55 protein-coding genes and 3 pseudogenes are annotated in these 51,688 nt (G+C 42.0%); 21 read left to right on the plus strand and 37 right to left on the minus strand.

The genetic code is table 11. The features are described from left to right. Positions 1–113: 113 nt before the first annotated feature. Positions 114–1,011, minus strand: a pseudogene (locus tag V7K48_RS02490) (IS630 family transposase). Positions 1,012–1,083: 72 nt separating this feature from the next. On the opposite strand from V7K48_RS02490, the pseudogene V7K48_RS02495 reads away from it, so the two are divergent. Next, positions 1,084–1,182, plus strand: a pseudogene (locus tag V7K48_RS02495) (IS5/IS1182 family transposase); the annotation flags it as partial. Between the two features lie 156 nt (positions 1,183–1,338). Continuing rightward, positions 1,339–2,832, plus strand: a pseudogene (tnpC, locus tag V7K48_RS02500) (IS66 family transposase). Positions 2,833–2,904: 72 nt separating this feature from the next. Here tnpC and gntT read toward each other — a convergent pair. The 9 genes from gntT to V7K48_RS02545 form a co-directional block, all read right to left on the minus strand. Then, positions 2,905–4,233, minus strand: a complete 1,329-nt coding sequence (gene gntT, locus V7K48_RS02505) for a guanitoxin biosynthesis MATE family efflux transporter GntT (RefSeq protein WP_335069291.1) — start codon at positions 4,231–4,233, stop codon at positions 2,905–2,907. A 344-nt stretch (positions 4,234–4,577) separates the two neighbouring features. After that, entirely contained in the window at positions 4,578–4,748 is a 171-nt protein-coding gene (locus V7K48_RS02510; protein ID WP_335069293.1) for a hypothetical protein, read from the minus strand. Beyond that, a complete protein-coding gene (locus V7K48_RS02515) occupies positions 4,726–4,998 on the minus strand; it encodes a hypothetical protein (protein ID WP_335069295.1) in 273 nt (90 codons plus the stop codon). Before V7K48_RS02515 ends, V7K48_RS02510 begins: the two co-directional genes overlap by 23 nt. 302 nt (positions 4,999–5,300) lie before the next feature. Then, positions 5,301–5,477, minus strand: a complete 177-nt coding sequence (locus tag V7K48_RS02520; RefSeq protein WP_335069297.1) for a hypothetical protein — start codon at positions 5,475–5,477, stop codon at positions 5,301–5,303. Between the two features lie 189 nt (positions 5,478–5,666). Beyond that, positions 5,667–6,899, minus strand: a complete 1,233-nt coding sequence (locus V7K48_RS02525; protein WP_335069299.1) for a DUF1501 domain-containing protein — start codon at positions 6,897–6,899, stop codon at positions 5,667–5,669. A 129-nt stretch (positions 6,900–7,028) separates the two neighbouring features. After that, positions 7,029–8,546 carry a DUF1800 domain-containing protein gene (locus tag V7K48_RS02530; protein WP_335069301.1) on the minus strand — a complete coding sequence of 506 codons (1,518 nt, stop codon included), beginning with the start codon at positions 8,544–8,546 and terminating at the stop codon, positions 7,029–7,031. Between the two features lie 4 nt (positions 8,547–8,550). Continuing rightward, complete coding sequence (locus V7K48_RS02535) at positions 8,551–9,021, minus strand: Spy/CpxP family protein refolding chaperone (protein WP_334725034.1); 471 nt, start codon at positions 9,019–9,021, stop codon at positions 8,551–8,553. A gap of 12 nt (positions 9,022–9,033) precedes the next feature. Then, complete coding sequence (locus V7K48_RS02540; protein ID WP_335069303.1) at positions 9,034–9,378, minus strand: hypothetical protein; 345 nt, start codon at positions 9,376–9,378, stop codon at positions 9,034–9,036. Further along, positions 9,375–9,962, minus strand: coding sequence for a sigma-70 family RNA polymerase sigma factor (locus tag V7K48_RS02545; protein ID WP_335069305.1), 588 nt, complete (start codon positions 9,960–9,962; stop codon positions 9,375–9,377). The genes V7K48_RS02540 and V7K48_RS02545 overlap by 4 nt, the downstream gene beginning before the upstream one ends. Positions 9,963–10,384: 422 nt before the next feature. Here V7K48_RS02545 and V7K48_RS02550 point away from each other — a divergent pair, with 422 nt between their 5' ends. From V7K48_RS02550 to V7K48_RS02575, 6 genes are all read left to right on the plus strand, one after another. Further along, a complete protein-coding gene (locus V7K48_RS02550; protein WP_335069307.1) occupies positions 10,385–10,639 on the plus strand; it encodes a hypothetical protein in 255 nt (84 codons plus the stop codon). Between the two features lie 386 nt (positions 10,640–11,025). Continuing rightward, entirely contained in the window at positions 11,026–12,396 is a 1,371-nt protein-coding gene (locus V7K48_RS02555) for an S-layer homology domain-containing protein (protein ID WP_335069309.1), read from the plus strand. 23 nt (positions 12,397–12,419) lie between these two features. Continuing rightward, the gene (locus tag V7K48_RS02560) at positions 12,420–12,617 is read left to right on the plus strand and encodes a hypothetical protein (protein ID WP_335069311.1); all 198 of its coding nucleotides are present in this window, start codon (positions 12,420–12,422) and stop codon (positions 12,615–12,617) included. 115 nt (positions 12,618–12,732) lie between these two features. After that, on the plus strand, positions 12,733–13,104 hold the full coding sequence (locus tag V7K48_RS02565) for a bleomycin resistance protein (protein WP_335069313.1): 372 nt from the start codon (positions 12,733–12,735) through the stop codon (positions 13,102–13,104). Positions 13,105–14,271: 1,167 nt separating this feature from the next. Then, complete coding sequence (locus V7K48_RS02570) at positions 14,272–15,660, plus strand: LCP family protein (protein WP_335069315.1); 1,389 nt, start codon at positions 14,272–14,274, stop codon at positions 15,658–15,660. Between the two features lie 270 nt (positions 15,661–15,930). Continuing rightward, positions 15,931–16,827 carry an undecaprenyl-diphosphate phosphatase gene (locus V7K48_RS02575; RefSeq protein ID WP_335069317.1) on the plus strand — a complete coding sequence of 299 codons (897 nt, stop codon included), beginning with the start codon at positions 15,931–15,933 and terminating at the stop codon, positions 16,825–16,827. 145 nt (positions 16,828–16,972) lie between these two features. Here the strand turns inward: V7K48_RS02575 and V7K48_RS02580 are convergent, their stop codons facing one another. Continuing rightward, positions 16,973–17,881, minus strand: coding sequence for a polysaccharide deacetylase family protein (locus V7K48_RS02580; protein WP_442949397.1), 909 nt, complete (start codon positions 17,879–17,881; stop codon positions 16,973–16,975). A 544-nt stretch (positions 17,882–18,425) separates the two neighbouring features. Here V7K48_RS02580 and V7K48_RS02585 point away from each other — a divergent pair. Next, a complete protein-coding gene (locus V7K48_RS02585; RefSeq protein WP_335069319.1) occupies positions 18,426–19,484 on the plus strand; it encodes a serine hydrolase in 1,059 nt (352 codons plus the stop codon). Between the two features lie 7 nt (positions 19,485–19,491). On the opposite strand, the gene V7K48_RS02590 is transcribed toward V7K48_RS02585, so the two are convergent. Further along, positions 19,492–20,637, minus strand: coding sequence for a SpoIID/LytB domain-containing protein (locus V7K48_RS02590; protein ID WP_335069321.1), 1,146 nt, complete (start codon positions 20,635–20,637; stop codon positions 19,492–19,494). A gap of 87 nt (positions 20,638–20,724) precedes the next feature. Next, positions 20,725–21,717, minus strand: a complete 993-nt coding sequence (locus V7K48_RS02595) for an alpha/beta hydrolase family esterase (protein ID WP_335069323.1) — start codon at positions 21,715–21,717, stop codon at positions 20,725–20,727. 260 nt (positions 21,718–21,977) lie between these two features. Here V7K48_RS02595 and V7K48_RS02600 point away from each other — a divergent pair, with 260 nt between their 5' ends. Then, complete coding sequence (locus V7K48_RS02600) at positions 21,978–23,165, plus strand: DUF2252 domain-containing protein (RefSeq protein WP_335069326.1); 1,188 nt, start codon at positions 21,978–21,980, stop codon at positions 23,163–23,165. A gap of 99 nt (positions 23,166–23,264) precedes the next feature. Continuing rightward, the gene (locus tag V7K48_RS02605; RefSeq protein ID WP_335069328.1) at positions 23,265–23,906 is read left to right on the plus strand and encodes a phosphatase PAP2 family protein; all 642 of its coding nucleotides are present in this window, start codon (positions 23,265–23,267) and stop codon (positions 23,904–23,906) included. A 226-nt stretch (positions 23,907–24,132) separates the two neighbouring features. Here V7K48_RS02605 and V7K48_RS02610 read toward each other — a convergent pair whose 3' ends face one another. Together V7K48_RS02610 and V7K48_RS02615 are read right to left on the minus strand one after the other, a co-directional pair. Continuing rightward, positions 24,133–24,378, minus strand: coding sequence for a M48 family metalloprotease (locus tag V7K48_RS02610; RefSeq protein ID WP_335069330.1), 246 nt, complete (start codon positions 24,376–24,378; stop codon positions 24,133–24,135). Positions 24,379–24,812: 434 nt separating this feature from the next. After that, positions 24,813–25,349, minus strand: a complete 537-nt coding sequence (locus tag V7K48_RS02615) for a hypothetical protein (RefSeq protein WP_335069332.1) — start codon at positions 25,347–25,349, stop codon at positions 24,813–24,815. 316 nt (positions 25,350–25,665) lie between these two features. On the opposite strand from V7K48_RS02615, the gene V7K48_RS02620 reads away from it, so the two are divergent. The 9 genes from V7K48_RS02620 to V7K48_RS02660 all read left to right on the plus strand — a co-directional run bounded on the left by V7K48_RS02620 (position 25,666) and on the right by V7K48_RS02660 (position 32,200). Next, positions 25,666–26,541, plus strand: coding sequence for an ATP-binding protein (locus V7K48_RS02620; protein WP_335069334.1), 876 nt, complete (start codon positions 25,666–25,668; stop codon positions 26,539–26,541). A gap of 16 nt (positions 26,542–26,557) precedes the next feature. Continuing rightward, entirely contained in the window at positions 26,558–26,902 is a 345-nt protein-coding gene (locus V7K48_RS02625) for an STAS-like domain-containing protein (protein WP_335069336.1), read from the plus strand. Between the two features lie 386 nt (positions 26,903–27,288). Further along, the gene (locus V7K48_RS02630) at positions 27,289–27,471 is read left to right on the plus strand and encodes a hypothetical protein (protein ID WP_335069338.1); all 183 of its coding nucleotides are present in this window, start codon (positions 27,289–27,291) and stop codon (positions 27,469–27,471) included. 92 nt (positions 27,472–27,563) lie between these two features. Continuing rightward, the gene (locus tag V7K48_RS02635; RefSeq protein WP_335069340.1) at positions 27,564–27,719 is read left to right on the plus strand and encodes a hypothetical protein; all 156 of its coding nucleotides are present in this window, start codon (positions 27,564–27,566) and stop codon (positions 27,717–27,719) included. Positions 27,720–27,834: 115 nt separating this feature from the next. Continuing rightward, complete coding sequence (locus V7K48_RS02640) at positions 27,835–29,952, plus strand: DEAD/DEAH box helicase (RefSeq protein ID WP_335069342.1); 2,118 nt, start codon at positions 27,835–27,837, stop codon at positions 29,950–29,952. A gap of 1 nt (position 29,953) precedes the next feature. Beyond that, positions 29,954–30,613 (plus strand): DUF2290 domain-containing protein, encoded by a 660-nt coding sequence (locus V7K48_RS02645; protein ID WP_335069344.1) that lies wholly within the window; start codon positions 29,954–29,956, stop codon positions 30,611–30,613. Between the two features lie 560 nt (positions 30,614–31,173). Then, entirely contained in the window at positions 31,174–31,542 is a 369-nt protein-coding gene (locus tag V7K48_RS02650) for a hypothetical protein (protein WP_335069346.1), read from the plus strand. After that, positions 31,539–31,844, plus strand: a complete 306-nt coding sequence (locus V7K48_RS02655) for a helix-turn-helix domain-containing protein (RefSeq protein WP_335069348.1) — start codon at positions 31,539–31,541, stop codon at positions 31,842–31,844. Before V7K48_RS02650 ends, V7K48_RS02655 begins: the two co-directional genes overlap by 4 nt. Positions 31,845–32,002: 158 nt before the next feature. Beyond that, positions 32,003–32,200 carry a hypothetical protein gene (locus V7K48_RS02660; RefSeq protein WP_118170740.1) on the plus strand — a complete coding sequence of 66 codons (198 nt, stop codon included), beginning with the start codon at positions 32,003–32,005 and terminating at the stop codon, positions 32,198–32,200. A 283-nt stretch (positions 32,201–32,483) separates the two neighbouring features. On the opposite strand, the gene V7K48_RS34830 is transcribed toward V7K48_RS02660, so the two are convergent. The 22 genes from V7K48_RS34830 to V7K48_RS02770 form a co-directional block, all read right to left on the minus strand. Further along, positions 32,484–32,642 carry a hypothetical protein gene (locus tag V7K48_RS34830; protein WP_442949398.1) on the minus strand — a complete coding sequence of 53 codons (159 nt, stop codon included), beginning with the start codon at positions 32,640–32,642 and terminating at the stop codon, positions 32,484–32,486. Then, entirely contained in the window at positions 32,642–33,202 is a 561-nt protein-coding gene (locus V7K48_RS02670; protein ID WP_335069350.1) for a TniB family NTP-binding protein, read from the minus strand. Before V7K48_RS02670 ends, V7K48_RS34830 begins: the two co-directional genes overlap by 1 nt. Then, positions 33,165–33,539 carry a helix-turn-helix domain-containing protein gene (locus V7K48_RS02675; protein WP_335069353.1) on the minus strand — a complete coding sequence of 125 codons (375 nt, stop codon included), beginning with the start codon at positions 33,537–33,539 and terminating at the stop codon, positions 33,165–33,167. The genes V7K48_RS02670 and V7K48_RS02675 overlap by 38 nt, the downstream gene beginning before the upstream one ends. Before the next feature lie 412 nt (positions 33,540–33,951). After that, complete coding sequence (locus tag V7K48_RS02680) at positions 33,952–35,346, minus strand: mercuric reductase (protein WP_335069355.1); 1,395 nt, start codon at positions 35,344–35,346, stop codon at positions 33,952–33,954. 162 nt (positions 35,347–35,508) lie between these two features. Then, positions 35,509–35,874 (minus strand): hypothetical protein, encoded by a 366-nt coding sequence (locus V7K48_RS02685; RefSeq protein WP_335069357.1) that lies wholly within the window; start codon positions 35,872–35,874, stop codon positions 35,509–35,511. Between the two features lie 28 nt (positions 35,875–35,902). Further along, positions 35,903–36,550 carry a cysteine hydrolase gene (locus tag V7K48_RS02690; RefSeq protein WP_335069359.1) on the minus strand — a complete coding sequence of 216 codons (648 nt, stop codon included), beginning with the start codon at positions 36,548–36,550 and terminating at the stop codon, positions 35,903–35,905. A 221-nt stretch (positions 36,551–36,771) separates the two neighbouring features. Continuing rightward, the gene (locus V7K48_RS02695; RefSeq protein ID WP_335069361.1) at positions 36,772–37,176 is read right to left on the minus strand and encodes a DUF302 domain-containing protein; all 405 of its coding nucleotides are present in this window, start codon (positions 37,174–37,176) and stop codon (positions 36,772–36,774) included. Positions 37,177–37,227: 51 nt separating this feature from the next. Beyond that, positions 37,228–37,707 carry a nuclear transport factor 2 family protein gene (locus tag V7K48_RS02700; RefSeq protein ID WP_335069363.1) on the minus strand — a complete coding sequence of 160 codons (480 nt, stop codon included), beginning with the start codon at positions 37,705–37,707 and terminating at the stop codon, positions 37,228–37,230. 160 nt (positions 37,708–37,867) lie between these two features. Beyond that, positions 37,868–38,014: a hypothetical protein gene (locus tag V7K48_RS02705; protein WP_335069365.1), complete on the minus strand. Its 147-nt coding sequence runs from the start codon at positions 38,012–38,014 to the stop codon at positions 37,868–37,870. Next, a complete protein-coding gene (locus tag V7K48_RS02710) occupies positions 38,011–38,406 on the minus strand; it encodes a DUF6130 family protein (RefSeq protein ID WP_335069367.1) in 396 nt (131 codons plus the stop codon). Before V7K48_RS02710 ends, V7K48_RS02705 begins: the two co-directional genes overlap by 4 nt. 82 nt (positions 38,407–38,488) lie before the next feature. Then, positions 38,489–39,517: an alpha/beta fold hydrolase gene (locus V7K48_RS02715; RefSeq protein ID WP_335069369.1), complete on the minus strand. Its 1,029-nt coding sequence runs from the start codon at positions 39,515–39,517 to the stop codon at positions 38,489–38,491. 276 nt (positions 39,518–39,793) lie between these two features. Then, a complete protein-coding gene (locus V7K48_RS02720) occupies positions 39,794–40,891 on the minus strand; it encodes an alpha/beta hydrolase (RefSeq protein WP_335069371.1) in 1,098 nt (365 codons plus the stop codon). 20 nt (positions 40,892–40,911) lie between these two features. Next, positions 40,912–41,787: an alpha/beta fold hydrolase gene (locus V7K48_RS02725; RefSeq protein ID WP_335069373.1), complete on the minus strand. Its 876-nt coding sequence runs from the start codon at positions 41,785–41,787 to the stop codon at positions 40,912–40,914. A gap of 116 nt (positions 41,788–41,903) precedes the next feature. Then, positions 41,904–42,773 (minus strand): alpha/beta fold hydrolase, encoded by an 870-nt coding sequence (locus V7K48_RS02730; protein ID WP_335069375.1) that lies wholly within the window; start codon positions 42,771–42,773, stop codon positions 41,904–41,906. A gap of 123 nt (positions 42,774–42,896) precedes the next feature. Then, complete coding sequence (locus tag V7K48_RS02735; protein WP_335069377.1) at positions 42,897–43,208, minus strand: permease; 312 nt, start codon at positions 43,206–43,208, stop codon at positions 42,897–42,899. A gap of 48 nt (positions 43,209–43,256) precedes the next feature. Then, complete coding sequence (locus V7K48_RS02740; protein ID WP_335069379.1) at positions 43,257–43,907, minus strand: MOSC domain-containing protein; 651 nt, start codon at positions 43,905–43,907, stop codon at positions 43,257–43,259. 19 nt (positions 43,908–43,926) lie between these two features. Next, a complete protein-coding gene (locus V7K48_RS02745; protein ID WP_335069381.1) occupies positions 43,927–44,676 on the minus strand; it encodes an SDR family oxidoreductase in 750 nt (249 codons plus the stop codon). Between the two features lie 217 nt (positions 44,677–44,893). Next, positions 44,894–45,319 carry a hypothetical protein gene (locus V7K48_RS02750; protein WP_335069383.1) on the minus strand — a complete coding sequence of 142 codons (426 nt, stop codon included), beginning with the start codon at positions 45,317–45,319 and terminating at the stop codon, positions 44,894–44,896. Between the two features lie 100 nt (positions 45,320–45,419). Further along, positions 45,420–45,851: a cupin domain-containing protein gene (locus V7K48_RS02755; RefSeq protein ID WP_335069385.1), complete on the minus strand. Its 432-nt coding sequence runs from the start codon at positions 45,849–45,851 to the stop codon at positions 45,420–45,422. An 81-nt stretch (positions 45,852–45,932) separates the two neighbouring features. Beyond that, positions 45,933–47,510 carry a GMC family oxidoreductase gene (locus tag V7K48_RS02760; RefSeq protein WP_335069387.1) on the minus strand — a complete coding sequence of 526 codons (1,578 nt, stop codon included), beginning with the start codon at positions 47,508–47,510 and terminating at the stop codon, positions 45,933–45,935. A 221-nt stretch (positions 47,511–47,731) separates the two neighbouring features. Then, positions 47,732–48,544 carry an alpha/beta fold hydrolase gene (locus tag V7K48_RS02765; protein WP_335069389.1) on the minus strand — a complete coding sequence of 271 codons (813 nt, stop codon included), beginning with the start codon at positions 48,542–48,544 and terminating at the stop codon, positions 47,732–47,734. A gap of 114 nt (positions 48,545–48,658) precedes the next feature. Further along, on the minus strand, positions 48,659–49,216 hold the full coding sequence (locus tag V7K48_RS02770; protein WP_335069391.1) for a DsbA family protein: 558 nt from the start codon (positions 49,214–49,216) through the stop codon (positions 48,659–48,661). A 791-nt stretch (positions 49,217–50,007) separates the two neighbouring features. Here V7K48_RS02770 and V7K48_RS02775 point away from each other — a divergent pair. Next, complete coding sequence (locus V7K48_RS02775; RefSeq protein WP_335069393.1) at positions 50,008–51,555, plus strand: FAD-dependent monooxygenase; 1,548 nt, start codon at positions 50,008–50,010, stop codon at positions 51,553–51,555. Positions 51,556–51,688 lie beyond the last annotated feature (133 nt).

The raw sequence follows: 51,688 nt of genomic DNA on the forward strand, positions 1-51,688 counted from the left end.
TTTGTAACTCTACATCCATTGCCCTACTTACCTTTCAGGGTTTTTTCTGTTCATTCTTTTATTCAGAATACCCGGAAAGTGACAGAAGAGGGTTATAGCAAGCGCCAAGGCAGTTAGGACGCTAGACGTAGGACATACTCCATCGCATCGCGTAGACACTCAAACTGGTCAAGTTGCTTACGAATCCGACTTTTGAGCCAAGACCAACATCGCTCAATCCTATTGAGGTCCGGTGAATAAGCAGGTAGGTATAACAACTCACAGGCGGCTTCCTGAATTAGTTGCTCAATGCGACCCCCTTTATGAAACGTGGCATTATCCATGACCACTACCTGCCCCGGTTTCAGTAGAGGAATTAAGCTCTGCTTCTAACCAAATCTCAAAAACAGTCCGATTGCAGGAGCCAACAACAGTAAAGGGAGCCATCAGTTGTCCAATACAATCAGCCGCAATCATATTTACTCGCCCCTGGCGTCGTCCTGACTTCAAGGCATGAAACCGTTGTCCTCTTTCATTCCAGCCATAAGCGTAGTCTTCCCGATTGTCCATGCCCGCTTCATCCACATAAACAATCACTTCTTCCTCATAGGTTGCCAATTGCTCTCGGAATATCTGCCGTTTCACCTCATCTCGTTCTTGGTAGCCGTAGGTCTTTTTTTTCGCGTGAACCCAATTTTCTTCAACCCTCGTGAGATTGTGCGTTAGCAAAGCTCGCCGCAGGCATGGCTGATGTCGCCCTCCCACAGTTGAGCCATCTCTACCTGGGTTTTATCACTATGAGATTTAGCAAAAGCCCGAAATTCATCCTAGTCTGTGATGCAAGTGGTTGTTTCCAGGCGGGTGGTTGGGCAACGGCAGAACATCTCCAGTTTCAGCTTTGCGCTGCAACCATAAGTTGATCGTGTTGCGGCTGATGTTGAACAGTTCACTGGCAACGCTAGTCTTGAGTCCATCTAACTCGATCGCTTGAAGTACTTTCTGACGGAAGTCATAACTGTATGGTTTATGCATAAGTAGATCAGACGATAGCAGGTCACGATAACATCTTTAATCTACGTCCTAACCGCCTTATCGGTTGCTATATTTAAAATTTTGTCTGATAGATATCGAAATCGTCACCGACGTTTTGGCTTAAGGTCGAATTTAATTGCAGGAATTTATAATCACGAAATAGCCATATAAATCGATAATAAATCAAATTTATTAAATAATTTCAGTTATTAATCAATAGCTGAAACAACGTTTACTGCCATTTTTTAGTTAGCGATCGCCTGATAATACTTGCTCGAAAAAATTTATAGAGTCTTACTATTTGAATTGCCCAAAGCTGGAATTACAATAACCCTTGATTATACCACAAAATATTTATGCAAGAGTTCTCAGTTATCGAAACAAGAACTGGTAAAGATAATCATTGAGCAGAGCAAGGCGCTACATGAATTACAGAAAATAATTGTAGAACTACAGCAAGAAATAAAGTGTTTAAAAGTCAGTAGAGATTTAGACAGTAAAAATTCGTCAAAACCGCCATCTGGGGACATTCTCTTTAAGAGCGAAAACAAAAAAGCACCACCTCAAGAAGAATCGAATCATCCAAAAAGAAAACCAGGTGGGCAGCCAGGACATACTGGAAGAACCCGTAAGGGGTTTGGCAGAGTAGATCGTTGTGAAATCTTACGTCCAGAGGATTGTGTTTACTGCGGTCAAAAAGCATTTGCGACCGTGGCAGTAAAAGTAGAAAAACAGTCTGTAGCGCAATTAGTGGAATGTCCCATTGAAATAGTGGAGTATCAACGCCATACGTGCGTGTGTGAATGTTGTGGAAATATACAAACAGCCTTCTGGTCGCCAGATATGGTTCCAGGGCAAGATTTAGGAATCTCTTTACAAGCATTTTTAGGATGGGTAAATAATTATGCACATATGCCCTATGAAAAACAGCAAGAAATGCTATGGGAACTGGGACAAATTGATATTGGGCTAGGAACTTTAGTAACAACCAACGAACGAATACAACAAGCAATTGAACCGAGCGTTAGTGAGTTAAGTAGTTGGGTAAAACAGACACAACCGAATGTTCATGTGGATGAAACACCTTGGTCTGTCAAAGGAATAAAAGAATGGTTGTGGGTAGTTGCTAATTCTCATTTCTGCTTATTCACAGCAGCTGATACTCGTTCTAGAGCCGAATTATCAACTATTTTAAAAGCTAAATATACAGGTGTACTTAGCAGTGATGATTTTAGTGTTTACAATGGCTACCCAGTTTTTGCCCAACAAAAATGTTTAGCTCATCTACGTCGTAACTTCAAAAAATTAATCTTAATTCCAGGTCTTTACAACCAAGCTATTGGCAAAGCATTTGTTGATTTAATTGATGAAGCCTTTAGGAATTATGCTCACTGGTTTGAGACTCTTGACTCCAGCAGTTACAACGATTGAGTCAATCCATTCAAATCTAAATTACAACAAACACTCGATGGCTGGATTAACTTAGCCGGAGCAAAAGCCGGTCAGCTTTTACGTTCTTTGCGCGATAAAGCAAATCAATGGTGGTATTTCCTTGACCATCCTGAAGTTCCTCCTAATAACAATCAAGCTGAACGAGAGTCCTTCAGACACGCTTCGCGAACGCTTCGCTTGGCTGTGACAAAACGTAAGGTTAGTGGTGGTTCCCGTTCGATGGAGCGGTTTCAACATACTGCTCATTTGTTGACGGTGGTGCAGACTTGTCGCCGTCAAGGTAGGTCTGTCATCGATTTTTTTGTACAAGCTCTACTGGCTGATTCTATTAGTTATCAGTCTCTTCCGTCTCTGCTTCCTAAATATTAGACCTGAATCCTTACCAAGAAAGTTGATTTCAGTCCCCACCTTTAACTTCGTAAAGATAGATTTATTCTGTATTCATCTCTGTCTTTTAGAAAATGATTTTGGTACACACAATGCCAAAGTTATTGTTCTTGCTGCCATAAATAAAGACATTGATAGCCATAGTAAATGATTACTATAGAAATACCTTGATATAATTGCTGATGGAATAAAACCGATTACAGTGGCTTTCAGCATAGCTTGACGAAGTGTATGACCTTGAGTCAACCCGATAAAATAACCGTCTAGCGCATAAGCGACTGAGCCAAAACCTAAAACTGGTAACAACCAAGGAATATAAGAGCGTAAATTATTGATAATTTCAGTATGATTAGTCAGCAATCTTAACAATGATTCTGGGGCAAAAATAAATGCAATAGCAAACATTAATCCTATAACCAAGCTACTGACTACAGAAGTTTGCAACAGTTGTTTTAAAGAAGTAATATTTCCACTACCTTGAAAAATTCCAGCCAAGCTCTCAGTCGCAAATGCCAAGCCATCAATGAAATATGCTGCCAAGCTCACCACTTGCATCAGCAGGGTATTTGCCGCCAAAATTTCAGTTCCTAACATAGAACTGAGGTTGCTAAACATCGCCATTGTCGAAATTAAAGCGAAAGTCCGAATAATAATTTCTCCATTCAGCATGAAAGCTGATTTTAAGGCAGACAGGTCAAATACTTCCCCAATTAAAGCTTGTATTTGTTTAAATGAAATTGTTTGACAATATAGCAAAGTACCTACCATTAGCATCAGATACTGACTAGTGGCTGTCGCTAACCCAGCTCCTCTACTTGACCATCCCCACTGAACAATAAATAGATAATCAAGTAGTACATTTGCACAATTGCTAATAGCTGAAAGCAACAACACTTTACTACTTTGTGCAAGTCCAAGAAACCAACCAATTAAGACAAAGTTAATCAATGTTGCTGGGGCACCCCATACTAAAGCATTATAGAAATCAACTCCAGAACTTTTAACTTCTGGTGTCGCACTTAAAATTGCAAACCCTAATATTTGTAAAGGTTGTTGAAATATCAGGATGGTGAGTCCTAATATCAGTGCTAAAATTCCATGCTGTAAACCAATCAATACTGCCGATTGCTTATCTTTACGCCCTATAGCCTGTGCAACCATTCCAGTTGTACCCATGCGTAAGAAACCGAATGTCCAATAAATATAATTAAATAAAATTGTTGCTAGTGCCACACCTGCTAAATGACGAATCTCCGTTAAATGCCCTAAAAACATTACATCTATTAGTCCTGCCAACGGAACCATTAGATTTGAAAGGACATTTACAGATGCAAGTTTTAGAAAATCGCGGATGAATACTGAACGTTGAGCAAAGATAGACAAAATTAGTAAATCCCTTGACCAAAACAATGACCTACATTGGAGTTATTTTTTCAGCTTAACCGAACAGTATTGTAACAAGTCTAAGTATCTCATCAGTCGTGAGCTTGTCTCAAAGCCCAGTATATACCCGATGGTTAAGAGCGATCGCCTGATTTAATTTTGAATTCACCAACAGGAACGGGGGATAAATGCAAAGTTTTGTGAATATTTTTGTAAAAATGCAGACTTTATGATTCTTGTTTGATCATCCTTTACCCTGTTGATAAGGAGTATAACCAATACTCTGTTATAACTTAACAAAGCAATACTTTAGCAAGTAGTCGCTACACATAATGAAAAACAAGTTATATATTATTGACTAAGTTATTTAAAGCTGACTTAGCTACTGATTCTGCTCGTGAAGATGTGATTTTTTGGTAGCGTAAGGTAGTTTGAATATTTTCATGCCCCATCAGCGCTCGTAGCTCCTCAATTGCCATCAATCCTACCCGTTCAGTCGCAAATGTATGCCGCAAGATCATGCAGCCGAATGCCTTTGAGTTCATGGCTTTGGTTAATTACTTTTCTCCAGTCTGCACTCACTGCTTCATAACTTACTGGCGTTATAACTTTGGTCATTGGGTGCTGGGCGGTAAATAATGCTCTGGATGCGGAGTGACGATAATATATTATATAGTCTTGTAAAGCAATTTCTGCATCTTCACTACAAAAACACCAGCGTTGTTTATTGCCTTTACCTACTACCTGGAACTTGCGTTGCTGCATATTTATGTGTGCTAACTAAGCGTGAAAGTAATTCTCCAATCCTGGCTCCACTACGATGCAGCAAGCGGACTATCGTCTCCAGTCTGGCGTTAGATTTTTTTACTAAGTCATACAAAATATTTAGCTGTAATGGCGTGAGATAGCGTATTACCTCGTCTGTCTTGTGTTCTCCTCGTTGTCGTTCTGGCTTCCTCCGACTTAAACGGCTTGCTGGGTTTGATTAAATGTGGCCGCAATCTACAGCAAAATTAAATAAAGCGCTGATTATCGCTTGATGGCGATTATGCGTTGTGTAGTTTAAATCATCTAAACTTTGGAGATAATCTTTCAGCAGTTGACGGTCTACTAACTCTATAAGTAGTTCTGCCATGCTCTTTGAGCAAAGATAGTAACGTTTGTTCGTAAGATTTTAGTGTACTGGGAGCTAATCCATCTCGTGAGAGGAATGCTGTAGCAAGTTGTGCTAATGTAGTTGTCATATTTTACCTATTTTCGGACTAAAAGCAGCGTATGATATTCAAAAAACATATTTAGCTAAGATAACTAAGCATATATTTTAATACATACTAAAAGCATGGATAACACCCCTCAACCCCAAGAATCGTTGGCAGAGTACGTTAAAAAGATGCGTTTGCCCTGGGTAAATTCTTGTCTTAGCGAATAATTGCTTACTTGACAATTAATGCTACTTTGATCGTAGAAGTATAATTTAGCAGCACTTGATTCAATTTTGCTTCATTGAGATGCAGATGATCTGACAATACCGCAGAGATAACATCCCGAAAATCAGTAGTAATTGCTAAGTCCCTACCTTGATAAAGTTGGGCTGTAGACAGACCAGGCCATTCACCGTAAACTTTACCACCGCGAATTTTACCGCCCAAGACCCACATAACATTCCCATGACCGTGGTCAGTACCACCGTTATCATTTTGCTTAACTGTACGACCAAACTCGGACATCACAACAATTGTCGTATTCTGGTAAACGTTCTCCAAACCTTTAATCAAAGCTGCTAAACCTGACCCCAATTTTTTTAAGTTCCGAGCTAACTGTCCTTGAGTGTTACCTTGATTGACATGAGTATCCCAACCTCCCAAAGCCATAAATCCTAGCTCAATTCTAGAATCTTTGAGCATTAGTTGTGCCAATCGTTGGGCATCGCCAGCGAAGCCATCAGGTAAAGGCGCACCATTATTCGCCAAATGCATTTCACTATCCAGATCCTTCACGATCGCTTCATGCACCATCCGTCCTTGGCGATAGGTCTGACTTAGGGGATCATTACCGCCATAAAGTTGGTCAAATGCTGCTGCTAATTGAGTCCGATCTATTGGCAAAGCTCTGCTAGCATTTCTCCCTGATGCGATGTTAGCTACAGGCATCCGACCAGAAAAAATCCCGGGTGTTGTTTCTCCAACACTGACTGCTTGGATGGGTGTTTTTTGAGAAATTACCCCTAGTAAACGATTCATCCAACCATCCTGAGTATGTTTGTCACCAGGGGTAGCGTTTTCCATATACTGTTGAGCATCAAAGTGAGAACGAGTTGGATCGGGGGAACCACAAGCATGAACAAATGCCAGACTATTCTCCTGCCATTCGGGCATCAGAGGAGCTAATGCTGGATGCAAGCCAAAGCGCCCATCTAAATCTATTACTCCCCCTTCCTTCCCTGGTTGGGGAATCGCAATTTGTGGTCGGGCTTGATAGTAAGCTGTTTCTGAGTAAGGAACTACAACGTTTAAACCGTCTACCGCCCCCCGAAGAAAGATTACAATTAAGCGCTTCTGGTCGCTGTTTGGGTTCGCGGATCTAGCTACAATAACATTGCTACCTATGGCTGTGATGGCGGTAGCTGAAAAAATTCCACTTTGGATGAGAAAATTACGTCTTTTCATCTTTAAAAAGTATTAAATTACGATCGTTTTCAATTTGGTAAAATACAAGTTATCTCTGTCCTAAGAGGGCATCTTGCTCGCATTTGGCTATGAGCCGGGCAATAGAGAATTTTTTTTGGAAGTCTGTAGCTAACGCCGCATAAATTCTGGACTGCCTAAAATTAAAACACTGCGGATTTGAGGGGAACTAGAGGCGATTGCCTTTTGCGTTTTCACTGAAAAAGAATTGCCCAATGTATTGGTTAGTTGCGAAGCATCTATAGGAATACTGGGGGATTTTTGTAGTGTCCTGTCGCCCTGTTCCATATTTGTTGGGATACTTGATAAGGGTAAATTTCCATTGGCGATCGCAGTCGCAAAGCTGAGGCGGCGGTTCATCGCGTCGGGATTTAACCACACATCTGCTGTATTTTTGTAACCATCTGGAGTTTGACAACGGTATAGAGGCATTGCTAACTGTTGCAGCAGGTTGGAGATGGGTCTTGTGTTATTCACTTCCATACCTGTAGCCCGCACCGCGGAGATCGCGTATTGAAGTGGTGTTTTAAACTTGGCATTAAGGTTTTTTGTATCCCAGAATTCCCGGCTGTGGAATAGGGTGTTGAGAACCTCACGAATATTGCCATCAGTGGCAAGATAACGTTGTGTGAGATTGTTTACCAGAGAAGTGGGGGGGTGATCGCTGACAAAATATTCAGCTATTTGATAGCTGATGTGACGTGCAGTTGCCGGACTTCGAGCCAAAATATCCAAAGCTTCCTCCCCTTGGGCTTCACCACCGCTTTTAATTGTTTGTCCCAGGAAAACTTTGTCGCTAAAATCATGACGCTTCGGGTTGAAGTAAAACCCAAAATTATTATCTGTCTGCTGACCGGGACGACTGAAACCCCAACCACTTAAAATCCGCGCTAGAGCAATCACATCTTGCTGAGCATAACCTCCATCCACGCCGAGAGTGTGTAGCTCCATCAGTTCACGGGCATAGTTCTCATTCAAACCTCGGACATTCCCCTGAGCATCGGGGTGGCTGTCAGCCCGATTTTGGAAGTTGTCTAGATAATACTGCATGGCTGGATGATGAGCTGTTGCCCCCAACAGATCGCGAAAGCGACCCAAAGCGTAAGGTCGAATCGCCTGTTGTTCATAAGCTCCTACCCAGAGGCTAACGCGTCCTTTAGCAGCATCTACATTAAAATGGTTATACCAAAAGTCCACCATTACTTCCTGGAGTTGTCGCTTACTGCTAGTTGCCTCTAATAACCGTGCTTGGACTGCCTGATCTAGCACCTGTTTAGCCCACTTATTGGCAGCTTTTCTTTCTTTAAGGCTGGGTTTTTGTCCTGGGAGATGAGTTGTGCCATGTTCTGATAGTTCCACTGGATTCAAGTGGAGAGTATCTAACTGGTTTAGTTGGCTGGAAAGACTTTGCGGTTCGGGAATGGAGTCGGGTGAGAGTTGCTCTTGAATATACTTTTCTACACCCATAGATTCCACTCTTTGCACATCTCCCGGAGCAGGGCCAAAGCTGAGACGATTAATTATATGTAATACTTTTGGGTCAACAGGTGTGGAAGCTGCATTACTGGGGTAAATTCCTCCCAGTAAGATCAACAGCAACAATACCCAATATTTCGGCTTCACAATCATAGAGTTAATTGTGCTGTGCTGGAGATGGAGGATTTTTCTTATACATCTGTTCGGCAAATTTTTGCCGTTGCTCTGGGTTCAAAATTTCCCGAATCGCAAGCGTATTCTCAAACTGGGTATCAGCAAGCTGCTGCTTTACAAGCTTGATTTGGTTATATTTACCACGCACTTGCTCTTTAGTAGCTGTCCCTGCAATCAGGTCATGTAATTCCTGTTGCCCAAGACGTATTTCCTGTGATTTTTGGGCTATCTGCTGTTTGGATTGATTACGAATTTCTTTAATCTGTTGCAGTTGCTGGGATGTCAAATTCAAATCCTTGAGCCATCCCCCGGATTGACCACGATTTGGATGAGGTACACTTGTGGGGCTTTGGGCAATCACTTGGTGTGAAAGTAAAGTTGGTTTTGCCATAGCAATAGTGCTACCAAGGACAATCATCGCCACCGCCAAAATAGAAACACGACTACAAAACATCAAAGCGCTCTCCTATTCAGTATCTGAATCTGTAAAATGCCATACATCACTTTCCAGATGTTCGTTACTGACTGTACCTTGCCAATTGCTTTCAATAAAAGTTTCCAATGTGGCAAGTTCAGCCGGACTCGGTTGAGTCGGGATAAAGGCACGGTAGCCAACTATAGCAGCTACTAATCCAGCAGCAACAGGCAGAATTAATCTCAGGCTTGAATAGTGGCGTAAGGGTGCTTGAGGCGAAGTTTTCAGCTGTTGTAAGATTTGGTGTTCCAAATCAGGCGAGGCTGGTGGAACTTCTGGACAATGTTGACAGAGAAAATTAATTAGGTCAGAATCATCATTGGGGAGCTGAGTCATAGCTGTACTCCTTGGTTTTGGAGAAATTGACGCATGGCAGCACGAGCATGGAATAGGCGTGACTTAACTGTTCCCAGAGGAATATCTAGGATTTGTGCTACCTCTTTTTGAGGTACTTCTTCCAAATCATGCAAAACCAATATCGTGCGATGGTCAAAACTTATGTTTGCCAGTCCCCGTTGCACAAGGTCTTGATAATGCAGATTCATTAACTCTGGGGCTGACTGTTGGGTAGGAGTTTTTTCACTTAGAATCTGTAATTGAGTTCGCCTTTTAACATCTGCCTGTCGCTGGTCATAAGCCAGGTTCCAAGCGATTCGGTACAGCCAGGTGGAAAATTTTGCTGTTTGGCGAAACTTGGGCAATCCTTTCCAGGCTTGCAGAAACACTTCCTGCACCACATCATCCAGGCAGGCAGGAGTACAGAGTTTGTAGAGGATTGACCTCACTCTTTGCTCATGGCGACGGTAAAGCTGACCGTAGCTTTGGGTATCACCCCGCAGGCACTGCTGTACTAGATAACTATCAGATTCGCTTTCTGATTCACCAATCAATTGATTTGCTTTATTAACCTTGGCTGGCACAACTAACACCTGAGGCGTTCTCCTCTATCCGTTTCGTTGCTTGTATTCATTAGACCGGATGAATGGGAAAAAGGTTCAAATGGGTTAGAAGTTGGGACATAGGCAACACCTTTTCAAAGTAACTACGGTTCTGAATACGTAGCAATTCATTTTCTAATGTCTTGTACTGCATTAACAATATCTGGCATTATGCAGGTTGTGCCTACTCTAGCTGTATACATTTTGCCTTCAAAATGCATTCAACAATTGAGCAACCTGTGTAAATTATGACTATATATTAAGTAAATCCAGAACCACGCCACACAACGAGCAATTAAGAACACGGCTGGTATTTTTTGAAAGCCGTCTGCCCTAATTGAACCTTTTGTAAAAGAAAGAAGTCTAAAACTATAGATTTCTGGTTCCATAAAAGGTATGTCTTTATGAACATGAAAAGAATTCTCTCATCTTGTTTGTTAGGCGTTTTGCTAACTTCGAGTGTTTTAGCAGAGCGTGCATCTGCTCAAGTAGAAATAATTTTGGGAAACGATCACCGACATGAGTGGCGCGAACGAGAACAAGCCAGGCAGGAATGGCTACGCAGAGAGCGTGAAGAACGTGAGCACCGTGAATGGCGACGTAGAGAATATGAAAAACGTGAATGGCGCTCTAGACATGAGTATGACTATCGATACTAAATCAGTTTCGTTAAGGGATTAGCACTTAATACACTAGATCGATAAAAAGTAGAAGTCCGCCAGTACCTTCCCTTGTTTTGTGAGATCACAGGAAAAACCTTCAATAGGAAATGGCACGCTTGTAAAGCTGAAATTTTTGTTATGGCTGGGTGTAAGGGGATAAGGAAATAGGGGTGTAAGTGAAAGAACTATCGCGTGAAATCGAGCGAGATCAAAGCGAGTCAACCCAGATTAAGTTTTTCCCTACTACCATACAACCCCCATACCCAAAAGCCAGTTACTTGAAACGTTTGCGTTTATCAAGCGTGCCATTCTAACAAGAGGGTTTATCTAAACTCGCAGCTAGTTCAACCAGGAAATAACTATTAATGGAGGTGAATAATTCAATGAGTAAAATCCGTAAATGCCAGTCGGTATCTGGTTTACTGCTTGGGTTTGAAATGATGATTAGTGCAATTGCACCTTTAGTGATAGCAGCACCAGTACTAGCTCAATCCAAGTTTACTGATGTTCAAAGCAACTGGTCTCAATCATGTATTACCCAACTAGCAAGCCAAGGTATTATCAGTGGATACCCGGACGGGACTTTTCGACCCAATGCCTCTGTAACTCGAGCTGAGTTTGCAGCAATGATTAGTAAGGCTTTTTCTAATGCACAAAGGACTCATAATCCAGTTCAATTTGTCGATGTGCCTGCAAATTACTGGGCATATACTGCGATTGAAACAGCTTCTCAAGCAGGATTTTTGTCAGGCTACCCCGGTCAGGTTTTCAATCCTAGTCAAAATATTCCTCGCGCTCAAGTAATAGTTGCTTTAGCTAGCGGCTTAAATTATTCTCCAACTCAGTCTGCGACTACGACATTGAATGCTAATTTTACTGATGCAAATACAATTCCTAGTTATGCCGACAGTGGAATAGCAGCAGCAACTGAAAAACATCTGGTTGTGGATTATCCAGATGTGAAGTATCTCCATCCTAATCAATTAGCTAGTCGGGCTGAAGTGTCAGCTTTTTTGTGTCAAGGTTTAGCTAGCTCTGGACAAGCTTCTAGTATTCCTAGACAGTATATTGCAGGTTTAGGTAGTTCCTCAATAACAGGACAGCTGCCATCTGGAACTTCTATTCCAGTTAAGTATCTTGATGCAAAACGAATTGTTGTTAGTCCCAAGGAAACTTCACCCTTAACATTAACGGTTGCAACTGATATCACTAATAATCAAGGAAGCGTGGTAATTCCTGCTGGCAGTCAAATTCTCGGGCAATTGCAGCCCGTAACTGGTGGCTCCCAATTTGTAGCTAGTCAGTTGATTATTAATGGTCAGCAGCTTGGGATTAACGCCTCTTCGCATTCAATTACAACTACACAAGATGTGCGTAGTCCTAACTTTACAGCGATTCTTTCAGATGCGGCAGTCGGCTCGGCTGCAGCAGCTGGAATTTCTGGGATAACGGGTAATAAACATATTACCCTTGGTAAGGTATTGACTGGTACCGCTGTTGGTACAGCGGTAGGAGCAAATCAGAATCGCAACGTTCTCTCAACTTTAAGAGATACAGCAATTGGGGCAGGGGCAGCGGCTGGAATTTCTGGACTCACTGGGAATCGCTCTATTTCTGCGGGAAAAGTCATCACTGGTGGGGCAGCTGGTGCAACAATTGGGGGCATTTTTGATCACAGTTCCACGAATCAAGTGGTGGTGATTAATCCCAATACCGACTTAACCTTAACGTTAAATAGCGACCTCAGCAGATAAACTCAGGGTACGCTAACGCCAAAATGCTCCCGGCTTGCTTTTACCAGCGCGATCGCACTTGTAAAAAAGCCTCGCTAGCTGCACAGTTGCTCCCTTCAACAGTGAGTCTAGGCGTTGGCTATGCCTACCTAACAGTGCGTCTGGCAGAGTTGGCAGTAAACTACAGAGATATGCCTCCGGTACACTACGCGATCGCTTTTGTGGCGGGAAAGAACGAATAAAAGCTTAATCGGAAAGGGATATTTGAGCGTGATCGGCAAGCAGTCAGATGAGCAAACACACAGCCCAATGCCCGCCTTATCTACACAATTGAATTAAAAGTATGAGGAATTAAAAATGTGGCTGACCAAGGTTGATCATATACAACTAACCTATCCTGTAGAAGTTGAAGAAAAAATAGTAGAATTTTATACAAAAATTCTGCTCCTCCCAGAAATTGAAAAGCCGCTCTCACTTAGGGCAAACAGGGGAAAATGGTATGTCTTGGATAACATGCAATTACATATTAGTAGAGAGCAGGTTAAGAGAACAAGCTCAAAGCAGCACGTTTGTTTTGTTGTAACCAATTTAAATCAGTTCAAGGAATATCTTTTGGCATACCAGATCGAAATTGTCCCTGATAAGCAACCACTGAAGGGATGTGAGCGTTTTTATATATTCGACCCAGCGGGTAACCGTCTAGAAATCGCTAAATTTACCGAGGTATAATGGCATTGCACCGAGATAGCTGTAATAAACCTGCAAGATGCTTTCAAAAGGCTTGATTTCTCGTTACCGAACAGAGCTTTTTTCACCCGATGGTAACAAATGATCAAACCTTGACTGAATTTGGGTTTTCAGACCTTTTTACCGGTATTTACATATATCTTTTCGGAGTTAATGAATTCAGTTATAACTGGTTTTCCTATTGTCTTAGGAGGTTGTGGTCTATCTCCTGTGGGTTTTGGATCTGGTTGTGGGCTATCATTCTCACTCATATTGATTTATCTCCTTTGTAGCTTTAATTATTTGGTCATTTTCAAGATTTTTTGTTTGGAGTTGGTAAATCTTGAAGTTCAGTGAATGCAGTCAGTTTATATGATGACAATTATGACTTCAAGCGATGTCATCTCAATTCCGTAATTCTATTGAAAATTTTGCGCCTACTAAGAGAAGCTACAGTATATACCTTGTGGGGGGGACATTCAAAAGCTTGGCTTTTCGTAGGAGTAGCCAAAGCAGAGAATTGTTTCACGGCACAGGTACAGGTACACACTTGTAGGACATGGAATGCTGAGGAAGCAAGCCTATTAACCAGGCTTGGCGATAACCCAACTCACATAAGCAGTAAAAGACAATTTCTAATTATTTCATATTAACTTGACGCACTTATGACAAACTTATAACAAAAGTATGACCAGAGATTTTTACTGAGCAGCCTGTTTAAAATTAGGAAATGAAAGAAACTTATCCAAATAAATAATGGTCAGAAAATTTTGACAATCAAGACTCATAAATGAGGAAATTTATTGTATGAATCGGATTTTTTATCAAAGCTTACTGGGATTAGCTGGTGTATCATTTTTACTGAGTTCATTTCAATTAGTAATAGCGCTTGTAGCCAATGGTGATAAATACTTTTAGTTTTATAATTTTAGCAAATTAAGTATTTTTTATTAAGCGTCATCTAAGTGCCATATATTAGTCACAAAAATGCCATTAGTATAAGTTATTTTATAGTTATTTTCTTAAAAGTGTTGGTTAGTATTACTCCAAAGTCAGATAAAATTTTGGCTAAGAGATGATTTGAGAGTCAGCTATTGTAGATTAACTTGTTTGTTTTAAATCCGAATGACAAGCACAAATTGTCTAGTGTGAGGAGTGAGTGTTAAAAGAATGCCAACAGGAGAAAACCATTCAGTGAAAGGCTTCAAAGAGGGTAACAAAAATACTAAAAAACTTACACTTGGACGTTGGCTGTGGTCTGGGGTAGGGATGAGTGCCATAGCAATCATATCAGCGATCGCAGGAATCCTGTTAGCAGTTTCTTTCACCAGTAAACCTTTGCAGAAAACTCAGTTAAATCAACAACAGCAAGCAGTGTTTGATGGAGAGGGGATTACTGGGAGTGGACTACAATTTTCTGGATTAAGTCGCCCGGTGAACATTTTAGTTTTAGGGATGAGTGTGCTGCCACCAGACATTAAAAACCCGCCCCCTGAAACGCTACACATGAGATATCAGCCCGAATTAAATTCCTTTGATGGTCTATCTGATGTGATGCTTCTACTACGATTTGAGCCAAAAAAGAAAAAATTAGTTATGCTTTCCATTCCTAGAGATACGCGCATAGAGGTGTCTGGGCATGGCATGACCAAAATTAATGCTACCAATGTTTATGGTGGGCCGGCTTTGACCAGTACAGCAGTCAGTAATCTCTTGGGTGGAGTGGGAATTGATCGGTACATCAGAATTAACGTTTTGGGAGTTAGCAAGTTAGTCGATGCCTTAGGTGGTGTGACAGTCTATGTACCAAAGAAGATGAAATACCGAGATGATTCTCAGCATCTATACATCAATTTGAAAGCAGGCAAGCAACATCTCAACGGAGACCAAGCGCTGCAACTTTTGCGCTTTCGCCATGACGAATTAGGAGATATTGGTCGCATTCAACGGCAGCAAATGGTGATTAGTGCCTTAACCGATCAAACGCTCAACCCAGCCACACTTACTCAACTGCCTAAAATTCTTGACATAGTTAAAGAACATATAGATTCCAACTTAACGGTAGAAGAGTTAGTGGCACTGTTAGGTTTTATGGTGAAAACTACTCGTTCTAATATGCAGATGTTAATGGTGCCTGGTCGTTTTAGCGAAAAGAAGGAGTATGATGCTAGTTACTGGATACCAGACAGCAGGCGCATTCCTGCCATGATGGCTGAGTATTTTGATTTGGACTCAGCAGCAAAACCACAGGTAGCCCATCATCCAGCTAGTTTACGAGTTGCAATTCAAGACAGCACTGGCAGCAATCATGCTAACTTGCGTCCACTAATCAAAATCTTGCAAGAAGCTGGCTATAGTAATATTTATGTTACTAAAAGCTGGGGTGAGCCTTTAGAAGTAACTCGGATTATTGCCCAACAGGGAGATAGTGACAGCGCTCAATCAATTCGCGACACTTTAGAATTAGGGGAAGTCCGAGTGGAAAGCACTGGCAATCTCTACTCCGATATCAGCATCCAGATCGGTAAAGATTGGTTGCAACTAAGAAAAAGTATCTAATAGCGTTTAAGAATTTGGATTTGAGATTTGGAATTAGAAATCGCCTAGTTGTCAAATCTACATTAATTGTGAACGCTAATTTTTTAGATTAGTCATACTTTTGTCAGAGGTTTGTCATAGTAACATCAATGTAATATATTTAATTTCAAAAAGATGTATCGGAGCAGAATATCTGTTTAAACAGCAATTAGTAACAGTTTTTTTGAGATGTAATTCTTTATACAGTTACTACTTTCTATCTTCCAGAGTACAATATCCATTGATAAAGCTATGATGTTTGATTTATTTTTATCGACTGTCTCTTGTGCAAGTGATGTCGATTTAGGTTTTCTAGAATTGAGTTGGTTAAAAATAGTTTTTTTAGGAATTGTACAAGGAATTACTGAATTATTACCCATTAGTAGTACAGCACATTTACGAATTATTCCGGGATTACTAGGATGGCAAGATCCGGGAAGTGCTTTTAGTGCAGCGATGCAGTTGGCGAGTATCGCGGCTGTAATTAGTTATTTTTGGCAAGACTTGAAAAAATTAACAGGTGCAACGGTGAGGGCGATTTCTGAACAAGATTACAGCAACCAATATTTTCGTTTAGCAATTGGATTATTAATCGGTACAATTCCTATTGCTGTTGCAGGTCTTTTACTAAAAAAAAGTCTCAATGTTTGTAATTCTCCTTTCCGCGCTCTGATAGTGGTAGGAATATCATCAATTGTGATGTCTTTGTTGCTAGGAATTGCAGAGAGATTTGGGAAACGCGATCGCGTTTTTAGTCAACTATCACTAAGTGACGGGATTTGGGTAGGAATTTGTCAAGCATTAGCTTTAATTCCAGGAGTTTCTCGTTCTGGTTCTACCTTAACCGCTGGATTATTCTTAGGAATGGAGCGAGAAACTGCTGCTAGATTCTCATTTTTACTGGGCTTGCCAGCCGTGTTTCTAGCAGGAGCGTTAGAACTCCATACGCTTTTCAAAGCTGGACTTGATATCAATGGTTGGATAACTTTAATTATTGGTTTAACTACAGCTAGTATTTCTGCTTTTGCTGCGATTTATAATTTACTTCATTATTTAGAAAAATACAGTACTTGGGTATTTGTTTGGTATCGTTTGGCGATGGGAATATTTATGGTAGTTAGTGTCGTTACTGGCTTTTTACCCAATTGAGTTTTTAAGTATTCATGAGTGCTGAGTGACTAAGAGAGCGAAACGGGAGGATTGAAGTAAGGACACTCAGTTGGAATAGTGTACTCTGTACCGAATGGCACTCTTGTAAAAAGCTGGGCATTTTCTTACGAGTAGAAATTAAGTATTACTTTCTAGTTTCAATCAACCTTTGGTTTTTATCTTCGATTTCTAAGAGTTCAGGGATAGTGACAAAGCGATAGCCCTGCTTGCGAAAGCTGGCAATAATTTGTGGTAAAGCTTGTACAGTCTTAGAACGATTACCACCACCATCATGCATTAAGACAATTCCACCAGGTTTTGCTTCTCTGAATACATTAGCGATTAATTTTGGTACAGCAGGACGGGAATAGTCTACAGAGTCAGATGACCACAAAATAATAGCGTATTTACTATTTCTAGCGTAGTCAACTACCCCATTATGCATAAATCCTCCAGGTGGTCGAAATAAATTTGTTTTTAAGCCTGTAGTTTGAAAAATCAGATCAGAAGTGTGGTCAATTTCATAAGCGGCGGCTTGTGGATTCAAGAATTGATACCAATGATGCCAAGTGTGATTGCCAATGACATGACCTTCAGCAATCTCCTGCTTGAGTAAGTTGGGATAATTTTTCACATTCTGCCCAACCACAAAAAACGTCCCTTTGATCTGATTTTTTTTCAGGATATCTAAGACTTCTGCTGTACTTTCAGGCCAAGGGCCATCATCAAAGGTGAGAGCAATTATTTTCTGAGGCGGGGAGAGTTTTGCTGCCTCAATTATCGCACCTTGGAAACTTGATGGAATAGAATCAGAAAAACCCTTTACTTGCGCCTCTTGCTGCCAACTTTTTAGCATCACTGTTTTGAATTCCTCAACTCGCTGTTGAGTGACTACATTTGTCGCTATATTATTTACATTTTGGGTCTTTTTTGATTGAACTTGAAGAAAGTTTTTTTTGTTCAAGATGATTAAAATTAGACTCAAACTACCATAGAAGATAAGCAGCCAAACTAATTTTTCTGAAGTCCAAAGACTCGGCTTATTATTGATCACGTGAAGTTCCCTTAATGGTCAAATAATCAGTTACCGTGCTGATCGGAAGTTAGACTTTTTATCTGCTTACCTTCAGAGAAAGTATAGCGATGTATTCATGTATTGCCAAGAGTGCGATTACGTACTACTCGATTTATTTGGTTAAGATTTATGTTGTTGAAGACTCCGTTGAAAAACCCTGTTTTGCTCAGTCTCCTATTCGTGTCAGCTGATCTTGTTCATATTCAGAAAACCAGCACTTGATAAAACAGGTTTAGCTGGGCTTCAATGCAATTATGTAAATTCAACACACTTTCGTCATCATATTGTAATATTTTCCTCAATTAAATATGTAATAATCTTTTCATTGTCAATCCCAATTAACTGTCAACTACTAATTTTCCAAATAAAGAACATAGTAATTCTATTTGAGTTTCCAATAGAGTATGTACTGATATTAACATTGTAAACAAATTTAACTATGCTTTTAGCAGATTATAGATGTTCTGCATAAATTTTGACCAAAAAGCTGTCGAAGAAATAAATTTATCGGTAAAATAACTCCATGAAATTACGCGGTTTTTTACTAACTATTATTAGTACTTTCTTCTTAATATCGCCCAGTTTAGCAGCTAGCATAAAATTTCCAAGATTTGATGATAATCGGAGTCATTTAGAGTCAACAACGGATTGGAAGTATTTATTGGCGAACTTTCCAAGTGAAAGAATTATACATAAAAGTTTGATTCCTCAACTCAATCAACCAGAGATTTTTCCGAATGTAAATAATTCTTCTTTATTTGGTGGAATTATTCCATTAGGGAAAGAAATACCAGAGTTAAAGTCTCAAGTGAGAGCATTAATGGCTGATTATAGTTTTCTCAAACCGGGAATGTTTTTCTTAGATATAGAAACAGGTAATTATTTGAATATTAATGGCGAAAAGGTATTTCCGGCAGCTAGTACTATTAAATATCCGATTTTAATTGCTTTATTTGAACAAGTAGATGCTGGGAAAATCAAACTTGATGAAAAGCTAGTAATGCGACGTGACTTAGTAGCGAGTGGTTCCGGTGACTTGCAGTATAAACGGGCAGGAATCAAGCTGAGTGTAATGGAAACTGTTAACAAAATGATTACGATCAGCGATAATACTGCTAGTAACATGATTATTGCTCGTCTAGGCGGGAAAGCAAAACTCAATCAGCGTTTCTACACTTGGGGACTTAAAAACACAGTAATTCGCAATATGTTAGGAGACTTTAAAGGCACCAATACCACTAGTCCAGCAGATTTAGTCAGGTTATCAGCCTTAATTGACCAACATAAGTTGATTTCAGAGGGTAGTCAATTCCAAGTTTTAGATATATTGCGTCATTGCCATAATAACAAGTTGCTGGCAGCTGGTGTGGGTAAAGGTGGAACTATTGCTCATAAAACTGGAGATATTGGATTTTTGGTTGGGGATGCAGGAATTATTAATTTGCCAAATGGTAAGCATTACTTGGCAGGAATCTTTGTGATTAGACCCCATGACGATGAGCGAGGAAGGGAGTTTGTACGTCAGGTTTCTCGGATAGTTTATCAGTATCTAGATCAACCAAAATTATCCCAGAAGTATTGATTTGATATTACTTAGCGTTGATTGTGCTTAAAGCTACGCCTTGATAATAATGCCCTAAAATTTGCAGATAGTTTACTCCTCCTTTGGCTAAATTGTATGCACCCCATTGACTCATGCCTAAAGCATGACCATAGCCAAGTCCTTGAAGTATAAAACTACCATCTGCGGCTTTGGTAAGGTTGAAGTGGGTACTTTTTATCTTTAGAGCTGTACGCACTTCTTCACCAACTAGTATCTTCGTAGCTTTATCACCAACGATTTTTAAGACTTTAACACTACCAAACGGTGAGTAACTCTCTGCGATCATATCTAAAACATTGCCGACACCAGAAATCCTAGTGCTAATTTCTTTTTGGGAGAAAGTTTTCACCCATTTGCACTCGCTAACATTTTGATCGTAATCTTCAACAGCACGCAGGTAAGGCTCGTGGCTTCCCCAAACATCTTCGACATTTTCAGTATGTCCTCCAGAACAATCATGGAAAACTGAGAGAATAACACTGTCTTTATAAGTTAGTACCTGTTTATCAGTAGCATCAACGGCGGCATAAGTACTAGTAGTTTCATTGATTACTCCTTTATAATTCTGCCAATGATCTGGACTATCACCTAAATCGTAAACAGGATTATTGCGCTGTTTTTCTCGCTCATAGAGAGCAAAAGTCCGGGCAGCAACTGCTTGGGCTTTCAAAGCTTCTTGAGGCCACTCAGTATCCATTTCGCCACCAACAACACTATAGAGATATTCTTCGTCATCAACCCAGTTAACGGCGGTTAGTCCTTTGTCTGTTGGCACAACGAGAGTTCTGCCTCGATACCAGTGTTCGCCAATGTAAACGAATCCCTTATTTGTGGGTTCAATCCAAAATAGACTAGACTGCCACTTATCTAAAGCCACACCCCCTGGAACTGAAGAGGCATAAAATGAACTCATTGCTGGTAATTTTCCTACAGTCTGACCAGTACTATCTTTAACTAACGCAGTCGTAGAACTACCAACTGTTACCTGATTAACTCCTCTCTCAATTGCGATTCGTAAGATTACAGATGCTTTGGTTGGCGTAGCTAAAGTCATCCACAATAAGGCACTTATCCACCAGTGACCTACTTTCATCTGTGCAAACAAAGCGTTTAGTAAGAATTGGCATTTCATGTGTAGCATTTTATTGATAGTATTCAATTTCCATACAATGTTATCGCTAATACCGTGCTGTGCGTATAGTGTCAGATTTTTGGGAGATTATCTTTTAGCTTTTCCAATGGTTGACGCTTTGAAAGTACTCAAACTGTGGTGTTGAAAAAAGCTCCAAATTGCCTTACTGGCATTAAAACCAAGCTGAATATTCACCTGACTTAATTTAGGATCAGTTGAAGCACCACCAGGCCAGAAATGCCCACCATTGACTACAGCGAACTGCAAGACTTCTGAACCGTTTCTACAACCAGAGTAACGAAAAGCTTTGACTTGCAAGTGATTACGAGATTTAGTTGGAGTTAAGTGTTGAAATTGAGATGATGAAGTGCATTGGTCATGTCTTCGCCAAAAATTTGCGGTTTCTGGGATAGAAACAAGTGCCTCTTTTTGAGTAATGGCATCGCCATGATAATGTACACTGAAGTCATTTGTACCATTAATCATCATCATTGATATCGAAACCGTCGGATGGCAGCTATGCGCAAATCGAGTAGTTAGAGAGCCAGCTACTGATGCGAAAGCAGCAATTTTATTCGACAGCTTACAGGCCAAAGCTTGAGTCAGTATCCCACCTTGAGAAAAACCAGTGGCATAGATTTTACGTCGGTTAATATTTCTAATTTGCTCTATATGCCCAATCAAAGCCGTAACAAATGAAATATCATCCACTTTTTGTCTGACATGACCTGTAAAGCTCCATTGATGGTCAAGTCCATTTGGATAAACTACAATAAATCCGAATGCCTTTGCTAAATTATTGAAGCGAGAAGTTTTAGCAATAGAATTGCCACTGCCATTATCTCCATGAAACACTAAAACTAATGACATCGCATGTTTATGATTGTAAGATTTTGGCGTATACATATAGTAGGTACGTAACTTTCCTTGGTTTGTTAGTGTTCCATAATTCTCGCTTTGGAAGATTTTTTCTCTAGGTATACTTTTTGCTTCTACTTGAATGGAATTAGAGGTAACAGCCAGAGTAGTTGAGAGGAAGCCAATCAAAACATATTTAGAAAAATCAGATTTTTTATACATTTGTATAAGTAGGTGGGAAAATTTGCAAGTATTTAACGAAAAAGCATTAAAATAATTTGACAACTATTTGTGGGCATTTTACTGAAAGCCTTGGGGCAAGCTAGACCTCGTGACATTCTTTATAAGCCCAAACAACAGTACAAAAGGTGGTAAGAAAGTGCCAACTATTAGGCTTGTCAAAGATGTAGTACAGTGCATAATGGCATAATCGGAAAGACAAAAGTACCAATTGTTATTTGATAGCATGAAAACCAAAAATCATGACAAACAATATCATTGACAGAATTCATTGCTTTAACGAAGGAGGCAACCCAAAACTGCTTGAATTAAAATACAAGGCAATGCGTTCTGATGTTTTTACTTTTTATCGCGGCACGTGTCATTTATTTTACGAAGACTTTCCTAAAGATTTACTACTGAATGCAGCCCCGCCAGTATGGATTTGTGGTGACTTGCACCTGGAAAACTTTGGTAGTTATAAAGGTGATAATCGATTAGTTTACTTTGATATTAATGATTTTGATGAAGCATGTCTTGCTCCTTGCACTTGGGATGTGGTAAGGTTTATTACCAGTATAATAGTTGGCTCTCATACGCTGAGGGTGAATGAATCAGAAGCATTGCATTTGAGCAATTGCTTTCTTGATGCTTACAGCAATGTTTTAGCTAAAGGTATTGCTAGAAGTGTGGAAAAAGAAACCGCTTCGGGTTTAGTTAAAGATTTATTAAGAAGTTTAAAATCCCGCCTTCGTCAAGATTTTTTAGATAAATATACTAAGAAAAAAAAAGGTAAGCGGCATTTATTTATTGACAATAAACGCATTATTGAAGCCACAGAAGCAGAACAGCAAAAAATTAGAAAACTCATCTCCAATTGGCACAAATCTACACAAAAAGATGCTAGTTTTTATCAAATTTTAGATATACAACAGCGAATTGCTGGTACAGGTAGTTTAGGGTTAGAACGTTATGCAGTTTTGGTAGAAGGTTTTGGTTCTCCTGATGGCAATTATTTATTAGATTTGAAGTTAACAAAAACTTGCTCATTACAACCCTATTTAGCACTACCTCAGCCGGATTGGTCGAGTGAATCTGCACGGGTAGTAGCTATCCAACAACGGGTGCAAGGAACGCCACCTGCTCTTTTGGGGGTGATAGTTGACGGCAATAAATCTTATGTTTTACGAGAGTTACAGCCAGAAGAAGATCGGGTGAGTCTACAGGCGTGGGATGGAAAGCTGGAACGCTTAAATAAGTTGATGCAGACAATGGGTGAAGTGACAGCGTGGGATCAATTACGCAGTGGTGGTAGACAAGGTTCTGCGATCGCAGATGATTTAATCAAGTTTGCTCACTTATCTGATTGGCGTAATCAAATTCTTAAGTATGCAACCAGCTACTCTAAACAAGTAGAACTAGATTACCAAGAATTCTGTCAAAAATCGTGAATCTTACCTAGTCAAGAATTGCTATGTAATTAATTCTGTTTGACTACTTATGCCGCTAGGATTAGAGAAAGATTAATTAATTAATGCAGGAGCAAGTTAATGCGCCTCACCATCAGCCTCCGGGCAGTATTGCTCCTACTGTTTGGCGGATTTATTCCCTTACTGATATTTGGGGACTTAGCAGAGGATGTTTGGAAACAAGGTGGATTTCCCTTCGATGTTCCCCTATTATTAGCTATTCACAGCACTGCCCAACCGAAACTAGATGTTTTTGTCTCATACTTGACAAAACTTGGAGTGTTTTGGGGGGTATTCCCAGCAGCAGCAATGATTTCGCTGTTGTTGGTGATTCGACAAAGGTGGCGTGCTTTAGAGTTCTTACTCACAGCCTCGGTGGGCAGTATAATCATTAATCAGACAGTGAAGCGGTTGCTGCACCGGGCACGTCCTCATCTGTGGATAACACCTGCTCCAGAATTTGATTATGGCTTTCCGAGTGGTCATGCGATGGCTAGTATGACTTTGGTGGCAGTTTTGATTATTTTGAGTTGGAACAGCCGTTGGCGTTGGTTTGTTGTGATTATAGGAACCCTGTTTGTCTTAATAATTGGTTGGACACGTTTGTATCTAGGAGTCCATTATCCAAGTGATGTATTGGCCGGATGGATGGTGGCATTAGGCTGGACAGTTGGAGTCAGTTTCCTAATCAACTCACATCCAGTTCGCCGGAGATATCAATAGTAAACAAAGTATGTTCAATCGGGGAGGGGCAACTCATGCAACAGCCAATAGTCCGTCACAGATATCGCTCTACTCAATTGCTTGGAAGTGTTGTCTGTGCTTTAAGTTCTGTTGAAAAGCCAAAGCCGATTCTGTTTTGTCCCTATACCCTATACTCGAAGCTGCAACTCCAGTTTTGGCTTTTCAAGATAGTCTAACTATTTAACCTGGAACGAATTGTCGCTTTCTAGTTGGTATTGCCTAACCCAAGAGAACCATTACTTAAGTGGTTCTCAGTAATCAATTGGTTAAGGGTGCGAATTTGGTCTGGAGTGCCAGGATGAGTACTTAAAAATGCTGGCACTGAACTAGAGTTAACGAGTTTCAGCATAAAAGCTGGCATTGCACTGGCATCGTAACCGGCTTTTGTAAAAGTGAACAGTCCCTTATGGTCTGCTTCAAACTCATGCTGGCGGCTTCCAGGTAAGTTCAATTTTTAATTTTTAATTGGAGCGTACTCCTACGGAGAAGCAAGCTACGCGCAGCGTCTCCAAAAGTTGCGACTTAATATGGCGTTTCCTGCATTTCTCACGCTTCGGTGCGATTGCTATTACCCAAACCTTTATTGAGCTTAGTTTTTGCAACACAACCACAGAACCTGCGTCACTGGTCTTGTTTCAGCTGAGAAAACCAGGAACAGCCTTCTTAGACCCAGTTAATAAGTAAATTATCTCATTTTTGCTAGTCAAAATACAAAATTAGATATGAGGTGATATTTTCGATAATTTCGCAATGAATGGGACATGATCCTGCTCAATACTGAGAATTAAACCTCTTCCTAAGTACGCAAGGAAGTTAATCTGTTTAAAGTTAAGGATGAGCAGAGATTTGTCCCAAAACTGATTGAGAGGAAATTAATATCTGAATCTAGCGGTATGTAGCAGTTCCTTTCAGTACAAAGCCCTGATATGACTGTAATTGTCCAAACAATGGTCTTTTAATAAATCCTGTTATTTCTTGAGTAGTTAGAATCGCTTGAGTTTGAACAGGAGTTTCTTTACTACCGATAAGTAGGTTAACAGTAGGTAAGAGGAAGCTGAGTCTGACTATATTTCCTCCGAAATCAGGGTTTGGTGGCTTGCTAATGATTACCGTGATCAGTGTACCGATATCAGTGGCTAATGTCTGAATTTCACCACCACTAAAATGTCGGGAAATCTTTTCAGTTTTGTAATCAAGCTGTGGAAGTCCATTCAGGATTGAATACTTAATATAAGTACCTTCGCCCTGAAGTTCAAACTCATTTGGTTGTTGTACAACAATTGCTTGTGCTGGCTTTATGGATCTGGGTATTAAAAAAGATACCAGTGATGTGGCAGTTAAACCAGTTACAAAGGTGAGAGCAGTTTTAAGAATTTGACGGCGGGGAAAACTCCCAGAGATATCTTCTAAGTTAGGTTTCATAATTCAGAAATCCTGAAGCTAATAAATCTTATCTTTTCAATCATCTTAATCAATTCGCTGTTTGCGGTCACAAAATATTAAACCTTAGTTTAACACTGACCTTGGATCAACCCTTAGTCCATTACAGTCTAGAAAGACACATTGCAAAGCCCTCTCAAAATATACAATAGCGATCGCATCTCTACCAACAGGTGAATTCAAACTTGATATACAAAAAATTACGTTGCTCTCAAAGAAGAATTGTAGATAAAACTCACCAATTACCCTTACAAGCTCTGCTAAAATCGATACTTAACGAAGCATTCAAAAGGGAATTGTGAGCCTTACTCTTCAAATTCCGACTGTCAACGATAACCTAGATGACTTTGATAGCTTGTTTCAACTTTGGCAAAAAGTCAACCAAGACTGCTCAGAAGTAATCTTCAACTTTTCCAAATGTTGGTTTCTACGACCAAACGCAGTAGCTTTTCTGGGTGGATTAATTCGGTTAATTGAATCACAAGGTAGAAAAGTCACTTTTCAACAACATACTCTTCATAAAAAAGTCAAGAGAAATCTGCAACAAAATGGGTTTATGTATGCCTTTTGCCAGGATATGGCACCTTGGCAAGGAAACTCTATCCCGTATCGAGAAGATCCAAAGCAAAATAAAGATGAATTGGTTCAATACCTAGCCGAACAATGGCTTGGTAGAGGCTGGGTTCATGTCAGCCAAAATTTGCAAAAGCTGATTGTTGCAACAGTTTTAGAAATTTATGCGAATGCTTTTGAACATGGACGGACAGATATAGGGGTCTTTAGCTGCGGACAACATTATCCTGAACTAAAAAAACTTAAACTAACAGTGGTTGACTTTGGTGTAGGAATCCCTCAGAATGTGCGCGATTTCCAGAAAAATCCCAACTTACCAGCAGACCAAGCATTAAAATGGGCTTTTCAAAAGGGGACAACTACCAGGGGTGGACGAGTCACGGGTGGTATTGGTCTTGACTATTTAAAACAATTCGTTCATATAAATAAGGGAAAACTTCAAATTTTAAGCCATGATGGATGTGCGACAATAGATGAAAAACAGGAAGTTTACGAAAATAGACAAAGTTTCTTTGGAGGAACACTGGTAAATATTACACTCCTGTGCGACGAATCGTATTATGCTTTGGAGCTTGAACCAGATGATGAGCCGTTGTTCTAAGGGTCATGTGCGGACTATGAAACACGAAATCCTAACCCTTGTAGGCAAAAACTGTATTACACCTGGCGATGGTCAGAAAGTGTACGATTTGGTCATCGGTGAATTATTAGCTTTTAATGAAGTTGAGCTAGACTTTGCAGGAGTAGAAATTTTTGCTTCCCCGTTCTTTAACTTTGCTATTGGACAATTACTTCGGGATATTAAGCCAGAAACCCTAAACCGTCTGCTCAAATTTTCCAATCTAAATACGGTTGGTAAGCAAATACTCAAACTGGTAATCGAAAATTCAAAACGGTATTACTCCGACCCTGATTTCCGTAGTAGAGTAGACCAAGTTATCAGCGAACAAGCAAATACATAGTAATGCCAGTCAACTACACAGTTCAGGCTGAAGTGGTTGATATCCGGTCTGACGCTCCGAAAAATGATGATATTTTCTTAGTAGATACAAACGCCTGGTATTGGTTTACCTAGACTAATGCCAGTATTTCATCTCGTCCTTATCAAATTACAGAGTATCCTTCCTACATTGCTAAAGCCATTTCTGCTAACTCATTGCTTTTATACTGCGGTCTTTCATTGGCAGAATTAGCACACAACATTGAGCAAACAGAAAGGGAAATATTTTCTTCTACATTAAAATCTAAAGAATACCGTCATAACTTCCCAGTCGAGAGAGCAAAAGTTGTAGCTGAAGTTCAAACCGCTTGGAGTTAGGTAATATCTAGTGCTGTATGCACAGATGTTTTGGTTAGCGAAGAAACAAGCAATGCGGCGCTAAACAGATTTCAAACCCAATTACTTGACGGTTACGACTTGCTGATACTGGAAGCGATGGACAAAGGAGGAGTCACACAGATAATTACAGATGATGGTGATTATGTGACTGTCCCAGGTATCAAACTTTTTACTGCAAATAGTGGTGCGTAGGCAAAGCCCGTCGCAGACATCGCAGCAGCGAAAAGTAAAGGCAAACTTTTGGTGAGGTAGAAGGGTGTAGACATGCATTGGCTTTTGATATTATGCCATCTCTGCACCAGTTAAGATCATACACTACCTTAACTTTATTGGTGAAGCAGGTACTAGGAATACAAATTTATGAAGCGCGATCGCTTGATGCTGTAGAGTTTAGCTTGGAAAGTGCGATCGCGCATATGATAATGAGGCTCAAATCATGATATAGCTTTCCTCAAATGTAATTTCGGAGAACACTGACAGATATCAAATAGCACGGGACGATTACTTCAAGTTGAAAGATAATAGAGGTAGATACTTTAGGTAAAGCAACATCTCATGGTTAATGTTATTCGAGGTGATGTAGATAATAAGCCAGTTTCATCTAGAAGGCTAGCTGATTACTTTGAGAGGAGACACGATATAGATGGCAGCTTATATCTGGGATACCCAATAATAGGAACGCCTCAAGGTGGTTATCAAATTGATGCTCTTTTATTATCCAGAGAGAATGGCGTTGTTATTTTCAATATTATTGAGGGAACTAATACTGACATAGATATAGAAAAGACACAAGATGAAAGTGCAACCAAAGTTGAATCAAAACTACTTCAGCATACAACTCTGGTGAAAAGAAGGAAATTAATGGTGCCAATCAATGTTGTAACATTTGCACCTGCACTGAGTAATACACCGAATAATATTTCAGAAGGCTATCCCATCATAACTAATGAGCCTGCCCTAGAAGAGTACTTAAAATCTTGTAAATGGGAACAAAACCAGTATTTTGAAAGTCTTAGCTCAGTTATACAAGCTATAACTACCATAAGAAAAAGAAGGCAGCGTAGCTATATTCAACGAGAAGATTCCAGAGGTGCAAAACTTCAGAGACTGGAAGATTCTATCGCCAATCTAGATAATAATCAGAGTGCTGCTGTGCTTGAAACTGTAGAAGGTGTACAGCGAATTAGAGGACTTGCTGGCTCAGGTAAAACTATAGTTCTAGCTCTTAAAGTTGCATATTTACAGGCAAAACATCCTGATTGGAACATTGCTGTTACTTTTAATACTCGCTCTCTTAAAAATCAGTTTAAACAGTTTATTAACACTTTTAGTATTGAACATACGAGTGAAGAGCCGGACTGGGAAAAAATAAAAATTATTCACGCTTGGGGAAATCCCTCAACGGAAGGAATTTATTATGAAATATGTAAAAAACATAATATTGAATTCAGAGATTTAAATGCAGCAAAAAATCTTACTAATGTATCTGGTCAAGAATTTGACAAAGTTTGTGAGGAAGCACTCGATAAAATCCACAGCTTTGAGCAGTATTATGATGCAATATTAGTTGATGAAGCACAAGATTTTTCTAAACATTTCCTGCAACTTTGTTACAAAATTCTGAAGCAGCCGAAAAGACTAGTTTATGCATATGATGAGTTACAAAGTCTGAGTAATAAGACAATGGAATCACCAGAAGAAATCTTTGGAAAAGATACTTACGGTAATCCATATGTTCAACTTCAAAACAGATCAGGAAAACCAAAACAAGACATTATGTTAGAGAAATGCTATAGAAATTCTCGCCCACTCCTAACTTCTGCACATGCTTTAGGTTTTGGAATATATAGAAATGAAGGATTAATCCAGATGTTTGATGATGCAGGGTTATGGAGAGATATTGGTTATGAATTAGAAGAAGGAAATCTAGAAGATGGAAAGTCTGTCAAGCTTACTAGAACTAGCAATACTAGTCCAATGTTCCTCGAATCTCACTCAGATATTGATGATTTAATTATATTTAAGTCTTTTAATAATAAGCGCGAACAAAATGAATGGTTAGTCAAGGAAATAGAGAAGAATATTAGGGAAGATGAATTAAAGTATGATGACATAATGATTATTCATTCTAACCCCTTTACAACTAAAGATGCCGTTGGAAGCTCTAGGGCTTTACTATTTGAAAAAAAGATTAATTCTAATCTAGCCGGAGTCACAAATTCCCGCGATGAATTTTTTAGTGAAGAAGCAGTTACTTTTACTGGTATCTATAGAGCAAAGGGAAATGAAGCTGCAATGATATATGTTATAAATGCTCATGAATGCTTCTCTGGTACAGAGCTTTCCAGAAAAAGAAATATCTTGTTTACTGCCATGACAAGAAGCAAAGCTTGGCTAAGAGTATTGGGGTATGGCGAAGACATGAGGGGTTTGGTGAAAGAATTTGAAGAAGTGAGAAAAAGAAACTTTGTTCTTCAATTTACTTATCCTACAGCAGAAGAACGAATAAGAATGAATGTTATCAATAGAGATATGAGTCCTAAAGAGCGTGAGCGTAGAATTCAGAACCAAAGAAATTTAAAAGATATTGTTGAGGATTTAGAGAAGGGTGTTATGCAGAAAGAAGATTTGTCACCAGAATTAATAGAAAAATTAAAAAATCAACTATTTTAAAATGACTAGTCATCAAGAAATTTATAGAGAAATTGAATACATTACTCAAAAACTAATAGAAGTTAGTTTATGCGATCAACAAAATTTTCCCTCATCTACATCTCTTGGTAGAGATAGTTATGAAATTGCATATTCTGGTATGCAGAATCTCTCAATAGCACTGAAAAATATTGATTATAAGAACATATATAATGAACTAGACAGAGGTAAAAACTACAATTTCAAAATGATTGATGGTGCGTTAATACAATTTTTATATACGTATAAAAAATCTGAGTTAATTTCACATAGGCTTGCCTTTTTACCATCACCATTTTTAGAAGTATTCCAGAATGAGCCTACAATTTATGAAGCAGACGAAATATATGCAGATATAATAGCAAAAAATATATTACCAGTACCAATTAGATTCGATTATGATCCAGGCAATCATAAAGAATTAGATCACCCCAAATGCCATCTAACCTTGGGACAGTTTGAAAATTGTAGAATACCTGTTTGTTCTCCAATCGCACCAAGTACCTTCATATCCTTTATTATTCGTAGTTTTTACAATACTGCTTTTAGGAAATTTACAGATGATCTTACGTTTTCAAGTAACCTTTTCGATAAAACGATAACTGTTGGAGAGAAGAAAGTATTGTACATAGCTATTTATTAATTTAATTTAGAGAATCTTTGCTGGTTCCCCAACTCATAAATCTGTTGACCAAGTGAATAATCCGTAAGGATTCAGGTGTTTGAAACCCAGTCACAGAGGCAGTTTAAAATTCGACTTTGGCTTATTAACATACCTTTAGTCGCAATAAGGCAGGAAAATATAGTCGTTATACCAATTCTGTATGAAGATGCGCCCTATATGAGGAACGAACCGCAAAGAACGCGAAGGACACAAAGAAAGAAATAAGAAGCCAAGAAAATTTGGCGAAGCTTCACAAAAAAATGGTATTACGCAATCATTATTGAGAATAAAAATTTGCGATTAATCCCCGAAAAGCTTTATCAGAAAACGATCGTAGAGATTTTGGTATGACTTGAATTCTTATAAATAATCAAGCACTACTAATAACTTATTATTTTTCCATCTACTAAATAATGCCGAATCTTACACCTTCCCACAACCTTTAGAGATTCTGACAGGAAACGTAAATTGTGGTAAGCTAATCGTCATTCATTTTTCCAGGATGATTCGCTTCTAGTAAGGGCTTCAGCCCTGCTTTTATGCCTCACCTAACCCAGAGCATTGATGCTGAACTGATAGCTAATTATTTGAGTGCAATTGCTAAAAATCACCAAGATTTATTTCCAGAGTTCATTAACCAGAAACTTTCTGTTGATTTACGCGACGATTTTCCTGATACAGCCAAAACACCCCACTTTTTGTACGGCGATAGATTACGCTGGCTTAGTTCTGACACCGACTGGGGAATAGTAATTGGCAGATTTTACAGCTTTGCTCCACATCTTTGCTGCTGGAGTTGGTGCTACCTAATTTGGTTAAGCAAAGACAGCCTCAGTGCCGCTTGGACATCTGCCGATATTGCTTGGGAGGAGGATTTAGAACCACTGGAAGGAGAGCCATTATTATGACTAATCCCCGCCCTCTACAAGAACGTGAGCAAAACCTGATTGACCTTTACAGCCATTGTCAACTAGGAATGACACCCAATAAATTTTATGCCAAATGGGATGTTAATCATGAGGCGATCGCTCGGATTTGCTCTCGTTCACTTTCAACTGTCTGGCGTTGGTTTTCCAAGGGTCGCAATTACCGCAGTCCCATGCCCAGTGATTTACGCCATCTTGCCCTGATGGACTTCCTGCTAGAATACTTCGAGGAAATTCCCGAAGAATGTTTGAATATACTCTGTTCTCTCACAGGGCATAAGTAGGAATCGAAAAGTCAACCAATTGCAATGTCAGGATGACATTTTTTTACCAGCCACTCTCACAGTAGGGTGGCTTTAGTTTTGAGAATGTTCAAGTCACTTTTGTCTATTATTCGACTGCAATTTACCAGCTAAATCATAAGTATGATCACGAGGTTTTTATGACCTACATTGAAAAGCTAAATCCTTGGTGTATAGTCCGCCATTTTCCTAGTATGCAACATCAAATAGTTGCTCGTTTTCGTCGCCGCAGTGACGCAGAAGCTCATTCACAAGCTCTACACCGACTGATACCAAGTGCAACTTTCACAATCATTTTCAATCCAGCAGTCGAGCAACCAGAGCAAATTACCCCATGATTCTGTCGTTCTGGAAGTCAACTTAACTTGTAGCGAATTCTCTTGTTTGTTGAAACATACGAATATCCTCCCTTGCTCCTTTTTTTCCATAAAAGCACGGGGGGATGATTTGTAGCTAACATTTGAAAAGTACTACTATGTTTGCACAAACTCCGTCATCGATAAAACTTTTGATACTTTACCATATCGGCAAAACTTAGAAAACACCGCTGACACCAACCATCCACCCACACTGCTGGAATCTTAAATCTTGCCCCACAGTTTGGACATTCTGACAACAAAATTAATTGGTGGCGATCGCACCCCCAAGCCCTGCTGCTTTACCTAATCCACTAGATGTTAACTCGTTTGCTCGCCGGAAACGTCCTAAAAAGTGACTTAGGCTTTCTCCCTCAAGTGGTTCTACTTGAAACAGCCAAGATTGAATCTCTACAATTTCCATTACTTGTATTCTGCTGCTACTTCCTTTAGGGTTGGTAAATCTACCTTATTTAGTCCTTTCCTCAATGCCCTAATTGCTGACTCTCTAAGAATCATATCCAGCAGACCAATATAACCCCCAGTTGCCTCACCCAAAGTTTTGAGCATGGTCTTGCTAGAAAGGTTGGAAGCAACTGGTAACTGCAAAACCTTCTTTTCCCAAATTTCTACAGTTCGCTTAAAGTCTTCTCCTGAGAATTTACCAAACCGATGGCAAGCTCGAAAACGGTTGTAAACCTGTTCATCCCGCTTAATCACTACATCCAAGCGATCTGTTCCTACTAAGACAACTGATATTTCTAATTCTTCACCAATGTCCCGTACATCTTTAAATGTATTGGGCTTCAAGCGGTCAGCCTCATCAATAATTAATGTCTCTACATGACAATTTTTCAGAACACGCCGACTCCGCTCTCGAATCTCAGCGACTGTTCCCTTAGTCATTTGATACTTCAGATGCTCAATAATTAGCCTAAACAAATCTTTAGAACTGCATTCTGGAGGAACTAAGCATGTAAGCAACAGGAACTATTGGGGGTTTACCTGACTCTTGTATCGGCTTATGTCTTAACCTGTAAGCATCGCGTACTCTGATTGCAACTTGTTGGGGAGTAATTCGCTTACTGCCTTTATTACCTTCCTGATATGTCTTGATAATGAACTGTTGCCAATCAGTATCTATTCGATGTGTACCTTTGTCAGCCCGTGTCGTGGTTTGAAGTGCAGCTAAACCCTCCTCTTCCCATTTTTTTACTAGTCGGCGTACTGTTCGCACAGACTTACCTAGTTTGGCTGCTACTTCCCTTTGCCTTTGCCCATAGGTGATGCGATCGCATGGTTCTAGTAATTGCTGAATCATATCCAGCAAATGCCTATCATCTGCTGAGAGTTACGTCACAATCTCATCCTTTTCTGCCTCTTGATCGCTATTGGTATGATTGTCCAGCATTTTTACATAATTGTTTAATACAAACGTAGTTGTCTTGTACTATATAAAGGACATTTATTTTGTCAATTTTCATAAAAATGTAGGCTCATAGTATTTTTCAAGAAAGGACAGATATTTTGTCAAAGTTCTAAAAGAGGACAGGTATTTTGGCAATAAGTCTCTAGTAGCCTATTTTCAGCCTATAATAGTAAAATCCTTATCAAGTAAGGGTTTTAAGCTAAATATTTTTGAAGACGTTAATTTGTCAAGTGGTCATTTAATTTGGCAATCGACAAATTTTTGCTGTAGATTAACTAATTAGTGGTCTGCAATTGCTATCTCCTTACAACTTGGAAAACAATATATTTAACCCTTCGGTCATCGTGGGATGAGTCAAAATACCATCGCGCAGAATGGTGTAGGGCATCTGAGCTTGCATCACCATCTGCACCGTTGAAATCACTTCACCTGCTTCATGACACAACAGGGAACACCCTAGAATACGACCTGTATCTGTATCCACGATCGCCTTCAGAAGTCCATCGGTTTGACCGAGTGTTTTTGCTCTAGGAACGGCTGACGCATCCACCTTCGCCACGCGGATAGCATATCCTTGTTGCTGTGCTTCAGTTTCAGTCAAACCCACATGAGCCAGTTCTGGATCGATGAACAGACAGGATGGAACCAATCGATCCCGTGTACTACGGTTGCCCCCATCAATTAAATTAGCTTTGATAATGCGATAATCATCGAGCGATATATGAGTGTATTGCGGGCCACCGTTGATGTCGCCTAAGGCCCAAATCCCCGAAATATTCGTCTCTAAGCAATCGTTGACTTGAATAAATCCGCGTGTATCAGTTGCCACACCAGCAGCAGCTAAATTTAAGCTATCGGTATTGGGCGCACGACCAACGGCCACGAGCAAATGCGACCCCTGGAGGGTGATTTCACGATCGGCAACTTGGATTTGAAGGATGGTTTCATTACCAGTGCGATCAACCCTCAACACCTTCGCCTTCAGCAAGAATTCAATACCATCTTGTTCCAGCAATGTTTGAACTGCGATCGCTATATCTGGATCTTGCTGTGACAGGATTTGCTCACTTTGCCCAATGACAGTAACGCCAGAGCCAAAGCGCCGAAACATCTGGGCAAACTCTAAACCAATATAGCCACTACCGAGAACGATCAGGTGTTCAGGCAAGTATTCTAGCTCCATAATCGACTCACTTGTCAAAAATCCAGCTTCTGTGAGTCCAGGTACAGATGGAATTAACGGTCGTGTGCCTGTATTAATAAATAACCGTTCGGCGGTAAGTAAGCAATTGTTCCCCTCAGTCGTCGTCGCTTCAATTGTTTTAGGAGCAACAAACCTTGCTTCGCCAATAATCAAGTTGTTATCCAGAGCCGTTTCTAAATTGTGCAAGTTCATTTCACGCGCAGATTGCACAACTGTTCGTTTTCGTTGGATCACCTGTGCTAAATTAACGCTGGGTGTATTACCTTTAACACCATAAGCGGCACTATTTCGCACTGTATTTGCCACATTGGCACTTGCCACCATAGTTTTAGTAGGAATGCAGGCAATATTAATGCACCCGCCACCAATCATATTTAAACTGCGTTCAACCAGAGCGGTTTTACGTCCGTCAGCAACCAGTGCTGGTGCAAGTGTTTTACCCGCCTTGCCGCCGCCGATAATAATGTCGTCATAGTGTTGAGTGTCCACTTCCATATCCTTTGAGTTTGATCAGGTGAATACGATGTCTAAAAGGTGTTATGAATTTCAAAAAACTGTCTGACTGAGAAGGTTTTAGCGATAACGTATTTGACGAGCGTAACTCAAGATGCTAGCCCTAGCTGAGTTTCCAAAAGTTCATAACACCCACTAGAAGATTCAACTTTTTCTACAAGCTTGCTTCATCAAGATACGATTGTTTTTATACACCTCTAAAGTTCCAGACTGCGGGTTATCTAACGTGCCATCCCACACCCAATATTCATAAATTCCCTTCCGAAACTTATACACTCGAACACCTTCTGTCGCTTGGCTAGTTCCTTTACCTAAACTTAAATTACCGTTGGGATTGGTCGCGCGATAGAGTAGTTCACCGGAAGTATAATTCTGCCAAATATTAATGTTATAACCACCCTGGCATTTTGTACTCAGGATGATGCCAGCAGTAGAATCAGCAGAAGCAGGTAAGGAAAAATTAGCTAAGATACTGATTGGCAGAGTAAGAAGTAACGCGGATGTTTTCATAAGTGTTGTAAAATTGATGAGTTTGACATTACTTTATTGCAGCTACAACTTCATCTGTAGAAAGGACTGCATTGGCGATATACCCAAAGTTGATCAGTGCTGCCTTATAGCCGTCACCCAGTTTTGGATGTCGAGGAGCAGCGGTTGCATCCTTGACGACAACGACCTGGAATCCCTGTTCGAGCAATTCGTGTAGGTGAGCTTCAACACAAAGATTTGCCAACATTCCGAGTAGAATGACTTTGCTGATGTTGCGTTTACGCAGTTGCAAAACGAGGTCGTTGGTTTGCGGGCCATAGACTTTGTGGGGACTGGCCACAATCGTCTTGCCATCCTCAATGAAGGGCTTATAGCGATCAAGCCAGTCAGCACCTGATCCCAGGAATCCATCGAGGCTCAACGCACCACGGCGATCAAACTCCTTAACCTCAAGCATTATTTGCTCTAGGTTTCCGGCAAATTTCCAACTATGGTCAGTGGGGTAGTAATAGTGAGGGGAGATAAAAACCTCGAATTCATTCTGCTTCGCGGCTTTGAAGATTCGCTCAATGTTCTCGATGGTCTTGTTATCCTTAACACTCTCACCCACCAAATCCCAGAAAACCCCTTTTTCGCTCAAGACATCGTTTTGCGGATCGATGACGACTATTGCGGTGTCATTCTTGTTGATGTTCATGGTTTTTCTCCTTGCTTGTTGATTTTCACCGTTCTCTTTCTTAAAAACCACCCGCCATGTGTAGCGTTTTCTCAGTGATTCAAAATCAGAATATCTTGGTTGCCAGGGCGATCAAGGTGGGTGAATTATCTGGCAGTAGTCACTTCATTTCAGACTTTGACACCACTGCCTAAATGCTGTTTCAAAAACGCCAAGGTGCGCTTGCGTGCTAATTCTGCAACTTATTTGTGATCAGCGGAACTAAGTGCTTGATAGATTAAAGGTGCAATGATAGCGATATTTTTCACCAACTCATCGGAGAGAGAAAATCGCTGTTTTAAGTAATTAGGCTCGTTGTAGCTCACCCACACCTTGCTGTCAGTTGCTTCCCATGCCAGTGCTTTCAGGGGTAAATCCAGGGCGATCGTTGGTTCTGCCACCATCAGGGAAGTTCCGGCTTTCGGGTTGCCAAACAGCAACAACTGTGTAGGACACAAGCTTAGTCCGACTTTTTCGGCTTCAGCCTGTTGATCAATGCGGGCAAAAATGGTGATGCCTTTTACTTGAAGGACGGCTTCTAATCGATCAATGGTTACAGGCACTGAATATTGACTGAGCTGGCTAATAATGCCGTTGTTTGCATTCATAGCAGTGAACTTCTTGTAGGATAAAACTGGGTGATATGGTCGTTGGGCTTTTCAAAGATTGAGGTCTGACAATCCGGGATGATCATCAGGACGACGACCTAGTATCCAGTGGTATTTGCGTTCGCTCTGGTGAATTGGCAGGTCGTTGATGCTGGCAATACGCCATCGCATGAATCCGTGTTCGTCAAACTCCCAATTTTCATTGCCATAGGAACGAAACCAATTGCCAGCATCATCATGCCATTCGTAAGCAAACCGGACAGCAATTCGGTTATCTTGAAAAGCCCAAAGCTCTTTGATCAGACGGTATTCCAATTCTTTAAGCCACTTACATGTTAAGAACTGGGTGATCGCCTCACGACCAGATAGAAATTCTGAGCGGTTGCGCCAATTGCTATCCGCTGTGTAAGCGAGTGATACTAGTTCAGGGTTACGTGTGTTCCAAGCATCCTCTGCAATTCGGACTTTTTGGATAGCGGATTCATTATCGAAAGGCGGCAGGGGTAGTCGAGGATTTTCGGGGTTGTTCATAGTATCTAAGCAGTAGAATCGCGATTCTCGTTCTGAGAGGCTTCTCTACGAGACGCTTTGCGAATGCCAACGTCTCAGCATGGTTGGATTAAAATTACAGCAGATTTCAAGTTGGGTGTTGTACACAAACTAAGTCCCAAAGCCAGGTATGAACCCTGTTTTACTTCTGGATTTTGAATTCTGCTGTAAGTGCCGACCGAATTACTTCAAAAACTGTTTGATACGGTTCAATGAATACCATCCGCGATGTGCAGCGTTTCCCAGATGCCCCCGTCACAATTGCGATTTTTCCGTCTAGTTTTTTCATGATGATTTCTTCGGATCGGGCAGCGTGAACTTCACAGTTTCGCTGGTGATTACTTTGTGCATGGGGTCAGCTAGTTCGATCAGCACCTTGTGCACGCCAGGTTCCAGTCCGACCAGGATCACCGTTTCCCCACTGGAATCGACAAAGTGCCACGGCGCGTCATCAACGGTGATGTGGATATGACCGATGCGCGGCGATACTTCGAGGGCACCTTTGCCAAAAACTGGCAACACACGTAAATTCTCCGTCCAGTACTGGATAAAGACGCGTCCCTGTGCTAGTGGTTCGGGAAGCGGTGGATCGACAATCAGCTTGGGTGGTGCTTCGTTCTTGATCGCAATCAACGGTGATGGTCCGATAATGTCCCTAGCGCTCGGTGTGTGGGTGTTCATAGCAGGTAAGTACCTGAGAGTAGTTTATATAACGATCCATTTGAAGGTGAAGCGGCGCAGAGTCATCGCTCCAGAGAAGCCATTAACGTTTCTTTGATGCCAGTTCCCAGACCGCAGTTGCGAATGCTTTCGGATCTTCCTGGGGCAGGTTATGACCGACGTTTGGAATAACCCGATGCTGACGTTCACCGCTAAACTTCGCTGCCGTCGATTTTCCATCGGTTGCTGGCACGACACCATCTGCGTCCCCGTCCAGCGTGATCGTCGGCACCGTAATGGTCGGTTGCGCGGCAAGTCGCTGCTCAAGCTCCTCATACATGGGATAGCCGGCAGCAAGTCCAAGGCGATGGCGGTAGGAATGAATCACGACCTCCACATAATCAGGGTTGTCGAAGGTGCTGGCGTGTTGATCGAGCGTTGCCTCGTCAAAGTGCCAGTTCGGCGAATTGCGAGTCCAGAGAATCCTCGCAATCTCACGTCTGTTAGCCGTCAGTCCGGCGCGTCCGCGCTCGGTCTGGAAATAGTATTGGTACCAGATCCCGGATTCGATCGCGGGTGAAAGTGGCAGCCCTGCCTTGGCAATATCCTGGATCAGGTAGCTATTGACGGACACCAGACCTATGCATCGTTCAGGCCAGAGAGCCGCAACAACGCAAGCGGCTCGTCCACCCCAGTCATAGCCAGCAAGCACAGCACGGTTCAGCTGCAATGCATCCATCAAGGCGATCGCATCGACACCGATCGCGGCTTGCTGCCCGGAGCGTGGTGTGGCGCTGTCGAGAAAACGGGTTGATCCATGTCCCCGCAGGTAGGGAACAATCACCCGACATCCGCGTGCAGCAAGCATTGGTGCAACGTCAATGTAGCTATCGATGGAATACGGGAACCCATGCAGCAGCAACACCAGAGATCCATCGCTTGGTCCTGCTTCGTAGTAACCGATGTCGAGGACACCCGCTTTGATCTGCTTGATGGGAGTAAACCTAAATTCAGATCCTTTGGGCTTGTCGAAGCTTGCGTGTGCAGTACCCATGAGTGCCATTTCTGTGAAAATGCTTGCTGCCGCCGTTCCCAGAAAGCGGCGGCGGTTGTATTTAATTGCTTTGAGCATAGGGTTGACTCTTTGGATTAATTAATCAGGCGATTGCACAAAGCACAGTCGCTTTACCCTTTTCCCCTACGCTAACTCGGTAAGCAGCAAAGCGATGCAAGAGCGTCTTTTCCCTTCCCCAAAAACATTAGACCTCTTGCAAAAATCCTTGAATTACCCCTCCCCAACCCTCCCCGATGTATTGGGGAGGGCGCAAGATTTCAAGTTTCCCCCCTTTATAAGGGGGGGATTAAGGGGGGTCTATTCGACTTATGCAAGAGGTCTATTGATCGCATCCTATTGCAGATGTTTCTTCAATTGGGCAGCAGCTTGAACAAACAGAGAACGGGTTTCTGGCAACTCGGCTAAACCATTCAGTAGTCCGAAGTCATGAATCATACCGTTGTACTGCACAGTTGTCACCTCGACCCCAGCTTCATCGAGCTTGCGTCCATAGGCTGTGCCCTCGTCATGCAAGATATCGCTCTCTGCAACCACAATTAACGCTGGAGGCAAGTCTTTCAGTTGCTCAACCGTCGCCTGTAGGGGAGAAGCATAGATGTCTTTGCGCTTTTCTGGGTCAGCGATGTACATGTCATACATCCACTTCATCGTTGGTACAGTCAGAAAACGCTGATCGCCAAATTGGTGATAAGAATTCGTTTCAAAATCAGCATCTACAATGGGCCACATCAGGATTTGCAGCTTGATGTGTGGTCCTCCTTTTTCTTTCGCCTTCAAAGCAGTGACAGTTGTCATGTTACCGCCGACACTGTTGCCAACGACTGCCAGATTCTTGCCATCCACCCCAATCTCCTCACCATGCTCGGCAACCCATTTGGTCGCAGCATAAATCTCATTGATCGCCTGTGGGTACTGAGCATCTGGCGTGCGAGTGTAGTTGACAAAGACACCTGCAAACCCTGAAAGCACAACCAAATCGCGAACCATGCGCTTGTGTGTTGGGTAATCACCCAGCACCCAACCACCACCATGAATAAAGATGAAAACAGGCAATGTGCCTTTGACCCCTTCAGGTCGTACAATATTCAGGGTAATTGAATAACCATCAGCAGTAATCGTCTTTTCAGACTCTTCAATGCCTGAAAGGTCTAGTGAAACGGAAGCCTGTGCATCCACAAGAACTTGACGTGCTTCGACTGGAGTGAGTTTCTCCAGCGCCACACCCGCTGAATTCAGTACTTTCAAAAATTCCTTTGTTCCTTTGGAAAGACGTGGATCGTCCGCAACTTCCAAAATTTTTGCTGCTTGCGAGTTTGCTTGAGCAACCATGACATTCTCCTTTAATGAATTGTAAACAATCTGTTGAGATGGCACTGTCAAGTTAATTGATTTAACAATTGTAGAATGACAATTACTTTCTACCGACATCATTTCCCAGCCAAAACTATTTGTTACTGGTGGTTAGCTTGGTGTTCTCTGTGAGTGGTCAGAAAGCGACGAATATGGTCTGCGATCGCCTCCCTATCTTCTTCCAGAGCAAAGTGCCCCGTATCAAACAAATGAAACTCCAGGTTTTTTAAGTCGCGTTTGTAGGCATAAGCTCCCTCGACTAAAAAGCCCTGGTCATTTTTGCCCCATACAATTAGCGTCGGTGGTTGATATTGGCGCAAATAAGCTTGCCATTGCGGATATAACCGCACATTGGACTGATAGTCGTATATTAATGCCAATTGAATATCCATATTGCCAGGGCGCTCAAGGAGTGCCTGATCCAGAGTCCAGGTATCGGGACTGAGGTTTTCTAGATTCCTGGCTCCAGTGATGTAATGCCATTTCGTGCCTTCGCTTGCCAGAGCCTGTCGCACGCGATCGGCATTTTCGGGTGTCTTATTCTGCCAAAAAGCGCGTATGGGCTTCCAGAAATCACCGAGTCCCTCCTCGTAGGCATTGCCATTTTGCACAATTAGCGTCTCAATCTGCTCTGGATACTGTATTGCCAATCGATAGCCAATCGGAGCGCCATAATCCATTAAATAAAGGCTATAGCGTTTCAATCCGATCGCATCGACAAAGCCTGCCATGACTTCGGCAAGGCGATCAAAGGTATAATCAAACTCATCCACCGTTGGCATGGAACTATAGCCAAAACCAGGATAATCAGGTGCAATCAGATGGAATTGATCCGCCAACGCCGGGATTAGATTGCGGAACATGTGGGACGAGGTTGGAAAGCCGTGCAATAGCAGAATCGTCGGACGATCGCGAGAACCAGCTTCGCGATAAAAGATATCTAAACCATTGATCGATACTGTGCAATAAGTGGTCATGCGTTTACTCTTTTGAATTCAAATCGTTCAACAGAATCAGAAATAGTTGATCTTGTTTATTCAAAGGTTCATACCTGAGCATGAGCCATGCTGGGATAATCGATCATTTCCACCGGTCAGGCGAGAACGGATTGCAGTCGTGATGTGAGAAATTGATCGATATAATTTGCGATCGCATCTCCATCCTCTTCCAGGGCAAAATGTCCGGTATCAAGTAGATGGAACTCAACGTCTTTCAAGTCATGCTGGTAGGGATAAGCACCGTCAGCAGGAAAGATGTAGTCGTTCTTGCCCCAAACAATCAGGGTAGGGGGTTGATACTGGCGAAAATACTCCTGCCATTGGGGATAGAGCGGTGGATTCGTGCCATAGCTATAAAATAGCGCCAGTTGAATCTCTTCGTTTCCGGGACGATCAAGGAAATGTTGATCAATAGTCCAGGTGTCGGGGCTGATCGCTTCTAGATTGCGAACACCGTTGGTATATTGCCACTTCGTTGCTTCTAGGGTGAAAAGATATTTGAGCTTTTCAGCATTATCAGGCGATCGCTCTTGCCAGTATGCCTTAATTGGTTCCCAAAATTCGCGCAGACCTTCCTCGTAAGCATTGCCATTTTGAACAATTAGAGATTGCACGCGCTCTGGATATTTAGCAGCAATCCGATAGCCAATCGGTGCACCATAATCCATCACATAAAGGCTGTACTTTTTGAGATCGATCGCAGCAATGAATTTCTCCACAATCTCAGCCAAGCGATCAAACGTGTAGTCAAATTCATTTACTGTAGGCATTGAACTGTTGCCGTAACCCGGATAGTCAGGCGCAACAAGATGGAATTTATCAGCAAGTGCTGGTATGAGATTACGGAACATGTGAGACGACGTTGGGAAGCCGTGCAATAGCAGAATCGTTGGATTATCACGGGAACCCGCTTCGCGGTAGAAGATGTCTAAACCATCGATAGAAACGGTGCGATATGTAGTCATGGGATTACTCCTTGTTCAGAATGAAGTTGTACGTTATGACACCAGATCAAATTGTCATTCAATAAAACCGGGCATTGAGCGATATTTCTAAATTGAAAATCAATGATTACTCGTTCAGCCGAATCAGAAACAGGTGAAGACCATTGCAGCAGTAAAATTGCCACCTTTACGAACAATGGATCGGGCGATCGCAACCGCTGCATAGGAGCAGGATGACGAGGCTGCACCCAAACCACAGGCTCTTGCGATCGATCCAGTCGCATCATCGGGCATGAGCCGTACCATTTCAGACTTTGATACCACAGCCTGAATGATTGCGGATAGGGTGAATCCCAGAATTAATGCCCACAAAATCTCCCAAAACATGTTGAACGCCATCCAGAGAGCATGAGCGATCGCGCTGATCGGCTCTGTAAACAGATTAATAGTGTCCATAGTTTTTCGGTCAATGATGGTGGAATGCGATTGTTTATTCGGGTTAATCTATCTCACATCTGAACGGCGGATCTGCTCCTGGAAATAGTCTCGCCAACTTGCAGGTAACGCTTCTAGTTGCGCGGCACGGTGCAGTAACTCTGGGTTGTTTTGCTCACGCATATAAAGCTGAGTGATGTCAGCAATAGTAATATTGTTGCTATCTCGACTCATTAACTCTAAAGTGTCTCCGACTCCAACTTCGCCCTTTTGCAAAACCCGAAAGTAAAATCCGGTGCGACGACTGGCAAGAAATCGTTTCACCATATCCGATCGCCCAAAGCGAATCCCTAGTTTGTAGCAGGGTAAGCGCGGTTGAGTCACCATTAGTTCCACACTGCCGATTTTGAAGCGATCGCCAATGTTCAATTCTTCTTCTCTCAAGCCAAGGACTGTAAAATTTTCGCCAAAGATACCGAGTGTTAACTCTGTGTCAGGCAATTCACTTTGCCAATACTCATAATGTTCAAAAGGATAGACATAAATTGCTTTGTCAACTCCGCCATGAACGGTGAGATCTGCTTGCCTATCGCCATCTAAATTGAGTTCACGCACCATCACTCTCGCATTAACTGGCTCTTTGAAAATTCCAGTGCGGACGGCTTTTCCTTTCCAGGTCACTTCACGCGGCAGTCCGACATTAACAGAGATAAGCTTCATCTTTAACTCCTTTTGGACTTCAAATCTGTGCCATACCGCCATCGACAAACAACTCAATGCCGTTCACAAAGCTGCTGTCGGCTGAAGCGAGAAAGACAACGACTTTGGCAATCTCATCAGGTTTTCCGACTCGTCCCAGTGGGATGGCGCTGGCTTGGCTGTCCACAAATTCTTGCAACTGCTGGTCATTCAGTCCCAAATGATCGTAACCAGGAGTCGGAACCACACTAGGGCTAATGGCATTCACTCGGATCTTGCGTTCTCTGAGGTCGAGTATCCAATTCCGAGCAAATGATCTCACGGCGGCTTTGGTAGCGCTGTAAACACTGAAAGCTGGTGTACCTTTTATAGAAGTAGTCGAAGCATTCAGGATAATAGAAGCGCCCTCTGGCAACAGTGGCAGTGCCTTTTGTACGGTAAACAGCAAACCTTTGACGTTTATGTTGAATGTTTTGTCAAAGTGTTCCTCTGTGATTGCTCCAAGTGGGGCAATTTGTCCACCGCCAGCATTAGCAAAGATGATATCAAGGTGTCCTTGCTCTTGCTTAATGATGGCAAACAGACGATCGAGGTCTGCCAGATTAGAAACATCGCTCTGCACAGCCGTAATATTTTTACCAATGGCTTCTACAGCAGCATCCAGTTCGACTTGGCGACGACCCGTGATATAGACATAGGCACCTTCAGCAACAAACTGTTTGGCAGTTGCAAGACCGATACCACTGTTGCCACCCGTGACAAGGGCGATTTTTCCTTCTAGTTTTATCATTATGCGAATCCTCTGATTATTGGGTTTAAAGCAGAATGGCACGCTTGTTAAGCGTAAATCCTTGGTATTCCTGGCTTTGGGGTGTCGGGTATGGGGAATTAAGAAGATGTTAAATTCCTTAACAATTAAGCTAGTCGCGCCAACTTTCGGGTAAGGCTTCAAGTTAAGTAACGCTCAAATCTGTGCCATACCGCCATCGACAAACAGCTGCTAACCCCTATCCTTCGTAGAAATAGTCCGGCTGGATCTTGCCCTTAAGACGTTCATGCATCTCAATCGAGAAGCGGAGCACTGTACCGAGGGGACGATGATGGATAGCAATATGGACAATTAAACCATCTGGGTTCTTGATAAGGATTGTCACACCAGAAAGGGGCTGTCCGCCGAACGCTTTCGCGTCCCACTCCAGATATGTTTGTTGAGCGCTCTCAACTTGACGAGTGAAAGTGAGCGCTTCGTAAACTTTGCTGGCGGTAGCCATAACACTTTTTACGCAATCCTGCCTCTCGATTGGGCGGACAAGCACACTGGCTTCAAGAGTGACGTTGTCGGCAAAAGCGTCCGCGAATGAGCTTTCCAACTTATTAGCGAAGGCTTGAGTCCATTTCTGCATTTGGATGTTGGTCGTGGTGTTGCTAGTCATTTAGAATAAGTAGTCGGACAAAATTAAATTCATTCGTGAAGGCAGGAGTCAGAAAAAAGTTTGTGTAATCAATTCTGTCAGAGTACTTATACCTGAAGTCTTAGGGTAGATCTCCGGGCGCACCCAGAATTTCGTCGCCAATTTCGCTAGAGATGCGATTGAACAATTCCATGTCAGGTGCCTCATTCTGGTTTAGCGTCCCTGTTGCTTCAATTAGTTGAGCAAAGGCGCTGGGCGCAGCAACGACTAACCCGCGAGCTGGTTGATCGCTGAGTGCAGCAACAACATGGGGTGTGCCCATCGGAATGAAGGCACTTTCACCTGCGCCTAGCACAACCTTATTCTTACCAACCCAGACAGTGAACTCTCCTTCTAACACATAGAGTTGTTCTGAATAGCGTGTATGGCAATGGGGTGGAGTCTGTGCACCAGGAGGGAAATAGCCCTCAATCAGGTCATATTTACCGTCAGTTGTGGTGTGATCGGCGACGATGGTAAGGTAGTTATTAAGAAGCCAGAATGATTTTGTCATGGAAGCACTCCTTCTAATGAATGAATTATGTTATGAACGCTCAAGCTTGCAGATCAGATAAAGCAGGCGTTCATGCCGTTTCTAGATAGACAAGTGTGACAAATTTTGAACATTAAGCTTGTTGGGAACACTTTGCGAGGTACGCTCCGCTTTAATTAAATCTGCTGCCTTCTCAGCAATCATGATAGTGGGTGCATTTGTATTGCCTGTAGTGATTGTTGGCATGATTGATGCATCAACAACACGAAGGCCTTGAATTCCATGTACTCGTAGTTGAGGATCGACCACTGCCATTGAGTCAATGCCCATTTTGCAAGTGCCAACCGGATGCCATACAGTGCTGCAAGTGTCCCGAATGTAAGCTTCGAGTGCTGCATCACTTTGAACATGGGAACCTGGAGCAATCTCCTCACCATGAAAATCATCAAAGGCACTGGTCTGAATCAATTGGCGGATTAATTTAACTCCCTCAACCAACTTTTGTACATCAGCTTGACTTTGTAGATAATTCATTTGAATGGTTGGTGGATCTTTAGGGTCAGGCGATAGCAAAGTGACGCTGCCAATATTTTGGAGACGGGTAAGAGAGACTGCACCTGTAAATCCAAAATCAGCGGGAGTATAACCAGGTGACAAGAATTGAATCGGACCGAAGAAGAACTGCAAATCAGGTCTAGCCTCAACATCCCCCTTGCTATGCAAAAATAATCCGGCTTCGATTCCATTACTGGTGATGGCAGGGTGTATATCTTGAGTAACTTCTTGAACAACACAAGTGAGAATGTGATCCTGAAGGTTTTGACCGACACCCGGCAAATCAGCAACGACAGAAATTCCCATTGCTTGCAGGTGTTCGGCAGTACCAATTCCAGAAAGCATTAGCAGTTTGGGCGAATCAAACCCACCCGCACTTAAAATCACTTCCTGGTTGACTCTCACCTGGTGGAGCGTACCTTCATGCAGATATTCCACTCCCACACAGCGAGTGCCCTCAACCAGCAATCTCGTCACTAATGCCCCTGTCATTACAGTTAAATTGGGACGATGGAGAATGGGTAGAAGAAAAGCAGCAGCAGCACTGTGCCGTTTACCATCCTTGACCGTCAACTGATAAAGTCCTACCCCTTCTTGCTGTACACCGTTAAAATCTGGATTGTAGTTGTATCCCATTGACACACAGGCATCTACAAAGCGTTGGGAGACCACAGCAGGGGACATTAAATCGGTAACGCTCAACTCCCCATCAACTCCGTGAAATTCTGACGCGCCTCGTGAGGAGTGCTCCGATTTCTTGAAATAGGGCAAGACCCCCTCGTAATTCCAACCGGGATTTCCTAATTCCTGCCAGCGATCGTAATCTTGAGGATTGCCCCGGACATACATCATGAAATTAATCGAACTGCTGCCCCCCAAAACTTTGCCACGGGAACAAAACATTTTGCGGTAATTCAAGTAGGGTTCCGGCTCAGAAATGTAACCCCAATCCACTTCAGAGCCTATTAGGCTAAAGCATTGCACCGGAATTTGAATTTCTGGTTTTGTAGCTGGGTTGCCCGCTTCGAGGAGTAACACGGTTGTATCACAGTCTTCGGTTAGACGATTGGCAACCACACAACCTGCCGAACCTGCACCGATTACAATGTAGTCATAATTAGTCATAAAGTTCTCTTCCTCTGTTATCTGCAATGGATAAATGGAGTCAAGAATAAACTGATTTAAAGAGTGATTGCTAAAACACTGTTAGTTATTCATTTACAACACCCGATCTGCTGAATTTAACTACGTACCAATGGTGTATCCACCAAATGTTCTGCCAGAAACCAAACTTGCGTCTCATTGGTTCGCACGACTTGGCTCATTAACAAATCGTTAAATTGGGATTACTTTACAGCAGTGCTTGCTGCTTCAATCACTTTGGCAACCTCTTTTGGATGAGAGATAAAAGGAACATGACTGGAGTTAACTTCGGTTGTCTTAGCATGAATCCGTTTAGCCATAAATCGTTGAAGTTCAGGGTTGATGGCGCGATCGCTTTGAGTCACCAGAAACCAAGAAGGAATCGTTTTCCAGGCGATTTCATTCACTGATTGCTCAAACGCTGCGCTGGCGATCGGCTTTTGGGTTGCTGCCATCACTCGCGCCTCAGCCTTCGATACGTCCTGGGCAAAAAATTCGTGAAACTTCCCGCGATCAATATAGAGAAAGTTTGCAGCATCAGGTACGATCGCCTTGCTAATCGGGGCTGCTGCGTACTTTTTATTCAAATCACTCGTCTTTTCACCGACATCTGGTGCAAAAGCATTAACATAAACCAGAGCTTTCACCTGTGGATTGCCAGCCGCCGCACCCGTAATCACATTTCCACCATAGGAATGTCCGACCAAAACAACGGGACCTTTTTGATTGTCAATTACCCGCTTCGTCGTTGCCACATCATCAGCAAGCGAGGTGAGCGGAATCTGCACAGCAGTCACTCTGTAGCCATCCTGCTCCAACAATGGAATAACGTGTTGCCATGATGTACCATCAGCAAAAGCCCCATGAACAAGAACGATCGCAGGTTTAGAGTTGGACGCTTGAGGTAATTCCTTGGAGGTGGCTGATGTTGGATGCATTGATATTCCAACGACAACACTTAATGCAAATAACCACAGCAACAATTTTTGAACTTTTTTCCATGTAAAAACCATCATTGCGATCGCCTCTATATTCTTGCTAAATTGCTGAAATCTCTGGTTCTTGTTGTCCGTATAGAAGTTATGAAATACTCCCCGCTGAAATACTTGTTGGGATAAGCATCAAAAACCTTAATCATTTGCAGCAACAACGGCTGCCATTATCTGCTCAACAGTCCAGCGATCAAGATAGCGAATTCCATTAATAAACAAAGCGGGTGCAGCCTCCAGTCCACTTCGCAGTCCACCTTCGATGTTTGCATTGATCCAATTGACATACGCTCCCTTGGATAAATCCTGCAAAAATTGAGAAATATCAAGTCCTAAACGATTGGCATACTCCACTAGATAGCCATTTCCCAACTCCTGTTGATGGATAAACAGCATCTCATGCATTTGCCAAAACTGCCCTTGAGCCGCTGCTGCTTCTGCGGCTTCCGCTGCCCGTTGAGCATGTGGATGAATCTGTACTTGAGGAAAATGACGGAAGATAAAACCTAAATTGTTTTCTCCAAACGAAACCTGCAATTGCTGTTGAGCAACTTTAATCAATCGATAGACGTTGGCACTTTGAAAACATTCATAATCTCCATACATGACGAATACTACAGCAGCATTCAGTACACCTTGGATATGATCCTGGGTTGAAGGCGGAACGAATAAAGAACGATTATTACGGTCGTAAGTCATCTTTCGGTTTGTATTAAGCAAACTTAAGCCTCACAAACCAACTGCACCAACATCGCTATGGATTCAATATAGACAATTGACCTTCTCTTGTCGTCCACTCTGGGTTGACATTTTTGTACAATCGAGTGATGGATGAACTTGTCCATCTTGCAGTGGAAGGTTGTCTCCAACTTTAGTTGGAGTCTAAAGCCAATCTAAAGGGAAAAGATAAAGGTTCACTCCCCTTCCTTTTTCCCCAAAGCAAACGCACCCTAATTGAAAGTGATGGCGAATAATGCCCTATAGGATGAGTCAGTTCAATTATTTTTTGAATGAATATATAGACTGTTAAGGGAAAAAGCAGATATTGAAATTATCTAAATTCAATAATGGTATTATCGTTAATAAATTCTAAAGACTTGAATACATATATTTACTTAAACGTCAACCTTAATTGTGCCAGATAAAGGTGCGTTTGCCCTGCTTAACAGCCAACTAGCGAAATCGGCTGAGACGCGATCGGCAAGGAATCGGTAGGTATCGTCATACATGGAAGAGATTGTACAACCGAATTATACCGATTTGATTAAAATCAAATCTAATAGCCTGTTTACGATCTTTTTTGGCAAAAAGGCTGAAATGTGCGTAAACTGAGAGGATGAGAGAAAGCTAAGTGAAGCACGCCAAGAAACAACGAGACATTTCATTAATGCTTTTCAAAGCAATCATACGAACTAACTTTTATAGACACGGATGTGCTTGTTGCCGTAGCCGGACTACATGTCATCTCTGCCAACCAATAGGTGGTACAAATGGAAACACTTATAAATAACAACAAAAAGCAATCGGTTTACGATGTCATCATTTCTGGGGCTGGCCCGGTAGGGCTTTTCCTATCCTGTGAACTTGCCTTGACCAAATGTTCAGTCCTGATATTGGAAAAGGCAGACAGTCCGCACTCGCCCTTAAAGCAACTTCCTTTCGGGATACGGGGACTCTCGGCACCAACTATTGAAGCGCTTTACCGTCGCGGGTTGCTAAAAGAACTTGAGATACATAAACGCCTTAAAGACCCTCACAAAACCTCAGCCCTTGGACAAGGGTCACAACCCCGTCGTCAGGGAGGACACTTCGCAGGCATTCCATTTCTTGACAGCAATATTGACCCTTCACAGTGGAAGTATCGCCTCCCAAGCTCGACCGACACCAATTTGTTGTCTGAAATGGAGGAGCTTGAAGCAGTGCTGTCTCGCCGTGCAGAAGCCTTGGGTGTAGAAATCAAGCGTGGGCTTGCCATTACTGACTTTCATCAAACCGAGGATGGAGTAACTGTTCAGTCAGGTGACCAATCTTTCAAGGGTAAATGGCTCGTGGGTTGTGATGGAAGCCGTAGTGTTGTTCGCAAGGCGGGCGGTTTTGAATTCGCCGGTACGGAGCCAGAATTTACCGGCTACTCTGCCCAGGTTGACATCGCCAACCCGGAGAAGCTCAGTCTGGGCCGAAACGTGACACCAACAGGCATGTACTTCCAATCCCAGCCAGGTTACCTAATAATGCAGGATTTTGATGGCGGGGCATTTCATAATGCAGAAAAGCCAATCACGCTTGAACACGTGCAGGAGGTTCTACGCCACATCTCGAACACCGACGTTACTATCAATGCTCTGCATATCGTGACCACGTGGACTGACCGAGCACGGCAGGCCACAACCTACCGCAACGGACGGATTCTTTTAGCTGGCGATGCCGCGCACATTCATTCGCCGTTGGGAGGTCAAGGGCTTAACCTTGGACTGGGCGATGCCATGAACCTGGGCTGGAAGCTCGCCGCAACCATCCAAAAGAAAGCGCCGTCAGGCTTGTTGAACAGTTATCATACTGAACGACACCCAATTGGTGTGATTGTTCTGGATTGGTCACGCGCCCAGGTTGCAATCATGAGACCAGACCCACATGCCCGCGCACTGAATGCAATTGTCCGCGACCTTATGAATACTCGCGATGGTGCCACCTATATTGCAGGAAGGGTGTGGGGCGTTTTCACACACTACAATTTTGGTGGCGACCACCCTCTAGTAGGCCACAGCGTTCCCAACTTTGAATTCAAAGACGGTGCAAGAATTGGCGATCTCATGCACGATGGCCAAGGGATACTGCTTGATTTTGATATGAATGGATCACTTGAGACTTTGGCGAGTGAGTACAGCGACCGAATGAAGTATGTTTCGGGCTGGGCGAAAGAACAATTAGGCTTAAGCGCTGTACTGATACGCCCTGATGGGATTATCGCCTGGGCCTCTGAGAGCGAACCTAATGGGGAATCAATCAGACAAGCTGTTGCTCTCTGGTTTGCTCGATAGCCTTAAGTTCCAATATCATCAAATCCACCTAAAGTTGTATTATCCCTCTTCTGTCACTTTCCGGGTATTCTGAATAAAAGAATGAACAGAAAAAACCCTGAAAGGTAAGTAGGGCAATGGATGTAGAGTTACA

The sequence above is a fragment of the Nostoc sp. genome, from assembly GCF_036919615.1.
Taxonomy (GTDB): domain Bacteria; phylum Cyanobacteriota; class Cyanobacteriia; order Cyanobacteriales; family Nostocaceae; genus Nostoc.

Coding starts and splice junctions, on each gene's coding strand:
- V7K48_RS02730 (WP_335069375.1), bottom strand. CDS start 42,773: ATGACTACATATCGCACCGTTTCTATCGATGGTTTAGACATCTTCTAC.
- V7K48_RS02590 (WP_335069321.1), bottom strand. CDS start 20,637: ATGAAATGCCAATTCTTACTAAACGCTTTGTTTGCACAGATGAAAGTA.
- V7K48_RS02635 (WP_335069340.1), top strand. CDS start 27,564: ATGCCATCTCTGCACCAGTTAAGATCATACACTACCTTAACTTTATTG.
- V7K48_RS02585 (WP_335069319.1), top strand. CDS start 18,426: ATGAAATTACGCGGTTTTTTACTAACTATTATTAGTACTTTCTTCTTA.
- V7K48_RS02625 (WP_335069336.1), top strand. CDS start 26,558: ATGAAACACGAAATCCTAACCCTTGTAGGCAAAAACTGTATTACACCT.
- V7K48_RS02575 (WP_335069317.1), top strand. CDS start 15,931: ATGATGTTTGATTTATTTTTATCGACTGTCTCTTGTGCAAGTGATGTC.
- V7K48_RS02680 (WP_335069355.1), bottom strand. CDS start 35,346: ATGGAAGTGGACACTCAACACTATGACGACATTATTATCGGCGGCGGC.
- V7K48_RS02645 (WP_335069344.1), top strand. CDS start 29,954: ATGACTAGTCATCAAGAAATTTATAGAGAAATTGAATACATTACTCAA.
- V7K48_RS34830 (WP_442949398.1), bottom strand. CDS start 32,642: ATGGAAATTGTAGAGATTCAATCTTGGCTGTTTCAAGTAGAACCACTT.
- V7K48_RS02660 (WP_118170740.1), top strand. CDS start 32,003: ATGACCTACATTGAAAAGCTAAATCCTTGGTGTATAGTCCGCCATTTT.
- V7K48_RS02570 (WP_335069315.1), top strand. CDS start 14,272: ATGCCAACAGGAGAAAACCATTCAGTGAAAGGCTTCAAAGAGGGTAAC.
- V7K48_RS02710 (WP_335069367.1), bottom strand. CDS start 38,406: ATGAACACCCACACACCGAGCGCTAGGGACATTATCGGACCATCACCG.
- V7K48_RS02725 (WP_335069373.1), bottom strand. CDS start 41,787: ATGACCACTTATTGCACAGTATCGATCAATGGTTTAGATATCTTTTAT.
- V7K48_RS02720 (WP_335069371.1), bottom strand. CDS start 40,891: ATGATGTCGGTAGAAAGTAATTGTCATTCTACAATTGTTAAATCAATT.
- V7K48_RS02520 (WP_335069297.1), bottom strand. CDS start 5,477: ATGACAACTACATTAGCACAACTTGCTACAGCATTCCTCTCACGAGAT.
- V7K48_RS02760 (WP_335069387.1), bottom strand. CDS start 47,510: ATGACTAATTATGACTACATTGTAATCGGTGCAGGTTCGGCAGGTTGT.
- V7K48_RS02540 (WP_335069303.1), bottom strand. CDS start 9,378: ATGACTCAGCTCCCCAATGATGATTCTGACCTAATTAATTTTCTCTGT.
- V7K48_RS02690 (WP_335069359.1), bottom strand. CDS start 36,550: ATGAACATCAACAAGAATGACACCGCAATAGTCGTCATCGATCCGCAA.
- V7K48_RS02735 (WP_335069377.1), bottom strand. CDS start 43,208: ATGGACACTATTAATCTGTTTACAGAGCCGATCAGCGCGATCGCTCAT.
- V7K48_RS02740 (WP_335069379.1), bottom strand. CDS start 43,907: ATGAAGCTTATCTCTGTTAATGTCGGACTGCCGCGTGAAGTGACCTGG.
- V7K48_RS02515 (WP_335069295.1), bottom strand. CDS start 4,998: ATGCAGCAACGCAAGTTCCAGGTAGTAGGTAAAGGCAATAAACAACGC.
- V7K48_RS02555 (WP_335069309.1), top strand. CDS start 11,026: ATGAGTAAAATCCGTAAATGCCAGTCGGTATCTGGTTTACTGCTTGGG.
- V7K48_RS02535 (WP_334725034.1), bottom strand. CDS start 9,021: ATGTTTTGTAGTCGTGTTTCTATTTTGGCGGTGGCGATGATTGTCCTT.
- V7K48_RS02750 (WP_335069383.1), bottom strand. CDS start 45,319: ATGACTAGCAACACCACGACCAACATCCAAATGCAGAAATGGACTCAA.
- V7K48_RS02650 (WP_335069346.1), top strand. CDS start 31,174: ATGCCTCACCTAACCCAGAGCATTGATGCTGAACTGATAGCTAATTAT.
- V7K48_RS02775 (WP_335069393.1), top strand. CDS start 50,008: ATGGAAACACTTATAAATAACAACAAAAAGCAATCGGTTTACGATGTC.
- V7K48_RS02770 (WP_335069391.1), bottom strand. CDS start 49,216: ATGACTTACGACCGTAATAATCGTTCTTTATTCGTTCCGCCTTCAACC.
- V7K48_RS02755 (WP_335069385.1), bottom strand. CDS start 45,851: ATGACAAAATCATTCTGGCTTCTTAATAACTACCTTACCATCGTCGCC.
- V7K48_RS02530 (WP_335069301.1), bottom strand. CDS start 8,546: ATGATTGTGAAGCCGAAATATTGGGTATTGTTGCTGTTGATCTTACTG.
- V7K48_RS02765 (WP_335069389.1), bottom strand. CDS start 48,544: ATGATGGTTTTTACATGGAAAAAAGTTCAAAAATTGTTGCTGTGGTTA.
- V7K48_RS02615 (WP_335069332.1), bottom strand. CDS start 25,349: ATGAAACCTAACTTAGAAGATATCTCTGGGAGTTTTCCCCGCCGTCAA.
- V7K48_RS02675 (WP_335069353.1), bottom strand. CDS start 33,539: ATGATTCAGCAATTACTAGAACCATGCGATCGCATCACCTATGGGCAA.
- V7K48_RS02595 (WP_335069323.1), bottom strand. CDS start 21,717: ATGTATAAAAAATCTGATTTTTCTAAATATGTTTTGATTGGCTTCCTC.
- V7K48_RS02605 (WP_335069328.1), top strand. CDS start 23,265: ATGCGCCTCACCATCAGCCTCCGGGCAGTATTGCTCCTACTGTTTGGC.
- V7K48_RS02655 (WP_335069348.1), top strand. CDS start 31,539: ATGACTAATCCCCGCCCTCTACAAGAACGTGAGCAAAACCTGATTGAC.
- V7K48_RS02550 (WP_335069307.1), top strand. CDS start 10,385: ATGAACATGAAAAGAATTCTCTCATCTTGTTTGTTAGGCGTTTTGCTA.
- V7K48_RS02565 (WP_335069313.1), top strand. CDS start 12,733: ATGTGGCTGACCAAGGTTGATCATATACAACTAACCTATCCTGTAGAA.
- V7K48_RS02745 (WP_335069381.1), bottom strand. CDS start 44,676: ATGATAAAACTAGAAGGAAAAATCGCCCTTGTCACGGGTGGCAACAGT.
- V7K48_RS02685 (WP_335069357.1), bottom strand. CDS start 35,874: ATGAAAACATCCGCGTTACTTCTTACTCTGCCAATCAGTATCTTAGCT.
- V7K48_RS02525 (WP_335069299.1), bottom strand. CDS start 6,899: ATGAAAAGACGTAATTTTCTCATCCAAAGTGGAATTTTTTCAGCTACC.
- V7K48_RS02560 (WP_335069311.1), top strand. CDS start 12,420: ATGCTCCCGGCTTGCTTTTACCAGCGCGATCGCACTTGTAAAAAAGCC.
- V7K48_RS02600 (WP_335069326.1), top strand. CDS start 21,978: ATGACAAACAATATCATTGACAGAATTCATTGCTTTAACGAAGGAGGC.
- V7K48_RS02715 (WP_335069369.1), bottom strand. CDS start 39,517: ATGCTCAAAGCAATTAAATACAACCGCCGCCGCTTTCTGGGAACGGCG.
- V7K48_RS02705 (WP_335069365.1), bottom strand. CDS start 38,014: ATGAAAAAACTAGACGGAAAAATCGCAATTGTGACGGGGGCATCTGGG.
- V7K48_RS02700 (WP_335069363.1), bottom strand. CDS start 37,707: ATGAACAACCCCGAAAATCCTCGACTACCCCTGCCGCCTTTCGATAAT.
- V7K48_RS02640 (WP_335069342.1), top strand. CDS start 27,835: ATGGTTAATGTTATTCGAGGTGATGTAGATAATAAGCCAGTTTCATCT.
- V7K48_RS02695 (WP_335069361.1), bottom strand. CDS start 37,176: ATGAATGCAAACAACGGCATTATTAGCCAGCTCAGTCAATATTCAGTG.